Origin of the sequence: Mycolicibacterium neoaurum ATCC 25795 (assembly GCF_000691525.1) — a bacterium.
Taxonomy (GTDB): domain Bacteria; phylum Actinomycetota; class Actinomycetes; order Mycobacteriales; family Mycobacteriaceae; genus Mycobacterium; species Mycobacterium neoaurum.
This window is the reverse complement of sequence record NZ_JMDW01000010.1, coordinates 338,157-395,827: the sequence shown is the minus strand read 5'-3', so window position 1 is coordinate 395,827 and position 57,671 is coordinate 338,157. Positions and strand designations below refer to the sequence as shown.

Annotated in this window: 47 protein-coding genes and 1 pseudogene (1 of these 48 only partly in view); 32 read left to right on the top strand and 16 right to left on the bottom strand. The window is 67.4% G+C overall.

Annotated elements, in window-relative coordinates; all coding sequences use genetic code 11:
- Positions 1–21 precede the first annotated feature (21 nt).
- From IC40_RS0115740 to IC40_RS0115720, 5 genes are read right to left on the bottom strand one after another with little or no spacing between them, the layout of a single operon-like run.
- Positions 22–837, bottom strand: coding sequence for a carbohydrate ABC transporter permease (locus IC40_RS0115740; RefSeq protein WP_030135661.1), 816 nt, complete (start codon positions 835–837; stop codon positions 22–24).
- Complete coding sequence (locus tag IC40_RS0115735) at positions 834–1,703, bottom strand: carbohydrate ABC transporter permease (RefSeq protein WP_030135660.1); 870 nt, start codon at positions 1,701–1,703, stop codon at positions 834–836. The genes IC40_RS0115740 and IC40_RS0115735 overlap by 4 nt, the downstream gene beginning before the upstream one ends.
- Positions 1,704–1,752: 49 nt before the next feature.
- A complete protein-coding gene (locus IC40_RS0115730) occupies positions 1,753–3,051 on the bottom strand; it encodes an ABC transporter substrate-binding protein (protein ID WP_030135659.1) in 1,299 nt (432 codons plus the stop codon).
- A gap of 52 nt (positions 3,052–3,103) precedes the next feature.
- Positions 3,104–3,892 carry an SDR family NAD(P)-dependent oxidoreductase gene (locus IC40_RS0115725; protein ID WP_030135658.1) on the bottom strand — a complete coding sequence of 263 codons (789 nt, stop codon included), beginning with the start codon at positions 3,890–3,892 and terminating at the stop codon, positions 3,104–3,106.
- Positions 3,889–5,376 carry an FGGY-family carbohydrate kinase gene (locus IC40_RS0115720; RefSeq protein WP_030135657.1) on the bottom strand — a complete coding sequence of 496 codons (1,488 nt, stop codon included), beginning with the start codon at positions 5,374–5,376 and terminating at the stop codon, positions 3,889–3,891. Before IC40_RS0115720 ends, IC40_RS0115725 begins: the two co-directional genes overlap by 4 nt.
- A 220-nt stretch (positions 5,377–5,596) precedes the next feature.
- On the opposite strand from IC40_RS0115720, the gene IC40_RS0115715 reads away from it, so the two are divergent.
- Entirely contained in the window at positions 5,597–6,412 is an 816-nt protein-coding gene (locus IC40_RS0115715) for a BtpA/SgcQ family protein (RefSeq protein WP_030135656.1), read from the top strand.
- Positions 6,409–7,140, top strand: a complete 732-nt coding sequence (locus IC40_RS0115710) for an inositol monophosphatase family protein (protein WP_030135655.1) — start codon at positions 6,409–6,411, stop codon at positions 7,138–7,140. Before IC40_RS0115715 ends, IC40_RS0115710 begins: the two co-directional genes overlap by 4 nt.
- Here IC40_RS0115710 and IC40_RS0115705 read toward each other — a convergent pair.
- The 6 genes from IC40_RS0115705 to mptB all read right to left on the bottom strand — a co-directional run bounded on the left by IC40_RS0115705 (position 7,123) and on the right by mptB (position 13,058).
- Positions 7,123–7,926 (bottom strand): DeoR/GlpR family DNA-binding transcription regulator, encoded by an 804-nt coding sequence (locus IC40_RS0115705; protein WP_019513119.1) that lies wholly within the window; start codon positions 7,924–7,926, stop codon positions 7,123–7,125. The two genes, IC40_RS0115710 and IC40_RS0115705, sit on opposite strands and share 18 nt — an antisense overlap.
- A 55-nt stretch (positions 7,927–7,981) precedes the next feature.
- Positions 7,982–8,947, bottom strand: coding sequence for a COX15/CtaA family protein (locus tag IC40_RS0115700; protein WP_030135654.1), 966 nt, complete (start codon positions 8,945–8,947; stop codon positions 7,982–7,984).
- 70 nt (positions 8,948–9,017) lie between these two features.
- On the bottom strand, positions 9,018–9,692 hold the full coding sequence (locus tag IC40_RS0115695; RefSeq protein WP_030135653.1) for a DUF429 domain-containing protein: 675 nt from the start codon (positions 9,690–9,692) through the stop codon (positions 9,018–9,020).
- A 5-nt stretch (positions 9,693–9,697) separates the two neighbouring features.
- Positions 9,698–10,474 (bottom strand): ABC transporter permease, encoded by a 777-nt coding sequence (locus IC40_RS0115690; protein ID WP_030135652.1) that lies wholly within the window; start codon positions 10,472–10,474, stop codon positions 9,698–9,700.
- Positions 10,471–11,409: an ABC transporter ATP-binding protein gene (locus IC40_RS0115685; protein ID WP_030135651.1), complete on the bottom strand. Its 939-nt coding sequence runs from the start codon at positions 11,407–11,409 to the stop codon at positions 10,471–10,473. Before IC40_RS0115685 ends, IC40_RS0115690 begins: the two co-directional genes overlap by 4 nt.
- Entirely contained in the window at positions 11,406–13,058 is a 1,653-nt protein-coding gene (mptB, locus tag IC40_RS0115680; protein ID WP_030135650.1) for a polyprenol phosphomannose-dependent alpha 1,6 mannosyltransferase MptB, read from the bottom strand. The genes IC40_RS0115685 and mptB overlap by 4 nt, the downstream gene beginning before the upstream one ends.
- 90 nt (positions 13,059–13,148) lie before the next feature.
- Between mptB and IC40_RS26555 the strand changes: the two genes are divergently transcribed.
- The 12 genes from IC40_RS26555 to IC40_RS0115605 all read left to right on the top strand — a co-directional run bounded on the left by IC40_RS26555 (position 13,149) and on the right by IC40_RS0115605 (position 24,902).
- Complete coding sequence (locus tag IC40_RS26555; RefSeq protein WP_051644358.1) at positions 13,149–13,922, top strand: helix-turn-helix transcriptional regulator; 774 nt, start codon at positions 13,149–13,151, stop codon at positions 13,920–13,922.
- Positions 13,919–15,349: a Fe-S cluster assembly protein SufB gene (sufB, locus tag IC40_RS0115670; RefSeq protein ID WP_030135648.1), complete on the top strand. Its 1,431-nt coding sequence runs from the start codon at positions 13,919–13,921 to the stop codon at positions 15,347–15,349. Before IC40_RS26555 ends, sufB begins: the two co-directional genes overlap by 4 nt.
- 14 nt (positions 15,350–15,363) lie before the next feature.
- On the top strand, positions 15,364–16,557 hold the full coding sequence (sufD, locus tag IC40_RS0115665) for a Fe-S cluster assembly protein SufD (RefSeq protein ID WP_030135647.1): 1,194 nt from the start codon (positions 15,364–15,366) through the stop codon (positions 16,555–16,557).
- Positions 16,554–17,321 carry a Fe-S cluster assembly ATPase SufC gene (gene sufC / locus IC40_RS0115660; protein WP_030135646.1) on the top strand — a complete coding sequence of 256 codons (768 nt, stop codon included), beginning with the start codon at positions 16,554–16,556 and terminating at the stop codon, positions 17,319–17,321. Before sufD ends, sufC begins: the two co-directional genes overlap by 4 nt.
- 30 nt (positions 17,322–17,351) lie before the next feature.
- On the top strand, positions 17,352–18,617 hold the full coding sequence (locus IC40_RS0115655; RefSeq protein WP_030135645.1) for a cysteine desulfurase: 1,266 nt from the start codon (positions 17,352–17,354) through the stop codon (positions 18,615–18,617).
- On the top strand, positions 18,614–19,075 hold the full coding sequence (sufU, locus tag IC40_RS0115650) for a Fe-S cluster assembly sulfur transfer protein SufU (RefSeq protein ID WP_030135644.1): 462 nt from the start codon (positions 18,614–18,616) through the stop codon (positions 19,073–19,075). The genes IC40_RS0115655 and sufU overlap by 4 nt, the downstream gene beginning before the upstream one ends.
- Positions 19,072–19,419 (top strand): metal-sulfur cluster assembly factor, encoded by a 348-nt coding sequence (locus tag IC40_RS0115645; RefSeq protein ID WP_019513131.1) that lies wholly within the window; start codon positions 19,072–19,074, stop codon positions 19,417–19,419. Before sufU ends, IC40_RS0115645 begins: the two co-directional genes overlap by 4 nt.
- Before the next feature lie 463 nt (positions 19,420–19,882).
- Positions 19,883–21,655 (top strand): family 16 glycosylhydrolase, encoded by a 1,773-nt coding sequence (locus IC40_RS28265; RefSeq protein WP_234411582.1) that lies wholly within the window; start codon positions 19,883–19,885, stop codon positions 21,653–21,655.
- Between the two features lie 67 nt (positions 21,656–21,722).
- Entirely contained in the window at positions 21,723–22,076 is a 354-nt protein-coding gene (trxA, locus tag IC40_RS0115620) for a thioredoxin (RefSeq protein ID WP_030135640.1), read from the top strand.
- A gap of 46 nt (positions 22,077–22,122) precedes the next feature.
- A complete protein-coding gene (locus IC40_RS0115615; RefSeq protein WP_036470091.1) occupies positions 22,123–22,953 on the top strand; it encodes an enoyl-CoA hydratase in 831 nt (276 codons plus the stop codon).
- 24 nt (positions 22,954–22,977) lie between these two features.
- Positions 22,978–24,612: an ABC-F family ATP-binding cassette domain-containing protein gene (locus IC40_RS0115610; RefSeq protein WP_030135638.1), complete on the top strand. Its 1,635-nt coding sequence runs from the start codon at positions 22,978–22,980 to the stop codon at positions 24,610–24,612.
- Positions 24,613–24,710: 98 nt separating this feature from the next.
- On the top strand, positions 24,711–24,902 hold the full coding sequence (locus tag IC40_RS0115605) for a helix-turn-helix domain-containing protein (protein WP_023985727.1): 192 nt from the start codon (positions 24,711–24,713) through the stop codon (positions 24,900–24,902).
- A gap of 15 nt (positions 24,903–24,917) precedes the next feature.
- On the opposite strand, the gene IC40_RS0115600 is transcribed toward IC40_RS0115605, so the two are convergent.
- Together IC40_RS0115600 and acnA are read right to left on the bottom strand one after the other, a co-directional pair.
- Entirely contained in the window at positions 24,918–25,484 is a 567-nt protein-coding gene (locus IC40_RS0115600; RefSeq protein WP_030135637.1) for a TetR/AcrR family transcriptional regulator, read from the bottom strand.
- A gap of 29 nt (positions 25,485–25,513) precedes the next feature.
- The gene (gene acnA / locus IC40_RS0115595; protein ID WP_090559057.1) at positions 25,514–28,336 is read right to left on the bottom strand and encodes an aconitate hydratase AcnA; all 2,823 of its coding nucleotides are present in this window, start codon (positions 28,334–28,336) and stop codon (positions 25,514–25,516) included.
- A 207-nt stretch (positions 28,337–28,543) separates the two neighbouring features.
- Here acnA and IC40_RS0115590 point away from each other — a divergent pair, with 207 nt between their 5' ends.
- From IC40_RS0115590 to IC40_RS0115565, 6 genes are all read left to right on the top strand, one after another.
- Positions 28,544–29,077, top strand: coding sequence for an Rv1476 family membrane protein (locus IC40_RS0115590; protein ID WP_036460849.1), 534 nt, complete (start codon positions 28,544–28,546; stop codon positions 29,075–29,077).
- Positions 29,078–29,287: 210 nt separating this feature from the next.
- Positions 29,288–30,736 (top strand): NlpC/P60 family peptidoglycan endopeptidase RipA, encoded by a 1,449-nt coding sequence (ripA, locus tag IC40_RS0115585; RefSeq protein WP_030135634.1) that lies wholly within the window; start codon positions 29,288–29,290, stop codon positions 30,734–30,736.
- 88 nt (positions 30,737–30,824) lie between these two features.
- Positions 30,825–31,475 (top strand): NlpC/P60 family peptidoglycan endopeptidase RipB, encoded by a 651-nt coding sequence (ripB, locus tag IC40_RS0115580; protein ID WP_042509803.1) that lies wholly within the window; start codon positions 30,825–30,827, stop codon positions 31,473–31,475.
- A 138-nt stretch (positions 31,476–31,613) separates the two neighbouring features.
- Positions 31,614–32,750, top strand: coding sequence for a chaperone MoxR1 (gene moxR1, locus IC40_RS0115575; RefSeq protein WP_019513142.1), 1,137 nt, complete (start codon positions 31,614–31,616; stop codon positions 32,748–32,750).
- On the top strand, positions 32,747–33,697 hold the full coding sequence (locus tag IC40_RS0115570) for a DUF58 domain-containing protein (RefSeq protein WP_030135632.1): 951 nt from the start codon (positions 32,747–32,749) through the stop codon (positions 33,695–33,697). Before moxR1 ends, IC40_RS0115570 begins: the two co-directional genes overlap by 4 nt.
- Positions 33,698–33,736: 39 nt before the next feature.
- Positions 33,737–34,744, top strand: coding sequence for a VWA domain-containing protein (locus IC40_RS0115565; protein ID WP_019513144.1), 1,008 nt, complete (start codon positions 33,737–33,739; stop codon positions 34,742–34,744).
- Positions 34,745–34,750: 6 nt separating this feature from the next.
- Here the strand turns inward: IC40_RS0115565 and IC40_RS27305 are convergent.
- Positions 34,751–35,821 (bottom strand): annotated as a pseudogene (locus IC40_RS27305) (aldo/keto reductase); the annotation flags it as partial.
- 142 nt (positions 35,822–35,963) lie between these two features.
- On the opposite strand from IC40_RS27305, the gene IC40_RS0115555 reads away from it, so the two are divergent.
- The 4 genes from IC40_RS0115555 (at position 35,964) to IC40_RS0115540 (ending at position 39,647) form a co-directional block, all read left to right on the top strand.
- Positions 35,964–36,878 (top strand): AraC family transcriptional regulator, encoded by a 915-nt coding sequence (locus tag IC40_RS0115555; RefSeq protein ID WP_199900919.1) that lies wholly within the window; start codon positions 35,964–35,966, stop codon positions 36,876–36,878.
- Between the two features lie 66 nt (positions 36,879–36,944).
- A complete protein-coding gene (gene fabG1, locus IC40_RS0115550) occupies positions 36,945–37,700 on the top strand; it encodes a 3-oxoacyl-ACP reductase FabG1 (protein ID WP_030135629.1) in 756 nt (251 codons plus the stop codon).
- Positions 37,701–37,741: 41 nt separating this feature from the next.
- The gene (gene inhA, locus IC40_RS0115545; RefSeq protein WP_030135628.1) at positions 37,742–38,551 is read left to right on the top strand and encodes an NADH-dependent enoyl-ACP reductase InhA; all 810 of its coding nucleotides are present in this window, start codon (positions 37,742–37,744) and stop codon (positions 38,549–38,551) included.
- Positions 38,552–38,567: 16 nt separating this feature from the next.
- Positions 38,568–39,647 carry a ferrochelatase gene (locus IC40_RS0115540; protein ID WP_030135627.1) on the top strand — a complete coding sequence of 360 codons (1,080 nt, stop codon included), beginning with the start codon at positions 38,568–38,570 and terminating at the stop codon, positions 39,645–39,647.
- 18 nt (positions 39,648–39,665) lie between these two features.
- Here IC40_RS0115540 and IC40_RS0115535 read toward each other — a convergent pair whose 3' ends face one another.
- Positions 39,666–40,514 (bottom strand): Rv1486c family protein, encoded by an 849-nt coding sequence (locus IC40_RS0115535; protein WP_030135626.1) that lies wholly within the window; start codon positions 40,512–40,514, stop codon positions 39,666–39,668.
- Between the two features lie 57 nt (positions 40,515–40,571).
- Here IC40_RS0115535 and IC40_RS0115530 point away from each other — a divergent pair, with 57 nt between their 5' ends.
- The 3 genes from IC40_RS0115530 to IC40_RS0115520 all read left to right on the top strand — a co-directional run bounded on the left by IC40_RS0115530 (position 40,572) and on the right by IC40_RS0115520 (position 43,803).
- Entirely contained in the window at positions 40,572–41,003 is a 432-nt protein-coding gene (locus IC40_RS0115530) for an NfeD family protein (RefSeq protein WP_030135625.1), read from the top strand.
- Positions 41,004–41,070: 67 nt separating this feature from the next.
- Positions 41,071–42,294, top strand: coding sequence for an SPFH domain-containing protein (locus tag IC40_RS0115525; protein WP_030135624.1), 1,224 nt, complete (start codon positions 41,071–41,073; stop codon positions 42,292–42,294).
- Between the two features lie 138 nt (positions 42,295–42,432).
- Positions 42,433–43,803, top strand: coding sequence for a hypothetical protein (locus IC40_RS0115520; protein WP_138158128.1), 1,371 nt, complete (start codon positions 42,433–42,435; stop codon positions 43,801–43,803).
- 1 nt (position 43,804) lies between these two features.
- On the opposite strand, the gene IC40_RS0115515 is transcribed toward IC40_RS0115520, so the two are convergent.
- Entirely contained in the window at positions 43,805–44,560 is a 756-nt protein-coding gene (locus IC40_RS0115515; protein ID WP_030135622.1) for a TVP38/TMEM64 family protein, read from the bottom strand.
- Positions 44,561–44,712: 152 nt separating this feature from the next.
- Here IC40_RS0115515 and mutA point away from each other — a divergent pair, with 152 nt between their 5' ends.
- The 5 genes from mutA to pks2 all read left to right on the top strand — a co-directional run.
- Positions 44,713–46,548: a methylmalonyl-CoA mutase small subunit gene (gene mutA / locus IC40_RS0115510; RefSeq protein WP_030135621.1), complete on the top strand. Its 1,836-nt coding sequence runs from the start codon at positions 44,713–44,715 to the stop codon at positions 46,546–46,548.
- A gap of 1 nt (position 46,549) precedes the next feature.
- Positions 46,550–48,814: a methylmalonyl-CoA mutase gene (gene scpA / locus IC40_RS0115505; RefSeq protein WP_030135620.1), complete on the top strand. Its 2,265-nt coding sequence runs from the start codon at positions 46,550–46,552 to the stop codon at positions 48,812–48,814.
- Position 48,815: 1 nt separating this feature from the next.
- Positions 48,816–49,802 carry a methylmalonyl Co-A mutase-associated GTPase MeaB gene (gene meaB, locus IC40_RS0115500; protein ID WP_030135619.1) on the top strand — a complete coding sequence of 329 codons (987 nt, stop codon included), beginning with the start codon at positions 48,816–48,818 and terminating at the stop codon, positions 49,800–49,802.
- A gap of 123 nt (positions 49,803–49,925) precedes the next feature.
- Positions 49,926–51,230 (top strand): esterase/beta-lactamase LipL, encoded by a 1,305-nt coding sequence (lipL, locus tag IC40_RS0115495; protein WP_030135618.1) that lies wholly within the window; start codon positions 49,926–49,928, stop codon positions 51,228–51,230.
- A 789-nt stretch (positions 51,231–52,019) separates the two neighbouring features.
- Positions 52,020–57,671 carry the 5' portion of a sulfolipid-1 biosynthesis phthioceranic/hydroxyphthioceranic acid synthase gene (gene pks2 / locus IC40_RS0115490; protein ID WP_030135617.1) on the top strand. 633 nt of this gene lie beyond the right edge of the window, so 5,652 of the gene's 6,285 nt are visible here — the first part of the coding sequence; the start codon lies at positions 52,020–52,022; the stop codon falls past the right edge of the window.

Here is a 57,671-nt window from a genome sequence, read left to right as displayed (position 1 = left end):
GGGTAATGCAACCTCGCTTGTCTAGTACTTGACCGCGCCGCCGCTGATCCCCTGGACCAGGCGTCGCTGGATGAAGAAGCTCGCGATCACGACCGGGATGATCGCAATCATGATCGCCGCGCTCATGGTGCCGATCTGAACACCGCGGAACGTGTTGAAATTCGCGATCGCCACCGGCAGGATCGCGGCGTTCCCGGGTGCCAGGATCAACCCATAGAACAGGTCGTTCCAGGACAGCGTGAAACCGAAGATTCCTGCCGCGCCGATTCCCGGGTACACCTGCGGAAGGACCACCATCCGGAAGGCCTGCCAGCGGGTGAAGCCGTCGACCCGGGCCTGCTCCTCCAACGAGGCGGGCACCGCCTCGAAGAACCCGATCAGGAACCAGGTCACCAGCGGTAACACGAAGGAAAGATGCGCGAAGATGACCGGGACGATGGTGTCGGTCAATCGCAGGGCATGCGCCATGGTCAGGAACGGGAACACCATGACCGCGGGTGGAACCACCTGCGCGGCAAGCATACCGAAGCGTGTCAGCGATCCGCCCGCGCGGTACTTGGCGATCACGTAGGCGCCCATGCTGCCCACCACCAGGCTGATCGCCACGGTGATCACACCGACGAGCGCGCTGCGTCCCGCCGCGGCGAACACCCCAGAGTCGAACACCGCCTGCCAGTTGGCCAGGTTGGGGGTGAAGGCGATGAGGAAGGGTTCCGACATCTGCTCGGGTGTCTTGAAACTGGCCAGCGCAACCCAGGCGATGGGGAAGAGCACGAAGATGAACGCCGCGGTGAGGAATGCCAGCCGCAGGGTCTCCAAGGGGCGGAACCGTGTCATCGGGCCGCACTCCTCTCGGCCGCGCGGTTGCGCTCCATGGCGCGGAAGGCCACCACGATGACGGCCAGCACGAGCACCAGCACGATGAAGGCCATCGCGCTGGCCTGGGCCAGCCGGAAGAACTGGATGCCCTCCAGGTACATGTAGAACTGCAGGGTCTGGGTTTCGGTGCCCGGCCCGCCGCGGGTGGTGGCGTAGACGTACTCGAACACCCGCAGTGCGTCCAGGCCACGCAACAGCACCGCCACCGTGAGTACCGGGGCGAGCATCGGGATGAGCACCCTGCGCAACCGGTACACCGGACCGGCCCCGTCCACCTTGGCGGCCTCCATGGGTTGCTTGGGCATGGATTCCAGTCCGGCAAGGATCAGTAGCACCATGAACGGCGTCCACTGCCAGACATCGATGAAGGCCAGTGTCAGCAAGGCCTTTCCGGCGCCGAAGAAGTCGTAGTCGGCACCGACGGCGTGCAACAGCGCCGGGACAGCACCGATCTGATCGTTGAGCAGGAAACGGAAGATCAGGCCGACGGCGATGGGGGTGATGAACATCGGCGCCAGCACGATGGCCCGGGACAGGTCCTTGGCCCAGCGCTGCTGATGCAGGGCCAACGCCAGGGCGAAACCGAGCACCAGTTCGGCGCTGACGGCGATCAGCACGTAGCCGCCGGTGGTGGCGAAGGCCTCCCAGAACGCCGAATTGGACAGGGCGGAGGTGAAGTTGGCGGTACCGACGAAGTCGGGTTGGCCGCGATCGGTCAGCTTGTAGTCGGTCACTGACAGATACGCCGCGTAGCAGAGCGGGAACCCGACGGCCACGGCGAACAGGGCGAGCAGTGGCATCAACATGCCACGCGTGAAACTCATCGGTGCCACCCCCGCCGCATGCCGGTCGTGACCGCCGGATTCCCTACGGTCACTGCTGGATCCGCTCCGCTGCTGCCTGCGCGTCACGCAGGGCGTCGGCGACGCTCTTGTTCCCGGCGGCGGCATCGTTGAGCTCGGTGCCGACGGCCTGGATCATCTCCTCGCCGCCCTTGCCCTGGGTGAGCGGGGACGCATCGGCCAGGATCTCGCCGACCGTCTTGTAGTAGTCCGCACCATAACCGTCGGACAGCACCTTCGGGTTGGTCAGCGAGCTCTGCCGGACCACCGCACCACCATCGGCGACGCGTTCGGCGTCGATATCCGGCGAGGTCACCCAGGACGCGAACGCCCAGGCCGCGTCGGCGGCACCGGAGTTGGCGGGAATGGCCCAGCTCCACAATCCGAGTGCGGATTTGCCGCCGGGGATCGGAGCCAGCGCGAACTGGCCGGCCCGCGGTCCGGAGGCACCCTCGGGATCGTTGAGCGCGGGCAGGTTCCAGTTGTAACCGATCATCGATGCGGCGTTGCCACCCGAGACCGAACGGAACGCCTCGTCGAAGCCCCAGGACAGGCTGTTGGCCGGTGCGGCGGTCCGGTAGGTCTCGATATAGGCCTCCAACGCCCGGGCGGCCTCGGGTGTGTCCAGGGTGGGCTTGCCGTCGGCACCGTAGATCGAGCCGCCCGCGGCGAACAGCCAGTTGGCCCATTCCTCGAAGATCTTGTAACCGCGCTGCGGTTGCATCGCGATACCGGCCCGCTCGGGGGTCTTCAGCCGTTGCGAGGTGGAGACCAGGGCGTCCAGATCGGTGGGCACGCTCTGCCCGGCGGAGGTGAGATCACCGGTGTTGTAGATGTAGCCGAGCGCGTAGTTGTAGAACGGCACCCCGTAGGTGGTGCCCTCGACATCGGTGATCGCGGTGAGCGAGTCGAAGAAATCGTCCGGCCGATAGTCGGTGGTGGCGGCGATGCGGTCGTTCAGCGGCTCGAGGAAGCCGGCGTCGGCGAAATCGTCCATCCACGGGTTGTCCACCACGATCAGGTCGTAGGCGGGCTCGGATGCCTGGAACGACGACACCAGCCGGTCGCGCATCTGATCGAAGGTCATGGTCTCGATCTCGACCTTGATATCGGGGTACTTCTGGTTGAACTGTCCGACAAGGCCTTTGACGATGTCGGTATCCGGCACGTTCTCCATCAGCACCCGCACGGTGGCGTTGGTGTCGGTGGGCACATCGCCCACGCCGGAGGAGGTCTGCTCGCCGGAACCACCGCTGCCTGCGCAGCCGGCGAGGGTGAGGCTGGTGGCGGCGATGATCGCTGGCAACCAGCGCAAGGTTGGAATTTTCATGGTCCTCTTCTCTTTGTCCGCGTGGATCGAGTGGGTACGGGAACGGGATAACTCAATCCATATAGGCACCGCCGTTGACGGACAGTGCTTCTCCGGTGATGAATCGGGCATCCTCGGAGACCAGGAAGGCCACCGCACGCGCCACGTCGTCGGGGGTCTGCAGACGGCCCAGCGGGGTCGCGTCGATCCAGGACTGCCGGACACCGTCGGGGGTGGAGCCGCTGAGGGTGGCCTCCCACTCCAGTTCACGACTCTGCATCGGGGTGGCGACGAAGCCGGGACAGACGCAGTTGACCGTGATGTCGTTGGCCGCCAGTTCGAAGGCCATCGCCTGGGTGAGGCCGAGCACGCCGAACTTGGAGGCCACATAGTCGGCGAGGAAGGGCACCCGGCCCTGTTTGGCGGCCATGGACGCGGTGTTGACGATCGTGCCGTGGACTCCGGTGCGGATCATCGCCCTGGCGGCGGCCTGCCCGCACAGGAACACACCCTTGAGATTGATGTCCAGGCTGCGGTCGAGCTGTTCGATCGAGACGTCGACGAAGCGGGCCATCGCCGAGATACCGGCATTGCTGACCCACGCGTGCAGGCCGAGGCGGGCGGCGACATCATCGGCCAGTGCGGTGGCGGCGGCGGCATCGGTGACGTCGAGGCGGGCCGCCTCGTGCCCGGATCCGGTGAGACCGGCACGGGTCTGTTCGGCGGCCGAGGCATCGATATCGGAGACCACCACTCGCCATCCACGCTCGGCGAGGGTGGTGGCGATGGCCCGGCCGATCCCCGATCCGGCGCCGGTGACGACGGCGGTCTGGTTGTCGGGGGAGTTGTCGAGGGTGGTCATGGCCGGGCCTTTCGGGCGATGCGATGGGATATCGGGGTGAGCACGTCGCCGAGTTCGCGCCACTGGGTGTAGGCCTCGGCGTAGCGGTCGACGTTCCGCGGGTTGGGGACAACGGGCTCGCCGAGGGTCTGGAACGTCGCGGTGCTGTCCCAGCCGTCCAACAATCCCGTGCCGACGGCGGCGATGACGGCCGCACCGAGCGAGGCACCGGGGTGCCCGACGACGGGGGACAGCGGTGTGTCGAGGACATCGGCGAGGATCTGCTTCCACAGCACCGATTTGCTGCCGCCGTTGGTCACCAGCGCACGTTGCAACCGCACTCCCATGGCGGCGAAGACCTCGGTGTGGTGCTTGAAGCCGAATGCGATGGCCTCCAGCACCGAGCGGTACATGTCGGCGCGGGTATGAGCCAGGTCCAGACCGACGAAGGCGCCCCGCAGATCGGGATCGTGCAGCGGGGATTTCTCGCCGAGAAAGTAGGGAAGGCAGAGGATTTCGGCCGGATTGCGGGTGTCGGCCTCGTCGTCGAGGGCGACCAGGTCGATGCCCCCGGACAGTGTCTGGAACCAGCGGATCAGGCTGCCGCTGGTGGCCATGCATCCGTTGGGCAGCCACCGGCCCGGCACCGGATGGGCGTCGAGATAGAGCCGGGCGTCGATGACCGGGGTGTCGGCGGCGGCCAGGATGTCCCCGGCGCCGCCGAGTTTGACCAGCCAGTCGCCCGCGGTGTTGATACCCGCGGCGTAGGCCGACAGGACGTGATCGGCGCCGCCGACGATGAGGGGCAGTCCGGCCTCCAGTCCGGTGGCCGCGGCAGCCGCGGCGCTCAGTTCGCCGGCCTGGCTACCTGGCGCCAGCACCGGGGGCACCAGCTCGGGAGACAACCCGGCCGCGACGTACATCGGTTCGAAGCGCTTGCCATCGACGGTGCCGAGCCCGGATTCCAGCGCCCAGTTCAGTTCGACGTGGGCGGGGGCGCCGAGTGCCATCAACACCCAGTCGTAGGAGCCGACGAGATGGGCGGTGGCTGCCCAGTGCTGCGGCTCGTGGTGTTGCAGCCACAGTGCCGTCGGCGCCACCGATTGCTGGGTGATCGCCGAACCGGTCGCGCGCAGGACGTCCGCGTCGTCCAGGGTGTTCTTCAGTTCGGCGATCTCGGCGGTGGCGCGGGCATCGTTCTGCAGCAGGGCCCGTCGTACCGGTGCGCCGTCGCGGTCGACCGCGATGACGGCCGGGACCATGCCGGTGGTGGACAACGCAGCGATGCGGTCGCTGCCGATACCGGATTCGGCGAGCACCTCGCGGATACCGGCATGGACGTTTCGCAGCCATTGCGCGAGATCGGCCTCGGCGTGGCCGGGCGCATCCGAGAACAGTCGGCTCTCGTGGGTCGCCTGGGCGATGATGCGTGCGCGAGCGATGTCGACGAGCACGGTCTTGGTGCCGGTGGTGCCGATATCGATGCCGATGGTGAACTCCGGCATGCCATCCCTTCGGTCGGTCGCTGCGTGTTTGTGGCGGTGGGACCACAATACTGACTCTGTTATATTCTCACAATAGGTGAGCGTCAATCACGAATAATCACGCATATCCCCTAGATTTCTGTGATTAAGTAACATAGGTTTAACCCACCAGCGCATCTGAACGCGACGCTCTTCCATCCCGTGAAGCTCTGATAACCCATGAAGCGGAGAGGCAATCCCCATGACCAGTTGGCTCGATGACGTATTCGGCGTGCAGAAGCCGGTGATCGCCATGCTGCACCTGGCCGCGCTGCCCGGTGACCCCGGTTTCGATTCGGCGGCCGGGATCAAGGCCGTGGTCGAGCGCGCCAAGCAGGAGCTGGATGCGCTGCAGTCCGGCGGTGTCGACGGCGTCATGGTCTCCAACGAGTTCAGCCTGCCCTATCTGACCAAGACCGAACCGATCACGGCGATCACGATGGCGCGGGTGATCGGCGAGCTGCTCGGCGATTTCACGGTGCCCTACGGCGTCAACGTGCTGTGGGACGGGCGGGCGTCGATCGACCTGGCGGTCGCGACCGGCGCGCAGTGGGTGCGGGAGATCTTCACCGGCGTCTACGCCAGCGATTTCGGGTTGTGGGACACCAACGTCGGTGAGGTGGCCCGACACCGGGCCCGCATCGGCGGCGCGGGCGTCAAGCTCCTTTTCAACATCGTTCCGGAGTCCGCGGTGTATCTGGCCCAGCGGGACCTGGCCTCGGTCACGGCCACCACCGTCTTCGCGACCAAGCCGGACGCGATCTGCGTCTCCGGTCTGACCGCCGGCGCGTCCACCGACACCCAGGCGTTGCGGGTGGTGAAGGACAACGCCGGAGCGGTACCGGTTTTCGTCAACACCGGTGTGCGCGCCCACAATGCGGCCGAACAGCTTTCGATCGCCGACGGCGCGGTCGTCGGCACGTACTTCAAAGAGGACGGCAAGTTCGAGAACCGCGCCGTGGCGTCGCGGGCCGCCGAACTGATGGACGCGGTCAAGGAATTCCGTACCTCGTTATGAACGAGGACTTGCGGCTACTGGCGATCGAGGCGGCGCGCCGCGGCGCGGCGGTGTGCCTGCAGCACTGGGGTGAGCAGGTGCCCATCGCCACCAAGGCCGCCGCGGGTGACGTGGTGACCGCGGTGGACACCGCCGCCGAACAGATCGTCCGGGAGGTCCTGCTCGCGGCCCGCCCCGATGATGGTGTGCTCGGCGAGGAGCTGGCCGAACACAGCGGTACGGGACCGGTTCAGTGGGTGGTCGACCCGCTCGACGGGACGACCAATTACGTGCGGCGGCTGCCGTTCTTCGGCACCTCGGTGGCGGCGCGCTCACGCGTGGACGGGTCCTGGTTGGCCGGCGCGGTGTGCGCGCCGGCCCTGGGCATCACCTGGAGCGCGGCAAAAGGGCTTGGCGCCCGCGTCGACTCGGGTAGCGGCGAGGTCTCGCTGCCGCTGCCGCTGATGGAGTCCTCGGTACGGCTGCTCGGCACCGGGCTGTCCTATGACCCGGGCCACCGACGGCGCCAGCTGCGCGATCTGGGGGCGGTGATGACCGAGTACACCGATATGCGCCGCTTCGGCGCCGCCGCCCTGGACCTCTGCCTGCTCGCCCAGGGCAGCCTCGATGCCTTCGTCGAAGACGATCTGGCAGTGCATGATTGGGCTGCCGGTGCGCTCATCGCCGAGGAGGCCGGCGCGATGGTGTCGCGGGCCGAGGACGGTGGGGTCTCAGCGCGTCGACGCTGAGCGTTCGGCGTTGACGCACACCACCGAGACACCCGAGGCGCGCAGTGCCTCGACCGCGGGATGGGTCGACGGTCCGTCGGTGACCAGGATCGAGATCGCCGAGACCGGTGCGACATTGATCAACTGCACCCGGCCGAGCTTGGACGCGTCGGCGGCGACGATCACCCGGTCCGCCGACCGCATGGCCGCCTGCTTGACGTTGCCTTCTTCGCGGTGGTACTCGGAGGCGCCACGCTTACCGTCCACCCCGGCGATCCCCATGACATAGGTGTCGCAGTTGTAGCGCAGATAGAAGTCCTCGGCCTCGGCGCCGATCAGGCTCAGCTCGCCGGGGCGCACCTTGCCGCCGGTCAGCAGGATCGTGGTCTCCGGCTCGTCGGCGAGTTCGACGGCGACCAGCACGCTCGGGGTGATCACGGTCAGGCCGAGATTGCGGCCCTTCACGGCGCGGGCCACCGCCAGCACCGTGCTGCCGCTGTCGAGGATGACCGTCTCGCGAGGGCGCAGCAGATCGGCCACCGCATGGGCGATGTGCAATTTCTCGTCGGCAGAGTCGGCGGCGCGCGCATCGAAGGACGGTTCGGTGGACTTCCCGCCGTAGGCGATGGCCCCGCCGAGGACGCGGCGGGCGATGCCCTGTTCCTCCAACCGCTCGATATCGCGCCGGATGGTCATCTCGGAGACGTCGAATTCGCCCGCCAGCGTGGCGAAGTCGACCTCACGGTCGGTGTGTATCCGGGCGGCGATGGCCGCCCGCCGGGCGTGCGCGCTGAGGCCGGCGGTCATGATCGAAGTGTATGTGAAAGATGTGAATCAATCACACAACATCGCGATCGGGTGATCAGGCAGCCACGGGATCCGGCGCCGGGATGGTCCGCCGCTCCCGCATCGACGCCCACAGCGCGGCGGTGGCGGCCGTGCAGGCTCCCGCCCCGGCCACGTGCAGCGCGACGAGTGCCTCGGGAACACCGGTGAAGAACTGCACGGCACCGAGTGCGCCCTGGGCGATCACCAGCACGACGACCGCGACCAGTCGGATCCGCACCGGCCGCGGGGCGCCGACGGCAAGCAGGGCAAAGCCCAGCGCCACCACCAGCGACAGATAGCCGATCAGCAGGGTGGAGTGCATGTGCACCAGCGTGGTGATCTCCACCTCCAGGCGGGGGACCGGTCGCTCGGGACTCTTGTCGCCGGCGTGCGGGCCCGCGCCGGTGACCATCGTCCCGGTCACCAGGACCGCCGAGAGCGCCAGCCCGCTCAGGGCGGTCAGCTGCCGCAGCTGTCGGGGCACCACGGCGGTCGGGGTGCCGTCATCGGGTTCGCCGATCTTGGCGAACAGCAACACCGCAAGCCAGACCATCGCCATCGACACCAGCAGGTGGATCGCGACGGTCCACCACAGCAGGCCGGTGAGCACGGTGATACCGCCGATGACGGCCTGCAGGACCGTGGAGGCGGGCATCAACCATGCGTAGAACAGGACCTCGCGGCGGCGGCGGGCTCGGGTCACGGCGATGACCGCGGCCGCCGCGGTGAGCACGACCAGGAAGGTCAGCATCCGGTTGCCGAACTCCACCGCCTGGTGGATGCCGGGCACCTCGGGATGTGGGACCGGGGTGAAACTGCCGGGGAAGCACTGGGGCCAGGTCGGGCAGCCCAGGCCCGATGCCGTGACACGCACGATGGCGCCGGTGACGGCGATGCCGCCCTGGGTCAGGATGACCAGGAAGGCGGCGATGCGCTGGGTGCGCAGGCTGGGCATCGGCAGCATGTCGACAAGTCGCAGGAAAAGTCGTCCGACAGCCACGGATCCGATGGTAGAGCAGCGCTAACTACGCGATGTAGTAGGGGCGGTGCAGCAGGAGCGCCGACCCCGCTCAACACCAGATCGCCAGGCGTCGGCCCCGCGCATCGACCTGCGGCGGGTCCGGGAGGCTGAACGCCGCCCCCGTCGCGATGCGATATGCGCTCCATGCCGCGGCGGCCGCATCCAGCACGTCATCGGCGGGCACACCGGCCGCGGCACCGAGATCCTCCGGGATGTCGATCCCGTGCCCGGCCAGCACGCGTAACCGGGCCCGCTGGCCGCGCCAGCTCTTCTTCTTGCCGTCTCCGGTCGTCAGGCCCATCTCCCGGAAGGACAGCTCGGGATGCACCTCGAACAGCGGTAGCGCGGAATCGGCGTGCAGGGCCTCGGCTTCCAGGAACTTCTGCCGCAGCCCCCAGGTCTGGATGCTGATCCCGGCCCCGGTGAGTTCCCTGGCCGTCACGCAGGCGGCAGCGTGATCGGGGGCATCGAACACCGGTCGCGGCGGCATCAGGAACAGACTCGACGATCGTGCGCCCAATCGGCGCTGGGCGGCCCGGTCGGAGGCACGTACCGCGTCGTCGAGCAGACCGAGCGGGATGTCGACGCCGACCACCCGGGCATCGGGCACCGCCGCGATGAGTACGGCCAGCCGCGGGTCGACATGTGCCGCACGATAACGGCCGTCCCGTAGTTCGATGCCGACCCAGCCGCCCTTCCAGCCGTCGACACCGAGGGTGATCACGGCCGTCAGGTGAACCGGAACCAGCGCAGCGCCGCCAGCGCCGACAACACGCCCCAACCGGCCAGCACGGCAACCCCGAACCAGTCCACCGACAGCGTCATCGCCTGCGTCAGCGCCTCGGTCAGCGCTCCGGACGGTGTCAACCTGGCCACCCAGCGCAGTGCCGCCGGCACCGGGCCGCCGTCGAGGGTCAACGCGCCGAGCCCGGCGAAGACGAACCACAGCAGGTTCGCCAGCGCCAGCACGATCTCCGAGCGCAGCGTGCCGCCGAGGAGCAGACCGAGTGCGGCGAACGCCGCCGTGCCCAGTGCGATCACGACCGCGCCCAACGCCAGGGCCGCGACCGGCGGCCGCCAGCCCAGCGCGACACCGATGGCGCCCAACAGGATCGACTGTAGGAAGACCACGGTCACGACGGCCAGCGATTTGCCTGCGATCACACCCCACACCGGCAGCGCGGTCGCACCCAGCCGCTTGAGCGCCCCGTACCGGCGATCGAACGCGACGGCGATGGCCTGCCCGGTGAACGCCGTGGAGATGACCGCCAGCGCCATGATGGCCGGCGTGAAGGTCGCCGCGCGGTTGTCACCGAACTCACCCAGCGGCAGCAGCGTGAGGCCGACCAGCAGGGTGATCGGGATGAACATGGTGAGCAGCAGCTGCTCGCCGTTGCGCAACAACAGTTTGAGCTCGAGCCCGAACTGGGCTCTGAGCATCGCACCGACAGCGGCCGGCCGGGGATCGGGGGAGAACGTCCCTGCCGCAAAACGATTCGTACTCATCTCAGCTCCCGCCCGGTCAGATCGAGGAAGACGTCCTCCAGGCTGCGTTGCTCCACCCGCATGTCGGTGGCCAGCACGTTGACCCGGGCGCACCACGCGGTGACGGTGGCCAGCACCTGCGGATCGATCCGGCCCTCCACCAGATACTCGCCCGCGGTCGTCTCGCTGGCCCGGTAGTTCTCCGGCAGCGCCGAGACGAGCAGCGACAGGTCGAGCCGGGGCGGCGCCGTGAAACGCAATTGGTTCTCGGCTCCGCTGCGCATCAACTCGGCGGGGGTGCCCGCGGCGACGGTGCGGCCGTGATCGATGATGACCAGCCGGTCGGCCAGCTCTTCGGCCTCGCTCAGGTGATGGGTGGTCAGGACGACGGTGACGCCGTCGCGGCGCAGCGCGTCGATCAATTCCCACACCACGATGCGGGCGTGGGCATCCATGCCCGCGGTCGGTTCGTCGAGGAACACCAGTTCGGGCCGCCCCACGACGGCACAGGCCAGCGCCAGTCGTTGCTGCTGGCCACCGGAGAGCCTGCGGTAGGTGGTGCGGGCGGCATCGGTGAGACCGAGGGTGTCGAGCAGCCACTGCGGGTCCAGGGGATCGGCGGCATACGAGGCCACCAGGTTCAGCATCTCGCCGGCACGGGCCGCCGGGTAGCCGCCGCCACCCTGCAACATGACACCGATCCGCTCGCGCAATCGGGCGTTGTCCGTCGCGGGGTCCAGACCGAGGATTTCGATGCGACCGGAGTCCGGCCGCAGGAATCCCTCGCACATCTCCACGGTCGTGGTCTTGCCCGCGCCGTTGGGTCCGAGGAGGGCGAACACCTCGGCGCGGCGCACCTCCAGATCGAGATTGTCGACGGCGGCAGGTGCCGAGGCCGGTCCGTAGCGTTTGGTCACCCCGAGCAGGCGTACGACAGCGTCAGAACCGGTGGTCACGGAGATTCAGCGTAGGCGTCGGGTCTGGCAGCCGGTGGCTCCGGTCCGGGTCGCGGGTCGTCGGCACCCGGCGGTGGCAGTGCGCGCCAGGGCAGATGCCGGTAGGTGATGGCGATGATGATCAGCACGATCACCGCGCTGGCCAGCGTGGCGTCCAGAATCTGGAACAGCGCGAACCGGTCGCCGTTGGCGGTCGGACCGAAGATGCCGACCACCAGCGTGATACCGATGGCCGACCCGCGGAATCCCGGTCGGGTGGCCCAGGTGGCCAGCGGGATGATTGCCCACAGCAGATACCAGGGCTGCACGACCGGGAACAACAACACGCTGGCGCCCAGCGCGACACCGAGGCCACCGACCGGATGCAGCCGGCCGCGCAGCACGGCCAGCAGCAGCCAGGTCACCAGGACCGCGATGATGATCACACCGATACCGCGGGTGAGTCCCAGCACCGATGTCGTGTGGTCGCCGAGCCCGAGCAGGATGCCGACCTGGCCGGTGCCGAGGGCGATCAGCGTCGGAGGTGACATCCAGGATCGGACGACGTTGGCGGTGCCGAGGGTGAACACCCAGCCGAAGCCGAGGCCACTGGCCCAGCCGATGATCGCCATCACCGCCAGGGACAGCGCGCCGAGTGAGAAGCTGGCGGCGAGGAACGCCTTCACGGTGCCGCCCCAGTGCCAGGCCAAGGCCATCACCACGAAGCCCATTGCCAGTAGGGCGGGCAGCTTCACCTGCGACGACATCGTGATGAGCACGGTGCCCGCGGCGAGCATCGCCGCGGCGTGCGGTGGCAGCCGCCAACTGTGTTCGCGCACGCCGTCGATACCGCGTAGCGCGAACTCGGTGCCGGCCAGCATCAGGCCGAGCATCAGCGCCTCGTTGTGGATGCCCGCGACGAGGTGCATGAACAACAGCGGGTTGCACGGACCCAGCCAGAGCGCGCTGACCTCTGCGACACCGCACCGCTGGGCCAACCGCGGGGTGGCCCAGACGATGAGGCCGACCCCGACGAGCACCACCAGCCGGTGGCACAGCACCGCAGCGACGATGTTGTCCCCGGTGAGCACCGAGATACCCTCGCCGATCCACAGGAACAGCGGTCCGTAGGGGGCCGGGGTCTCACGCCAGAGACTGGGCACCGAGAGAGTGAAGACATGGTCGAGCCCGAGCCCCGGTGCGGGGCCGACCTGATAGGGGTCCAGCCCGATCCGGGCTATCTGACTCTGCGCCAGATATGAGTAGACGTCCTTGCTGTACATCGGTGGGGCGATCAGCAGGGGCAGCAACCACAGGAGCAGGGTGCGGTCGAGCTGACTGCGGGACATCTTGTGCGGCCCGAGTGCGAAGCGGCCCAGCATCAGCCAGGCCAGCGCCATCATCACCGCGCCGGTCGTCGTCATGGTCAGCGATACGGTCTGGATGCGCGAGGGCAGGTTGAGCAGCCGCACGCCGAACGTCGGGTCCTGGACGACGGGACGGGCCCCCGCGCCCAGCGCGCCGATGGCCATCAGTACCGTCCCGGTCGCACCGAACACCCTGGTCCGGCGCAGCGAGACGACCTCGGCATTGTTCAGCGGCGAACCGACGGCCTGCTCGTCGGCATGCCAACGGGCCACCGCGGAACTGAAGGACCCGAGGGCGGTCATTCGAGCAGCGTAACGGCCGCCGGCAAGCCGCCCTTCCGGGTAAGGGTTACCTTGGTGGAACCGGTGATCGAATTCCGTCACAATGGTGTTGTGAAATTACGTCCGGAGACTCCCGCCGCCCCTGGCGGCGCGCTGTCTTCGGTCTCCACCGATGGACACACCCGTGGTGCCATCGTCCAGTTGCTGCTGGAGGGTCCGGTCACCGCCGGCGACATCGGAACCCGATTGGGCATCTCGGCTGCCGGCGTGCGTCGGCACCTCGACGCGCTGATCGAGGCCGGTGACGCCGAGGCGAGTGCGGCGGCGGCGTGGCAGCACAACGGTCGCGGCAGGCCGGCCAAGCGCTATCGGCTCACCGCTGCCGGGCGTGGAAAGCTCACCCACGCCTATGACGACCTCGCCGCGGCGGCCATGCGTCAGCTACGGGAGATCGGCGGAGATGATGCCGTTCGCACGTTCGCACGCCGCCGGATCGACGATCTGCTCGCCGGGATCGACGATGCCGTGTCGACCGGTGACGTCGAGCAGACCGCCAACGAGGTCGCCGCGGCGCTGACCGAGGCCGGTTATGCGACGTCCACGGCACCGGTTGCCGGGCCGTTGCCCGGCGTGCAGCTCTGTCAGCATCACTGCCCGGTATCGCATGTGGCCGAGGAGTTCCCGGAGCTGTGTGAGGCCGAGCAGGAGGCCTTCGCGGAGATTCTGGGCACCCATGTCCAACGGCTGGCCACCATCAGCAACGGTGATTTCGCCTGCACCACACACGTTCCACTGAGCTCGACTCCGGCCACCGCCGGCGAGCCCACCGATGATCGGCACGCAGCCCGCGCCGATTCCACCACCACACAAGGAGTGTCGCGATGACCCTCACCCCCGAGACACCATTGACCCAGGAGGAAACCATTGCCTCCCTGGGCAATTACGGTTACGGCTGGTCGGATTCCGACGTCGCCGGCGCCAGTGCCCAGCGCGGTCTGTCCGAGGCGGTGGTCCGCGACATCTCGGCCAAGAAGAACGAGCCCGAATGGATGCTCGACATCCGCTTGAAGGCGCTTCGGACCTTCGACAAGAAGCCGATGCCCAACTGGGGATCGGATCTGGACGGCATCTACTTCGACAACATCAAGTACTTCGTGCGCTCCAGCGAGAAGCAGGCCGCCACGTGGGACGATCTGCCCGCAGATATCAAGAACACCTACGACAAGCTGGGCATCCCGGAGGCCGAGAAGCAGCGGCTCGTCTCCGGTGTCGCGGCCCAGTACGAGTCCGAGGTCGTCTACCACTCGATCCGTGAGGACCTCGAGGCCCAGGGCGTGATCTTCCTGGACACCGACTCGGGTCTGCGCGAGCACCCGGAGATCTTCAAGAAGTACTTCGGCACCGTCATCCCGGCCGGTGACAACAAGTTCTCCGCGCTGAACACCGCCGTGTGGTCGGGTGGTTCGTTCATCTATGTCCCGCCGGGCGTGCACGTCGACATCCCGTTGCAGGCCTACTTCCGGATCAACACCGAGAACATGGGCCAGTTCGAGCGCACCCTGATCATCGCCGACGAGGGCTCCTACGTGCACTACGTCGAGGGCTGCACGGCGCCGATCTACAAGAGCGATTCGCTGCACTCGGCGGTGGTGGAGATCATCTGCAAGCCCAATGCGCGGGTTCGGTACACGACCATCCAGAACTGGTCGAACAATGTCTACAACCTGGTCACCAAGCGGGCCCGTGCCGAGGCCGGCGCCACCATGGAGTGGGTCGACGGCAACATCGGGTCGAAGGTGACGATGAAGTACCCGGCCGTGTGGATGACCGGTGAATACGCCAAGGGCGAGGTGCTCTCGGTGGCGTTCGCCGGCGAAGGCCAGCACCAGGACACCGGCGCCAAGATGCTGCACCTGGCGCCCAACACGTCGAGCAACATCGTGTCCAAGTCGGTGGCGCGCGGCGGTGGCCGCGCCTCCTACCGCGGGCTGGTTCAGGTCAACAAGGGTGCGCACGGCTCGAAGTCGAGCGTGAAATGCGATGCGCTGCTGGTCGACACGATCAGCCGCAGCGACACCTACCCCTATGTCGACATCCGCGAGGACGATGTCACGATGGGCCATGAGGCCACAGTGTCGAAGGTCAGCGAGGATCAGATGTTCTACCTGATGAGCCGCGGCATGACCGAGGACGAGGCGATGGCCATGGTGGTGCGCGGCTTCGTCGAGCCCATCGCGAAGGAGTTGCCCATGGAGTACGCCCTTGAGCTCAACCGGCTGATCGAACTCCAGATGGAAGGGGCTGTCGGTTAATGACGGCATCGCACATGACCGACGCGGTGGAAGGCGGCCGTAAGTCCGGCTCGGCCCTCAACGCGAACAAGGGCGAGCAGTTCGCCTCCTTCGACGTCGAGGCGTTCGAGGTACCCGGGGGCCGTGACGAGCTGTGGCGGTTCACCCCGCTCAAGCGGCTGCGCGGTCTGCACGACGGCTCCGCCCCGGCGACCGGTGCGGCGCTGATCGAGGTCAGTGAGCGTCCCGGTGTGACGGTCGAGACCGTTGCGCGGGACGACGAGCGACTCGGGCAGGGCGGTATACCCGCCGACCGCGTTGCGGCCCAGGCCTACTCGTCGTTCGGCAATGCCACCGTGGTGACCGTGGTCCGCGACACCGAGGTCGCCGAGCCCATCGAGATCGTCGTCACCGGTCCCGGTGAGGGCAATGTCGCCTACGGGCACCTGCAGATCCGGGTGGAAGAGCTGTCCCGGGCGACCGTGGTGGTCGACCTGCGCGGCAGCGGCACGTACGCCGACAACGTCGAGATCATCGTCGGTGACTCGGCCCGACTCGGCGTCATCTGGATCGCCGACTGGGCCGATGACATGGTGCACGTCAGCTCGCATCATGCCCGGATCGGCAAGGATGCGGTGCTCGGCCACGTCAACGTCACCCTCGGTGGCGATGTGGTGCGTACCACCGCCACCGTGCGGTTCACCGCTCAGGGCGGCGAAGCCCAGTTGCTCGGCACCTACTTCGCCGACGACGGTCAGCACTTCGAGTCGCGGTTGCTCGTCGACCACGCGGTACCGAACTGCAAGTCCGACGTGCTGTACAAAGGTGCGCTGCAAGGCGATCCGGCCTCCGACAAGCCGGATGCGCACACCGTGTGGATCGGTGACGTGCTGATCCGCGCCGAGGCCACCGGCACAGACACCTACGAGGCGAACCGCAACCTGGTGCTCACCGACGGCGCCCGTGCCGATTCGGTGCCCAACCTGGAGATCGAGACCGGTGAGATCGCCGGTGCCGGCCACGCCAGTGCCACCGGCCGTTTCGATGACGAGCAGCTGTTCTATCTGCGTGCCCGGGGTATTCCCGAGGAGGCGGCCCGCCGTCTGGTGGTCCGCGGCTTCTTCGGCGAGATCATCGCCAAGATCGCGGTGCCCGCCGTGCGCGAACGCCTGACCGAAGCCATCGAACGAGAACTAGCCATCACGGAATCGAAAGCAGCCCAAGAATGACCACGCTCGAAGTCAAAGACCTCAACGTCTCCGTCGCCAATCCTGAAGGCGGGGAAGACATTCCCATCCTCAAGGGGGTGAACCTGACCGTGCGGTCGGGGGAGACCCACGCGGTGATGGGTCCCAACGGATCCGGTAAGTCCACGCTGTCCTACGCGATCGCCGGCCATCCCAAGTACAAGGTGACCTCCGGTGCGATCACCCTCGACGGTGCCGATGTGCTCGAGATGAGTGTCGACGAGCGGGCCCGCGCCGGACTTTTCCTGGCCATGCAGTACCCGGTCGAGGTGCCCGGTGTGTCGATGTCGAACTTCCTGCGTACCGCGGCCACCGCGGTACGCGGTGAGGCCCCGAAGCTGCGACACTGGGTCAAAGAGGTCAAGGGCGCGATGACCGACCTGGACATCGACCCGACCTTCAGCGAGCGCAGCGTGAACGAAGGCTTCTCCGGTGGTGAGAAGAAGCGTCACGAGATTCTGCAGCTGTCGCTGCTCAAGCCGAAGATCGCCATCCTCGATGAGACCGATTCTGGGCTCGACGTCGACGCCCTGCGCATCGTCAGCGAGGGCGTGAACCGCTACGCCGACGCCGAAAACGGTGGCCTGCTGCTGATCACGCACTACACCCGGATCCTGCGCTACATCCGCCCGCAGTTCGTGCACGTGTTCTACGACGGCCGGATCATCGAGTCTGGCGGCCCGGAACTGGCCGACGAGCTCGAAGAGAACGGTTACGAGCGATTCACCCAGGCAGCGGCAACCTAGCCACATCCACCGCGTAGGAGGAGCCAGACCATGACAACGACATCCGTCGACCGCGCACTGGATCGGGAGGGGATCGCCCGCATCCGGGCCGACTTCCCCATCCTGAACCGGGTGATGCGCGGCGGGTGTCAGTTGGCATATCTGGATTCCGGTGCGACCTCGCAGAAGCCGCTGCAGGTACTCGATGCCGAACGCACCTTCCTGACCACCTCCAACGGCGCGGTGCACCGCGGAGCCCATCAGCTGATGGAGGAGTCGACCGATGCCTACGAGCAGGGCCGCGCAGATATCGCGGCGTTCGTCGGTGCCGATGACGATGAGCTGGTGTTCACCAAGAACGCCACCGAGGCCATCAATCTGGTCGCCTACACGTTGGGGGACCGGCGCTTCGCGAATGCGGTCGGGCCCGGGGACGTCATCGTCACCACCGAGCTCGAGCACCACGCCAATCTGATCCCCTGGCAGGAGCTGGCGGCACGCACCGGGGCGACGCTGAAGTGGTACGCCGTCTCCGCGGACGGCCGTATTGATCTGGACAGTCTCCAGCTCGACGAGCGGGTGAAAGTGGTTGCCTTCACCCATCACTCGAACGTCACCGGCGCGATCGCTCCGGTCGCCGAATTGGTGGCGCGGGCCAAGGCGGTGGGTGCGCTGACCGTGCTGGACGCGTGCCAGTCGGTACCGCACCAGCCGGTGGACTTCCACGCCCTCGGCGTGGATTTCGCGGCCTTCTCCGGGCACAAGATGTTGGGCCCCACCGGGATCGGCGCACTGTACGGCAGGCGCGAGCTGTTGAACCTGCTGCCGCCGTTCCTGACCGGCGGTTCGATGATCGAAACCGTCACCATGGAGAAGGCCACCTACGCGGCGGCACCGCAGCGATTCGAGGCGGGTACGCCGATGACCTCGCAGGTTGTCGGGTTGGCCGCCGCGGCGCAGTACCTGAGGGCGATCGGCATGGACAACGTCCAGGCTCACGAGAACGCGCTGGTGGCCGCCGCGCTGGACGGCCTGGCCACCGTGCCGGGTGTGCGCATCATCGGCCCGGCGGGTACCGAACACCGTGGATCGCCGGTCAGCTTCGTCGTCGAGGGCATTCACGCCCATGATGTCGGCCAGGTGCTCGATGACGAGGGCGTGGCGGTGCGGGTCGGCCATCACTGCGCGGCCCCGCTGCACCGCAGGTTCGGTATCAGCGCTACCGCGCGCGCGTCGTTCGCGGTGTACAACACCCTCGACGAGGTGGACCGGCTGGTCGCGGGCGTCCAACGGGCGGTGGAGTTCTTCGCCCGATGAGAATGGAACAGATGTACCAGGAAGTGATCCTGGACCATTACAAACATCCGCACCACCGCGGGCTGCGGGACCCGTTCGACGCCGAGGTGCACCACGTCAACCCGACATGCGGTGACGAGGTGACCCTGCGGGTGCGGCTCTCGGGCGATTCGGACACGGTTCTGGACGTGTCCTACGACGGGCAGGGTTGCTCGATCAGCCAGGCCGCCACCTCCGTGCTCACCGATCAGGTGATCGGCCAGACCGTCGGGGATGCCCTCAAGACCGTCGCCGCTTTCACCGAGATGATCTCCTCGCGTGGCAACATCGCCGGTGACGAGGAGGTGATCGGCGACGGTATCGCCTTCGCCGGTGTGGCCAAGTATCCGGCGCGGGTGAAGTGCGCGTTGCTGGGGTGGAGCGCTTTCAAAGCTGCGCTGGCCGAGGCCAGCCATGAGGACGTTGAGGACAAGCGATGAGTGAACCCAAGGCAGGCAATGACGAGTTTCTCGCCGACCTGGAAGAGGCCATGCGCGACGTCGTCGATCCCGAACTGGGGATCAACGTCGTCGACCTCGGTCTGGTCTACGGCCTGAACGTCGAGGACGGTGAGGCCGGCACCGTCGCCCTCATCGACATGACGCTGACCTCGGCGGCGTGTCCGCTGACCGATGTCATCGAGGACCAGTCCCGTAACGCCCTGGTGGGCCCCGGCCTGGTCGACGAGATCAAGATCAACTGGGTCTGGAACCCGCCGTGGGGGCCGGACAAGATCACCGACGACGGCCGCGAGCAGTTGCGTGCGCTCGGCTTCACTGTCTGAGCAGGTGCGCGCGAGGTCGGCGCGAGTCGGCCAGCAAACAGTCGGAACGGTACGACCGCACCGGTTTTTCCGCGGAAACAGCATGATCATCCCGACCGGTGACCTCGATCGTCGTTAACTGACTTCCTTGCTGGCGACGAGACGTGCGGTGTCACGGGCCAATTCGGGCCCGTGGTGTCGCAATTTTGCCCCCGCATTCGGCCCTCCGGTGGGCGGTGTGTCCGTTATTGTTCGACGTGCGACGGTCCGCCGCCGCAAGCACGGTCAAATATTTGGTGGCAAAACGAGTTTCAGTGCGGCGACCGTTCCGGGATCGGCGCACTGGTTGCGGTCTGCTGTGTGACGATTTGAGTTTGTGCTGGGCGTGATCGGTGGATGGTGTTGTGCCGTCGCGATGCTCGCCACGAGCCCGGTCGATGTCGCGCCCTCCCGCCTTTGCGTTCAGTGAAGGAGGACAGCGGCTATGCCCACGACTGATATGCCCACGACTGATGAGGTCCGCAAGCGGTGTGAACGCCGGCTATGGCTCGGAGCGGGGATGATGACCGCCGGTCTGGCCGCCGCCATCGCCTCCGGGCAGGGGATGGCCGCCGCGACCGCCGACGAAGGGGCGACCACAAGCAGTACCAGTGTCGGCAGCTCGGCCGGTGACTCGTCCGCGCCGGCCAGGTCGGCCCCGACCGAATCCGGACGTGACTCGTCGCAGTCCGAAACCGTCTCGGCCGGTCGGGTGTCGACCGATGCGGACCCGACAGAGTCGACCGGAAGCCGCGCGCAGCGCAGCCCGTCACGGCTGAACGAGACCACCCGATCCGCGGCGCGGCACGAGGCATCCACCCGCAGCGACGAGTCCGACACGATGGCGGAATTCGGCCGGCCACGGACTGTCGCGGTCGCCGATATCGAGGTCGGGTCCGAGGTCGGGTTCGAAACCGATTCGCAGACAGCGGCTCCGGTGACGGATGCGGTGGCCGAACCTGGTGAGGTGATCGTCGAGGAGTGGCCCGACAAACCCTACGACCGGCGCAGGTCGGAATCGGACATCCGCCGTGGGCAGACCGGTCGTGACGACGGCCATGCCGCCGCCCGTCCCGGGGTCAACGAACAGGGCAACCTGCCCCCGTCGACCGACGATGATCGGGGTTCATCGGAAGCAGCTGTCGCACAGGGTGTTTCGCTCAAGTCGGCCATCGCGGCCACCGCGGCCACCGCGGCCACCGCGGCCGAGGCGGCAGCGCCCGCCGCGTTCGGCAGCATGGTGCACGAGGTGATGGCACGCCTGGGCCTGAGTCCGGTGATGCAGGCCCTCGACCATATCCGCACCGAGATCACGGCGATGATCCATCATGCGTGGGCGCAGGTGCGCACGCTCTTCCTCGGACCGTCCCGCACTCCGGTGGTGGTGCCCCCGGACACCGCGCCGGGCAATCCCTCGGCAGGCACCTCCGATCCGGTGCTGTTGTGGGAGACCAACTTCACCTCGTTGGACGAGGCCATGCAGGCGTGGTCGCTGCAGAGCGGACGATGGGGTCAGTCCGCCGGCGAGAATCAGTACTACACACCCGATTTCTCCAATGTCACCGTCGACGAGAACGGTCACCTGGTGATCAGTGTGCGCCGCGAGGCCACCCCGGACAATGCGGCCGCCCCGCACGATTACACGTCGGCGCGGGTGGTGTCCTATGGAAACCAGTCCGTCATGCCCAACAGCAGGATCGTCGCTCGCATCCAGATGCCGTATGCCCAGGGACTGCTGCCGGCCTTCTGGATGGTCGGTCTGGAACCCGGCCACGAGTTCGACTGGCCTCGTCAAGGTGAGGTGGACATCACGGAGTATCCCGGCTTCGGCTCTGCCGACGGCAGGACGCAGTGGACGGGCAATATCCACGGACCTGCGGCCGGCGACAACACCGTCGACGTCAAACTGCACGATGTGGGAGCCGATATCGGCACCGACCTGTCCGCGGGGTTCCACGAGTACGGTATCGACTGGTATGCCGATCGCATCGTCTGGCACGTCGACGGTGTGCAGACCGGTCAGGTGACCAAGGCCGAGTACGAGGCGATGGGCGGTGACTGGACGCCGTTCTCCGGGGCCTGGCCGCACTACCTGATCCTGAACGTGGCGGTGGGCAATCCGTGGACCGGCGACCCAGATCCGACTACGGCGTTCCCCGAACAGCAGATGAAGGTGGACTGGGTGCGCGTCTACTCGCTCGACGCGGTCGCAACCTGATGGCGGGCGGGACATACTGGGAAACGGCACCGGGAATTGGGATTGCCGCCTCGACGTTAGGAAATATGTGAGTACAAAGGACATCACCGCAGCCGAATTCAAGTCGGTCATCGATGACAACGAGATCGTCATCGTCGACTTCTGGGCAACCTGGTGCGGTCCGTGTCGCGCCTTCGCCCCGACGTTCGGTGCCTCCGCGGACAAGCACCCCGATATCGTGCACGCCAAGGTGGATACCGAGGCCGAGCCCGAGCTGGCACAGGCAGCCGAGATCCAGGCCATCCCGACCCTGATGGCCTTCAAGAAGGGACACCAGGTGTTCCGTCAGTCCGGCGCACTCGGTCCCGCTCAGCTCGAGGATCTGATCACCAAGATCAAGGAGTTCGACGTCGACGCAGCGATCGCGTCGCAGCAGAACTGACCGTCGATCTCCGACCGGGCCATCGGGGGGTCCGTGCCGCGATAACGTGCACGGCGTGACTGAACACAGTGAATTCGTAAAGGTCTCCCACCCGGCGCCCGGCGTGGCGTTGGTCACGTTGAACAGGCCCGAGCGGATGAACTCGATGGCCTTCGACGTCATGGTGCCGCTGCGCGCCGTGCTGGGCGATCTGCACCACGACAACTCGGTGCGGGTGATTGTGATGACCGGTGCCGGACGGGGGTTCTCCTCCGGCGCCGACCACAAGTCGGCAGGCTCGGTGCCGCATGTCGACGGTCTGACCCGGCCCTCATTCGCGCTGCGATCCATGGAGGTCCTCGACGATGTGATCCTGGCTCTGCGCCGGTTGCATCAGCCCGTGATCGCCGCTGTCAACGGTGCGGCCATCGGTGGGGGCCTGTGCCTGGCATTGGCTTGCGATATCCGAATCGCCGCGGACGGAGCGTACTTTCGGGCGGCGGGTATCAACAACGGGCTGACGGCCAGCGAGCTGGGCTTGTCCTATCTGCTGCCGCGCGCCATCGGCGCGTCGCGGGCTTTCGAGATCATGCTCACCGGTCGCGATGTCGATGCCGCCGAGGCCGAGCGGATCGGGTTGGTGTCCGCCGTGGTGCCGGATGACGAGCTGTTGGCACGTTGTTTCGAAACCGCGCAGCGGATCGCCGCGTTCTCCCGGCCGGGAATCGAGTTGACCAAGCGGACACTGTGGAGTGGACTGGACGCCGGTAGCTTGGAGGGCCATATGCAGGCCGAGGGACTCGGCCAGTTGTATGTGCGACTGCTCACCGCCAACTTTGAAGAAGCGGTCGCGGCGCGCAAAGATAAGCGGTCGGCCGTATTCACCGACGACAGATGACGACAACCCGAGGAGAGCAGCAGCGTGATCACCGCAACGGACCTGGAGGTCCGCGCCGGGGCGCGCACTCTGCTGTCCATCGAGGGTTCCGCGCTGCGTATCCAGCCCGGCGACCGCATCGGCCTGGTGGGGCGCAACGGTGCAGGCAAGACCACCACCATGCGCATACTGGCCGGTGAGGGTGAGCCTTACGCGGGCAAGATCGAGCGCACCGGCGAGATCGGCTATCTGCCGCAGGACCCGCGGGAGGGCGACCTCGACGTCTTGGCACGCGATCGGGTGCTGTCCGCGCGCGGCCTGGACACCCTGCTGTCGGATCTGGAGAAGCAGCAGGTGCTGATGGCCGAGGTCGCCGACGACGCGGCCAGGGACAAGGCGGTGCGCCGGTACGGCCAACTGGAGGAGCGGTTCGCCGCGCTCGGCGGCTACGCGGCCGAGAGCGAAGCCGGCCGGATCTGTGCCAGCTTGGGCCTGCCCGACCGGGTACTCACCCAGCCGCTGCGCACTCTCTCCGGCGGTCAGCGCCGCCGTGTCGAGCTGGCCAGGATCCTGTTCGCCGCCGGCCAAGGATCGGGTTCCGGATCCTCCAGCACGACACTGTTGCTCGACGAGCCCACCAACCACCTCGATGCGGACTCGATCGGCTGGCTGCGCACCTTCCTGCAGAATCACACGGGCGGCCTCGTGGTGATCAGTCACGATGTCGAGCTGCTCGCCGATGTGGTCAACCGGGTGTGGTTCCTCGACGCCGTGCGTGGTGAGGCCGATGTCTACAACATGGGTTGGCAGCGTTATCTCGACGCGCGGGCCACCGACGAGCAGCGTCGCCGTCGCGAACGCGCCAATGCCGAGAAGAAGGCGGGCGCACTGCGGGCGCAGGCGGCGAAGATGGGCGCCAAGGCCACCAAAGCCGTTGCCGCGCAGAATATGCTGCGTCGTGCCGAGCGGATGATCGCCGAGCTCGATGACGAGCGGGTTGCCGACAAGGTGGCGCGCATCAAATTTCCGGTACCTGCGCCGTGCGGGAAAACACCCTTGGTGGTCAAGGGTTTGACCAAGACATACGGTTCGCTGGAAGTATTCACCGGCGTCGATCTCGCCATCGACCGGGGTTCCCGAGTTGTGGTGTTGGGACTCAACGGTGCCGGTAAGACGACGTTGCTGAGATTGCTGGCCGGTACCGAAACTCCTGATGCCGGTGGGCTTGTCCCTGGCCACGGCCTCAAGATCGGCTACTTCGCACAGGAGCACGACACGCTCGACAACGCCGCGACGGTGTGGGAGAACATCCGGCACGCCGCACCCGACACCGGGGAGCAGGAATTACGAGGCCTGTTGGGCGCCTTCATGTTCACCGGGCCGCAGCTCGATCAGCCCGCAGGCACACTGTCCGGCGGTGAGAAGACGCGGTTGGCGTTGGCCGGTCTGGTGGCCTCCACCGCCAATGTGCTGTTGCTCGACGAACCGACCAACAATCTCGATCCCGCTTCTCGTGAACAGGTTCTCGACGCATTGCGCAGCTATCAGGGCGCGGTGGTGCTGGTGACGCACGATCCCGGTGCGGCCGAAGCCCTGGATCCACAGCGGGTGGTGCTGTTGCCCGATGGCACCGAGGACTTCTGGTCGACCGAGTATCGGGACCTCATCGAACTGGCATAGGCCGTTCTGCAAGGCTTTTCATCGATTCCACCCACACGCGTTTTGTCGGTTCCTAGTCTGGGTACCCGCGCACACGGATCGGGAGTGGGGAGAAATCGATGACTGAATCCGACAAGTCCCGTGAGCAGGTTCTGTCCGACTTGCGCAGCGCATACGAGCGCGGCGCAAGCATCAGGTCGCTGGTGGCGCAAACCGGTCGGTCCTACGGATCTGTGCACAGCATGCTGCGCGAGTCGGGTACCCGGATGCGCAGCCGGGGCGGACCCAATCATCGTCGACGGGCCAGCTGACCCCTCATCGGGGTCTCAGCGCGGCTGGCGAACCGAATCCTCGACGAGGTCCAGCACCGCGCTGAGGTTTTCGGTGTCCTCACCGGAGGCCAGCCGCGCCACGAGGCCGTCGAGCACGAGATCCAGGTAGGTCTGCAGCACGGCACCGGGGACATCGTCGCGTAGCCGCCCGGCCTGTTTCTGCTTACGCAGCCGCTCCGTGGTGGCCGCCGACAACTCGGCCGATCGCTCGGCCCAGCCCCGATGGAACGCCGGATCGTTGCGCAATTTTCGCGCGATCTCCAGACGCGTCACCAGCCAGTCGAACTGATCCGGCGCGGCGAGCAGGTCACGCATCACCTGGATGAGGCCTTCGCGGGCGGCCACATCGGCCATCCGCTCGGCATCCTCGCGTGCCAACTCGAAGAACAGGGTGTCCTTGTCCTTGAAGTGGTGGAAGATGGCGCCGCGCGACAGCCCGATGGTGTGTTCGAGCCGCCGCACGGTCGCCTTCTCATAGCCGTACTCGGCGAAGCAGCGCCGAGCGCCGTCGAGGATCTGGCGACGACGTGCCGCCAGATGGTCGTCGGTTACCCGTGGCACGGGTGGTACCCGTTACTTCTTCCGGTCTCCTAGTTCGCCTTGAGCATGTTGCGCAGCACGTACTGCAGGATGCCGCCGTTGCGGTAGTAGTCGGCCTCACCGGGGGTGTCGATACGCACCACCGCATCGAACTCGACCTTCGAACCATCCTCCTTGGTGGCGGTCACATGCACGGTCTTGGGCGTCTTGCCCTCGTTGAGCTCGGTGATGCCAGCGATGTCGAAGGTCTCGGTGCCGTCCAGCTTCAGGCTGGCGGCCGATTCTCCGGCCGGGAACTGCAGCGGGATGACACCCATGCCGATCAGGTTGGACCGGTGGATGCGCTCGAAGGACTCGGTGATGACCGCACGCACTCCGAGCAGCGAGGTGCCCTTGGCCGCCCAGTCCCGCGAGGACCCGGATCCGTACTCCTTACCGCCCAGCACGACAAGCGGGATACCGGCCTTCTGGTAGTTGACCGAGGCGTCGTAGATGAACGCCTGCGGCCCGCCATCCTGGGTGAAGTCTCGGGTGTAACCACCCGAGACGTCGTCGAGGAGCTGGTTCTTCAGACGGATGTTGGCGAAGGTGCCGCGGATCATCACCTCGTGGTTGCCGCGTCGGCTCCCCAGCGAGTTGTAGTCCTTGCGCTCGACGCCGTGGGCATCGAGGTACTGCGCCGCCGGGGTGCCCGGCTTGATCGCGCCGGCCGGGCTGATGTGGTCGGTGGTCACCGAATCGCCCAGCAGGGCAAGCACTCTGGCGCCGGAGATATCGCCGACGGGCTCCGGATCGGCGGGCATACCGTCGAAGTACGGGGCCTTGCGGACATAGGTCGACGCGTCGTCCCACTCGAAGGTGTTGCCCTCCGGGGTGGGCAGCGAACGCCACCGATCGTCACCCTTGAACACATCGGCGTAGGACTCGGTGAACATGTCCCGGTTGATCGAGGAGGCGATGGTCTCCTGGATCTCGGCCGACGTCGGCCAGATGTCTTTGAGGAACACGTCGTTACCGTCGTGATCCTGACCCAGCGGATCGGTCTCGAAATCGAAGTCCATGGTGCCCGCGATGCCGTAGGCGATGACCAACGGCGGGGAGGCCAGATAGTTCATCTTCACGTCGGGGGAGATGCGGCCCTCGAAGTTGCGGTTACCGGACAGCACCGCGGTCACCGACAGATCGTTGTCGTTGATGGCCGCCGAGATCTCGTCGGGCAGCGGGCCGGTGTTGCCGATGCAGGTGGTGCAACCGTAACCACCCAGGTAGTAGCCCAGCTTCTCCAGGTAGGGCCACAGGCCGGCCTTGTTGTAGTAGTCGGTGACCACCTGCGAGCCCGGCGCCATGTTGGTCTTGACCCACGGCTTCGAGGTCAGGCCCTTCTCGACGGCCTTCTTGGCCAGCAGTGCGGCACCGATCATGACCGACGGGTTGGAGGTGTTGGTGCATGAGGTGATTCCCGCGACGACGACGGCACCGTGATCGAGCACGAACTCGCCGCGCTCCTCGGAGCGCACGGTGACCGGCTTCGACGGGCGGCCCTCGGCGCCGTTGGAGGCGTTCGGGACCACCGCGCCGTCGTCGGCGAACGACAACGTCACCGAATCGCTTGCCGGGAAGGACTCTTCGATCGCCTCGTCGAGCTTGGTCTCGGGCGTGGGGTGGTTCTCTTCCACGTAGTTGTGGATGTCCTTGCGGAACGCGTTCTTGGCATCGGAGAGTTCGATGCGGTCCTGTGGGCGCTTCGGGCCGGAGATCGAGGGCACCACGGTCGACAGGTCGAGCTCCATGTACTCGGAGAAGACCGGCTCGGAGTCCGGGTTGTGCCACATGCCCTGTTCCTTGGCGTACGCCTCGACCAGCGCCAGCTGCTCCTCGGTACGCCCGGTCAGTCGCAGGTAGTTGATGGTCTCCTCATCGATGGGGAACATCGCCGCGGTGGAACCGAACTCGGGGCTCATATTGCCCAGGGTCGCGCGGTTGGCCAGCGGCACCTCGGCCACGCCCTTGCCGTAGAACTCGACGAACTTGCCCACCACGCCGTGCTTGCGCAGCATATCGGTGACGGTCAGCACGACGTCGGTGGCGGTGACGCCCGGCTTGATCTCGCCGGTCAGCTTGAAGCCGACGACGCGCGGGATGAGCATCGAGACGGGCTGGCCCAACATGGCGGCCTCAGCCTCGATACCGCCGACGCCCCAGCCCAGCACGCCCAGGCCGTTCTCCATCGTGGTGTGGCTGTCGGTGCCCACACAGGTGTCGGGGTAGGCAACCCCGTTGCGGGTCATGACCACGCGCGCCAGGTACTCGATGTTGACCTGGTGCACGATGCCGGTGCCGGGGGGGACGACCTTGAAGTCGTCGAAGGCGCCCTGACCCCACCGCAGGAACTGGTAGCGCTCGCCGTTGCGTTCGTACTCCAGCTCGACGTTGCGCTCGAAGGCGCCGGCATTGCCGAAGACGTCGAGGATGACGGAGTGGTCGATGACCATCTCGGCGGGGGAGAGCGGGTTGACCTTGTTCGGGTCGCCGCCGAGGGTCGCGACGGCCTCACGCATGGTGGCGAGGTCGACGATGCAGGGCACGCCGGTGAAGTCCTGCATCAGCACGCGGGCTGGGGTGAACTGGATCTCGATGCTCGGCTCGGCCGAGGGGTCCCAGTTCGCGATGGCCTCGATGTGTTCTTTGGTGATGTTCGCGCCGTCCTCGGTGCGCAGCAGGTTCTCCGCGAGCACCTTGAGGCTGTAGGGCAGTTTCTCGGTTCCGGGTACTGCGTCCAGACGATAGATCTCGTAACTGTTGTCCCCGACGGTCAGGGTGTCGCGGGCACCAAAAGAGTTCAAGGATGAATTGGCCGTGTTGTCGTTGCTCACATCAACTCCCGGTTAGATCCTGCCGGCGACGGGCTGTGTCGGCGGCATGCTGACCCTAACAGTACGCTTGTCCTGCAAGGCGGGGAGGGTCGGGTCCAGTCTTGTCCAGTCGTCGGCTCGATGCGAGCCCGTCGGGCAGATTTTCCCGACGTGCCGACCGGTGAGTCGGATGTTCGGGCGCTGCGTGCGCGGCGGTACGGTGCGGTGGTGACCGGACCGCACGTTGTGCCACATCTTCCCGCCTACATCCCACCGGGGATCGATATCAACCTGGTCAAGGATCAGGTGCGCGATGGTGGCGTGAGTGCCCCCGCCGGGGCTGATATCGCGGGTCTGCGCGAGGTGGTCTCGACGGCCAAGGCCGACGGGATCGACCTCAAGATCGTGGTCATCGACCAGAACCCGCCGATCGACACCCCGTTGCGCGATATCGCCACCGAGGTGGGGCAGGACTTCCCGGGATCGACCGTGCTGGCCATCAGCCCGTTCTATGCGGGCACCTACAGCCAGGAATTCGACAGGGTCACCCTGGAGGCCGGTCAGGATCTCGCGAAAACAGGCGATCCCGTGCAATCTTCGAAGAATTTCGTCACCGAGTTGCAGACCCCGGACTTTCCCTGGACGCCGTTTACCGCAGTCCTTGTGCTGGCCGTTGCCGCGGCCGCGGTTTTGACCCGTGTACTGCAGGTACGGGCCAGGCGAGCGGTTGCTGAAACTGCGCCTCCGGTGTCGGCGGAGTAACGCCACAACCCCTTTGTCGAATTCGAATATCACTATTCGATAACGCCTTTTCCAATTACATTCATGTAATTTGTGACTAAAGTTTCTTTAGGGCGTGATGTGACGTACGGTGCAAACAGTGTTTGGTGTTGCAGCTGTGGTTGATGTGACTGCTGACACTCATCCGCAGTGCCGTGTCGTCCGCGTTGAGCCCTAGGAGACCTGAGTCCCATGAGACGCACCCCAGGCGCCTCCGCGTCCCGTTTCTACGGACGGATCTGCGCAGTCCCGGTCACCGTCGGCCTGTTGTGCGCCGGCGTTCTCCCCGACGGTCCGATCGCCGCACCGATCGCGATCGCCGACCCGGCCAAGCCCGAGGGCATCGCGGCCCTGGTGGCCGCCGTCGCCGATGCCAACCAGAAGTTGCAGGATCTCGGCGCCGCCGTGCAGGTCCAGCAGGAGAGCGTCAACAAGGCACTGCTCGAGGTGCAGAACGCGCGCGACAACGCCGCCGCGGCGGCCGCCGAGGTCGAGGCGAGCCGACGGGGCGTCGACGACGCCAACACCGCCATCGCCGACGCGCAGCGCCGCGTCGACACGTACGCCGTGGCCGCCTATGTGAACGGTCCGTCGGCCTCCTATCTGACCGCCGCCGACCCCGACGCCGCCCTGCAGACCGCTGCCGCGGGGCAGGCGCTGGCCGCCAACTCCCAACAGGTGATGGGCGATCTGCAGAAGGCGCGGACCGAGCAGGTCAACCGCGAGTCCGCAGCGCGGTTGGCCAAGCAGAATGCCGACAAGGCCGCCGCCGACGCACAATCCAGTCAGGACGCCGCGGTCGCCAGCCTCACCCAGGCCCAGCAGACGTTCGGGTCCCAGCAGGAGGAGCTCGACCGGCTGACCGCCGAACGCGCTGCCGCACAGGCGAAACTCGACGCCGCCCGGCCGTTGGCGGCGCCCGCGGCGCCTGCCGCGACCGCGCCCACCGGACGTGCCCCGGCCGCGCCGGGTCCGGCCGCACCGGGCGCGGACTGGGATCGCGCCCCGGGCGGTGCGCCGGCACCGGCGCAGGCCAGCGAATGGGATCTGACATTGCCGGCCATCCCGAGCGCCTTCGTCAGCGGCGACCCGATCGCCATCATCAACGCGATCCTCGGGATCATGCAGACCTCGGCCCAGCTGACGGCCGACATGGGTCGCAATTTCCTGCAGAAGCTCGGCATCCTGCCCACCCCGACCGGTTTCACCAACAACGGGGCCATTCCCCGGGTGAACGGCCAGGCGGCGTCGGAGTACGTCATCAAGCGGGGGATGTCGCAGATCGGCGTGCCGTACTCCTGGGGCGGCGGCAATGCCGCGGGAAAGAGCAACGGTATCGACGGAGGCGCCGGCACAGTCGGTTTCGACTGCTCGGGTCTGGTGCTCTACGCCTTCGCCGGCGTCGGTATCAAGCTGCCGCACTACTCCGGGGCGCAGTACGACATGGGCCGCAAGATCCCGACCTCACAGATGCGCCGCGGCGATGTCCTGTTCTGGGGTCCCGGCGGCAGTCAGCACGTCGCGATCTACCTGGGCAACAACCAGATGCTCGAAGCCCCCTACACCGGTTCGACCGTCAAGATCTCGCCGGTACGCACCAGCGGGATGACCCCGTACGCCGTTCGTTACATCGAGTACTAGAAGCACTGACTACGTAGGGATTTCCTTGAACTCCACACGCTTTCGTACATTGACCCGGGTGCTGGCAGCACTGGCGGTGGCCGCCGCGATGGCCATCGGTGCCGCGGCGACCGCCACCGCCGACCCAGGCGAATGGGATCCGACCCTGCCCGCGCGCCCGAGCTCGGGCGCCCCAGGTGATCCGGTGGCCATCGCCAACGCCTCCTTCCAGGTCAGCAAGATCGCGCTGGAGACCACCCAGAGCCTCGGGTCCAAGTTCCTGCAGTCCATCGGCCTGGCACCCGCTCCGGCCGCCTCGACCGGCGGCCTGCTGCCCGGCGCCCGGGTGCGCGGCCCGCAGGCCATCGAATACGTGATCCGCCGTGGCGGATCGCAGATCGGCGTTCCGTACTCGTGGGGCGGCGGCACCCTGACCGGTCCCGGCCCGGGCGTCGACTACGACGACGGCAAGATCGGCTACGACTGCTCCGGATTCACCAGGTACGCGTTCGCCGGTGTCGGTGTGCAGATCCCCAAGTACTCCGGCGACCAGTACACCTCCGGCGGTCGCGCCATCTCTCCGTCGCAGGCCAAGCGCGGCGACCTGATCTTCTGGGGCCCGGGCGGCAGCCAGCACGTGGCCATCTATCTGGGTGGCGGGAAGATGCTGGAGGCCTCCGGTTCGGCGGGCAAGGTGACCGTCAGCCCGCTGCGCACGGCGGGCATGTCCCCGCACCTGGTGCGCGTCATCGAGTCCTGACCCACGCGGCACGCCGGGCGGGCGACGTCGACGGATTCCGGGCTGCCTGGAATAGTTGACGGCGGACGCCCGGCCAGCTCGGCGGTCGCCACCGAAGTCCAGCGAGTTTGTTGCAGATCGACCGTGGGAGGAAGCTAGATGACGTCACCGAGTGGGCCGCCGCAGGGCGCCGGAGGCTATCAAGGCCCGGCCCCGACGCAGGGCTACCCGCCCGGCACGCAGAGCGCACCGCCCGCGGGCTCCGGCCTGCAGCAGGAGGTGCACACCCTCGAACGCGCGATCTTCGAGGTCAAGCGCATCATCGTCGGTCAGGACCGCCTGGTCGAGCGCATGCTCGTCGGTCTGCTCGCCAAGGGGCACGTGCTGCTGGAAGGCGTACCCGGTGTGGCCAAAACCCTCGCCGTGGAGACCTTCGCCAAGGTGGTCGGCGGAACCTTCGCCCGCATCCAGTTCACCCCCGACCTGGTGCCCACCGATATCGTCGGTACCCGCATCTATCGGCAGGGCCAGGAGGAGTTCGATATCGAACTCGGTCCGGTGGTGGTCAACTTCCTGCTCGCCGACGAGATCAACCGCGCGCCCGCCAAGGTGCAGTCCGCGCTGCTGGAGGTCATGGCCGAGCGCAAGATCTCCATCGGCGGAAAGACCTTCCCGCTGCCGACGCCGTTCCTGGTGATGGCCACCCAGAACCCGATCGAGCAGGAGGGCGTGTACCAGCTGCCCGAGGCCCAGCGCGACCGCTTCCTGTTCAAACTCAACGTCGACTATCCCTCGCCGGAGGAAGAGCGCGAGATCATCTACCGGATGGGCGTGAAACCGCCTGAGCCCAAGCAGATCTTGAACACCGGTGACCTGCTGCGGTTGCAGGAGGTGGCCGCCAACAACTTCGTGCACCACGCGCTGGTCGATTACGTGGTGCGCATCGTGACCGCGACCCGTGAGCCGGAGAAGTTCGGCATGCCCGACGCCAAGGCCTGGATCGCCTACGGTGCCTCGCCGCGCGCCTCGCTCGGCATCATCTCGGCCTCGCGGGCCCTGGCGCTCGTGCGCGGCCGCGACTACGTGATCCCCCAGGATGTTGTCGAAGTGATCCCTGATGTGCTGCGGCACCGTCTGGTGCTCACCTACGACGCCCTGGCCGACGAGGTCTCGGCGGAGACCGTGATCAACCGGATCATGCAGACCGTCGGTCTGCCCCAGGTCAATGCCATTCCGCAGCAAGGTAACTCGGCGCCTCCCGGGGTTCCCGCCGCCGCGGCGGCCGGCGGTCGGTGACCGGGACCGGCAGGCGCGCGGTCGACCTGCCCTCGCTCAAGCGCGGCGAGATCCGCGACCCCGCACTGAGTGCGGCGCTGCGCAAACTCGAGCTCACGGTGCGCCGCAAACTCGACGGTGTGCTGCACGGTGATCATCTCGGTCTGATCCCCGGTCCCGGCTCGGAGCCGGGGGAGTCCCGGATGTATCAGCCCGGCGATGATGTCCGCCGGATGGACTGGTCGGTCACCGCGCGCACCACCCAGCCCCACGTGCGGCAGATGATCGCCGACCGCGAGCTGGAAACCTGGTTGGTCGTGGACGTCTCGTCCAGTCTGGACTTCGGCACCACCGGCTGCGAGAAGCGCGATCTCGCGGTCGCGGCGGCGGCGGCCATCACGTTCCTCAACAGCGGCGGTGGCAACCGGATCGGGGCGGTGATCTCCAACGGCGAGACGATGAAGCGGGTGCCAGCGCTGTCGGGCCGGTTGCATGAGCAGGAGTTGTTGCGCGCCATCGCGACAACACCGCAGGCGCCGCTGGGTGTGCGCGGTGACCTGGCCGGCGCCATCGACGCGCTGCGCCGCCCGGAGCGACGACGGGGGATGGCCGTCATCATCAGTGACTTCCTCGGACCGATCGACTGGATGCGGCCACTGCGGGCCATTTCGGGCCGCCATGAGGTGCTGGGCATCGAGATCATCGACCCTCGCGATGTCGAACTGCCCGATGTCGGCGATGTCGTCCTGCAGGACACCGAGTCCGGGGTGACCCGCGAATTCACGATCGACGAGAAACTGCGTGACGATTTCGCAAGGGCCTCGTCCGCGCACCGCGCCGAGGTCGCCCGCACCCTGCGGCGCTGCGATGCACCGCTGCTCACCTTGCGCACCGACGGGGACTGGATCGCCGACGTGGTGCGCTTCGTCGCGGACAGGCGTCGGGGTGCCATGGCGGGTGGGCGGTAGCGTGGGTGAGGCAAGCGATACTGAAATGACTAGGCACACATGACTTTGCCGTTGCTCGGGCCGATGAGCCTTTCGGGTTTCGAACACAAATGGTTCTTCTTGTTCCTGCTCGCGGTGCTGGGGCTGGTCGTCCTCTACATCGTGGTGCAGCGGGCGCGCAAACAGCGGATTCTGCGATTCGCCAACATGGAACTGCTGGAGCGGGTGGCGCCCAAGCAACCGAGCAGGTGGCGCCATCTGCCCGCCATCCTGCTGATCGCCGCGCTGACCCTGTTGACCGTCGCGATGGCCGGGCCGACCAATGACGTTCGCATCCCGCGCAACCGGGCCGTCGTCATGCTCGTCATCGACGTCTCGCAGTCCATGCGAGCCACCGATGTGGCGCCCAGCCGGCTGGTTGCCGCTCAGGAGGCGGCCAAGCAGTTCGCCGATCAGTTGACCCCCGGGATCAACCTCGGCCTCATCGCCTATGCAGGTACCGCGACGGTCCTGGTGTCCCCGACGACCAATCGCGAGGCCACCAAGAACGGGATCGACAAGTTGCAGCTGGCCGATCGCACCGCCACCGGCGAGGGCATCTTCACCGCATTGCAGGCGATCGCCACCGTCGGCGCGGTGATCGGCGGCGGTGACGAGCCCCCGCCCGCGCGCATCGTGCTGATGTCCGACGGCAAGGAGACGGTGCCGTCGAATCCGGACAACCCCAAGGGCGCATATACCGCCGCGCGCACCGCCAAGGACCAGGGTGTGCCGATCTCGACGGTGTCCTTCGGCACGCCGTATGGATATGTCGAGATCAACGAACAGCGCCAACCGGTTCCGGTCGATGACGAGATGCTGGCCAAGATCGCCGAACTCTCCGGGGGCGAGGCCTTCACCGCCTCCAGCCTGGAACAGCTCAAGGCGGTGTTCAGCTCGCTGCAGGAACAGATCGGCTACGAGACCATGAAGGGCGATGCCAGCGTCGGCTGGTTGCGTCTGGGCGCACTGGTGCTCGCGCTGGCGGCGCTGGCGGCGCTGCTGATCAACCGGCGCCTGCCCGGCTAGTAACGAACGGACGGTGCCCGCCGTCAGCGGCGGGTACTCACCCGAGCGGTGACCGTCGACCGTTGCGCCGGCGAACTGTAACGCGGTCAGCAGCTCGGGTTCCACCGCCGGGCGCAGATGGGGATCGGACGCCGCGTCCAGCCGCTGCAACTGGGCCTGCGTCAGCTCGATATCGAGCCCGGCCAGGTTGGTCCGCAGATGGTCGAGCCGACGTGCGCCGAGGATCGGCACGACGGTCCCGGGCCGGGCGCGCAGCCAGGCCAGCGCGACGGCGGCCGATGTGGTGCCGAGTTGTTCGGCGACCTCGTCGACCGCCTCGATGACGTCGAACTCGTCCTCGGTCGGACCGCCGACGAAGGTGGCACGTGCCGAGTCGTGGACCTGCGCCCCGCGGCGGTACTTGCCGGACAGGAAGCCGTTCTGCAGCGGGCTCCACGGCACCAGCGCCAGGCCCTGGTCGAGTGCGAGTGGGGCCACCTCGGCTTCGACCCCGCGGTTGAGCAGCGAGTAGCCGATCTGCAGGGCCACCAGCGGCGTCCAGCCCTGCAGCAGTGCCCGTGTCTGGGCTTGCGCGGTCACCCAGGCGGGGATGTTGGAGAACCCCAGGTACCGGATCTTGCCCGCGTGAACGAGGTCGTCGAGGGTGCGCATGGTCTCCTCGATCGGAGTGTGCCGGTCCCAGTTGTGCAACCAGTACAGGTCGATGTGGTCGGTGCGCAGCCGGCGCAGGCTCTCCTCGAGCTGGGTGATGATCGAGCGTCTGCCTGCGCCGCCACCGTTGGGGTCGCCGGGGAACATGTTGGTGAAGAACTTGGTGGCCAGAATGACACGATCGCGCCGGTCCGGGTGCGCGGCGAAGTAGTCACCGAGGATTTTCTCGGAGTGTCCGTTGGTGTAGAAGTTGGCGGTGTCGATGAAGTTGCCGCCGTGGTCGAGATAGCTGGAGATGATGGCCGAGGCTTCCTCGGGGCTGCAGCCGGCGCCGCCGGCATCTTCACCGAAGGTCATGGCGCCCAATGCGAATGGACTGACACGCAGGCCGGAACGGCCCAGGGTGACGTAATGGTCGAGCGACATCGGAGCTCTCCTTGATCGGGCTGGTGATTTCGCTTCTCATGCAACCGCGGCGGCCGGGCCCAGCGGTAGACCGATCCGATCTGATTCCTGCCTGATCCTCTCAACCATGGATGAATCGTGCTGTTCGTGATTCGCTGGGTACATGACACCCGAGACCACCGCGGCCATGCTGTCCGAGCTGCGCCGGTTGGTGGACACGCACGCGGTGGCGTCGATGACGACGACGATCGACGGGCTGCTGCTCTCCCGTGTCGACACGTCGGAGCCGGAGTACTCACTGACCGAGCCGCTGCTCGTGGTCATGGTGCAGGGCGCCAAGCGGATCCTGCTCGGTGACCAGATCTTCGATTACCGCAGCGGAGACATGCTCGTGGTGGCCGCTGAACTACCCGTGAGCGGGCACTTCGTCGGCGCCGATGCTCATACGCCGGCACTCGGTGTCGGCATCGTGCTGCGCCCGGCCGCGATCGCCGAACTGCTGCTCGCCGATCGTGGTCGGCACCATCCGGCAAACGTCGGCGGGCCGGCGGGCCCGGCCATGGCCAGCGGGCCTGCCGAGCCCGCACTCCTCGACGCGGTGCTGCGGCTGACCCGGTTGGTGGAGCATCCCGATGATGCCGCCGTGCTCGGTCCGCTCGTCGAAAAAGAGATCCTGTGGCGATTGCTCACCGGTCCGCACGGGGCACTGGTGGCCCGGATCGGCACCACCGGCGGGGTTTCGGCACACATCGACCGGACCATCCGCTGGCTTCGCGACAACTATGCCGAGCCACTGCGCATCGCCGACCTCGCGGTACTGGCCGGGATGAGTCCCTCGTCGTTTCACCGGCACTTCCGTGCCGTCACGTCGATGAGCCCGTTGCAGTTCCAGAAGAGGATCAGGCTTGCGCAGGCACGGGCGTTGCTTGCCGCCGATGCCGGTGATGTCGCCGGAGTCGGACACCTGGTGGGCTACGACAGCCCCACCCAGTTCAGCCGGGAATACCGCCGGATGTTCGGTGCGCCGCCGCGACGGGATGCGGCCCGGGGGAGTGCGCCCGCCCCGCTGCTGCCGTGATCGGCCATGATCGGCCATGGTGATGCGATTTCGGGACTGCGCAAGTCAGGCACTAAGTTGAGCTTCATGAGTGAGAGCGCTGCTACCGAAGCGACCCCGGTCGGCCGTCCCCCATTCGTCTCCCGTTCGGTGCTGGTCACCGGCGGTAATCGCGGTATCGGTCTGGCCATCGCCCAGCGGCTGGCCGCCGACGGCCACAAGGTGGCCGTCACCCACCGCGGATCCGGTGCCCCCGACGGGTTGTTCGGTGTGGTCTGCGACGTGACCGACAACGACGCGATCGACCGGGCCTTCAAGGAGGTCGAGGAGCACCAGGGACCCGTCGAGGTGCTGGTGTCCAATGCCGGTATCTCCAAGGACGCGTTCCTGATGCGGATGACCGAGGAGCGTTTCACCGAGGTCATCAACGCCAACCTGACCGGCGCGTTCCGGGTCACCCAACGGGCGTCGCGCAGCATGCAGCGCAACCGTTTCGGTCGCATCATCTACATCGGCTCGGTATCGGGCATGTGGGGCATCGGCAACCAGGCCAACTACGCGGCCGCCAAGGCCGGCCTGATCGGGATGGCCCGGTCGATCTCGCGTGAGCTGTCCAAGGCCGGCGTGACGGCCAACGTCGTCGCCCCGGGCTATATCGACACCGAGATGACCCGCGCGCTCGACGAGCGCATCCAGGCCGGTGCATTGGAATTCATCCCCGCCAAGCGCGTCGGCACCGCCGCCGATGTCGCGGGAGCGGTCAGCTTCCTGGCGTCCGAGGACGCGGGATACATCGCCGGCGCGGTCATCCCCGTCGACGGCGGTATGGGAATGGGTCACTAGACCTACCGCCGCGGCAGCGCCACGAGAAAGGAAACCAGGACATGTCAGGACTTCTGCAAGGTAAGCGCATCCTCGTCACGGGGATCATCACCGACAGCTCGATCGCGTTCCACATCGCCAAGCAGGCCCAGGAGGCCGGCGCCGAACTGGTGCTGACCGGTTTCGACCGGATGAAGCTGATCCAGCGCATCGCCGACCGGCTGCCCAATCCGGCACCGCTGCTGGAACTCGATGTGCAGAACACCGAACACCTCGATTCGCTGGCCGGCCGGATCACCGAGGTGATCGGCGAGGGCAACAAACTCGACGGTGTGGTGCACTCGATCGGTTTCATGCCCCAGACCGGTATGGGCGTCAACCCGTTCTTCGACGCGCCCTACGAGGACGTCGCCAAGGGCATCCACATCTCGGCCTACTCGTATGCGTCGCTGGCCAAGGCCACCCTGCCCGTCATGAACAGCGGCGGCAGCATCGTGGGCATGGACTTCGACCCGACCCGCGCGATGCCCGCCTACAACTGGATGACGGTCGCCAAGAGCGCCCTGGAGTCGGTCAACCGGTTCGTCGCGCGGGAGGCGGGCCCGTTCGGCGTTCGCTCGAATCTTGTTGCCGCAGGCCCGATCCGGACGCTCGCGATGAGCGCCATCGTCGGTGGTGCGCTCGGCGCCGAGGCCGGTGACCAGATGCGGCTGCTCGAAGAGGGCTGGGACCAGCGTGCTCCCGTCGGCTGGAACATGAAGGATCCGACCCCGGTGGCCAAGACCGTCTGCGCCCTGCTCTCGGACTGGCTGCCGGCCACCACCGGGACCATCATCTACGCCGACGGCGGCGCCAGCACCCAGCTGTTGTAGGAAGGCGTGCAACCCCATGCACTTTGACGCGCTGCTGCTGTTGTCCTTTGGTGGACCGGAGGGGCACGATCAGGTGATGCCGTTCCTGGAGAACGTCACCCGCGGTCGCGGAATCCCGCCGGAGCGGCTGGCGGCGGTCGCCGAGCACTATCACCACTTCGGTGGGGTGTCGCCGATCAACGGCATCAACCGGGCGCTCATCGAGCAGATCGAGGGTGTGCTCGCCGATCAGGGACGAGACCTGCCGGTGTACTTCGGCAACCGCAACTGGGAGCCGTTCGTCGAAGACACCGTCAAGGCGATGCGCGACAACGGTATTCGCCGGGCGGCGGTGTTCTCGACGTCGGCGTGGGGTGGCTACTCGGGTTGCGCGCAGTACCAGGAGGACATCGCCAGGGCGCGGTCCGCGGTTCCGGCCGACGGTAGCGGTCCGGCACCCGAACTGGTCAAGTTGCGCCAGTACTTCGATCATCCGCTGTTCGTCGCGATGTTCGCCGACGCCATCGCCGACGCCGCCGAGAGCCTGCCCGCCGAGCGCCGCAGTGGTGCGCGGCTGGTGTTCACCGCACATTCCATTCCGTTGCGGGCCGCCAACCGGTGCGGTCAGGACCTCTATGAGCGGCAGGTCGGCTACGCGTCGCGGCTGGTGGCGGCCGCGGCCGGTTATGACGAGTTCGATCTGGTCTGGCAGTCCCGGTCGGGCCCGCCCCAGGTGCCGTGGCTGGAACCCGACGTCGGGGACCATCTGGAGGTGCTCGTCGAGCGCGGGGTAGATGCGGTGATCGTCTGCCCGATCGGTTTCGTCGCCGACCACATCGAGGTCATCTGGGATCTGGACAGCGAACTGGCCGAGCAGGCCGAGGCGGCGGGCGTGGCGCTGGCCCGGGCCACCACCCCGAACGCGCAGCGCCGCTTCGCCGAACTGGTCGTTGGCCTCATCGACGAGCTGCAGACCGAGCAGGCACCGGCCAGAGTCGTCGGACCAGAACCCGTTCCCGGTTACGGAAACAGCCTCAACGGGTCCTTCTGCACCCCGGCATGTGTCCCGGCTCCTGATCAGCCGGGGCGCCCCGGTGCGGCTCCGGCCGCCCGCTGAGCGGTACCGGGTCGGCGATCAGCGCCGCCAGGCCGAGTAGAGGATCGCGCTGATCGCGGCCAACCTGGCCGTGCGCACCACCGTGGCCAGCGGTCGTAATGTGTCCGAGGCGATCTGGACCTCCGAACTGGTCTGCAGCCCGATCGGGATCAGGCCCGAACTGGCCGTGATGATGGCATCGATATGCGCCGCGTTCTCCAGCACCCGCAGCGCCCGCTCGGGGGTGTGGTCGGGCAACCGGTGCAAGCGGGTCGCCTCAAGCAGCTGCTCGACCATGCCCCGCGGATCGTCGATATCGGCGACGCCGATGCCCGCGCTCAACGCGCTCAGTGCGTCGGCCGCCGAGCGCACCGCGGACCGCAGTGTGTACTCGGCCTCGCCGAGATCGTGATGTTCGAGTATCACGGGTGCGGGCACGGAATAGACCGTCCAAGCCAGCGATACCGGATCGGGTTCGTAATCGGGATCGTCGATGTCCTCGTAGGCGTACTCGGGCACCAGCCCGACAGATCGGCCGGGCTGGGTGCCGACGATGATGGCCTCGCCCATGGTGATCGCATCGCGCTGGAACTGGGTGTCCGGCGGGAGGCCGCGCACATCGCCGGGCACCGGCAGTATCAACGCCACCGCCGGGCTCCCGGTGGCGGGGCCGGCCGCCGTGCGCATCGTCTGTAGCAGCGACATGGTGCCGGAATGGTTGAGGTCCGGCCATGGAAGCCCGGTGTTGCCGGCCGCGACCGAATCGTAGGCGGTCACGGAATGCTTTGGCGCCCATTGCGATAACGCATCCAGCACATCGTCGGGGGCGGCAACGCCCGCAAGCCAGGCGTTGACCCATACCGTCAGCGAAGCACTCGGGCACCACATAGTTTCCGCAGTGTAGTTGTCGCCTGCCGGAACGGCCGGATTCGCTAGGCTGGGAACATGCCCGCATGGATTTGGCTGGTCGCGGCCCTGGGACTGGCAGGAGCAGAAGCCCTCACCGGTGACATGTTCCTGCTCATGCTCAGCGGCGGTGCGCTGGCCGCGGCCGGCGCGAGCTTCGCCTTCGACTGGCCGATCTGGGCCGACGGTGCGGTGTTCCTCGTCGTCTCGGTGCTGCTGCTGGCATTGGTGCGCCCGGCACTGAAACGCCGGATGCTGTCCGGTGTCGGTTTACCCGATCCGGCCAAGGCTTTGGAAGGTCGCGCCGCGCTGGTGCTGGCCCCGGTGTCGCGCGATGCCGGCCAGGTGAAGCTGGACGGCGAGGTGTGGACCGCGCGTCCGCTCAACGACAACGATGTGTTCGAAAGCGGGGACCAGGTGACCGTCGTGCACATCGACGGTGCCACCGCGGTGGTCTCCAAGATCGTCTAGACCGCAACACCCGGTTCAGGCCGCCACAATCGTCTGGATCGGAAAGTCGAACCCGGAGGGGGATGAGATGGACGGTGCGATAGCCGGATTGGTACTGCTGGCGGTGCTGGTGATCTTCGCGGTGATCATCGTCGCCAAATCGGTGGCGCTGATCCCACAGGCGGAGGCGGCGGTCATCGAACGCCTGGGCCGCTACAGCAAGACGGTATCGGGTCAGCTCACGCTGCTGCTGCCGTTCGTCGACAAGATCAGGGCACGGGTCGACCTTCGTGAGCGGGTGGTGTCCTTCCCGCCGCAGCCGGTGATCACCGAGGACAACCTGACCGTCAACATCGATACCGTCGTCTACTTCCAGGTCACCAACCCGCAGGCCGCTGTCTACCAGATCAGCAACTACATCGTCGGTGTCGAGCAGCTCACCACCACGACACTGCGCAATGTCGTCGGCGGGATGACGCTGGAACAGACGCTGACCTCGCGTGACTCGATCAACGGTCAGCTGCGCGGGGTGCTCGACGAGGCCACCGGCCGGTGGGGTCTGCGTGTCGCCCGCGTCGAACTGCGCAGCATCGACCCGCCGCCCTCGATCCAGGATTCGATGGAGAAGCAGATGCGCGCCGACCGCGAGAAGCGCGCCATGATCCTCACTGCCGAGGGCAGTCGCGAAGCGGCCATCAAGGCCGCCGAAGGCCAGAAGCAGGCACAGATCCTGGCCGCCGAGGGCGCCAAACAGGCCGCGATCCTGGCGGCCGAGGCCGACCGACAGTCCCGCATGCTGCGTGCCCAGGGCGAACGGGCCGCCGCCTATCTGCAGGCCCAGGGCCAGGCGAAGGCCATCGAGAAGACGTTCGCCGCGATCAAGAACGGCCGTCCCACCCCCGAGATGCTGGCCTACCAATATCTGCAGACCCTGCCGCAGATGGCCAAGGGCGAAGCCAACAAGGTGTGGTTGGTTCCCAGCGATTTCGGTTCGGCGCTGCAGGGCTTCACCAAGCTGCTCGGCGCGCCGGGGGAGGACGGCGTGTTCCGGTATACCCCGTCGCCGGTGGAGGACAGTCCCGCCAAGTCCGATGAGGAGGAGGCCGAGGAGATCGCCGACTGGTTCTCCACCGAGACCGATCCGGCCATCGCCCAGGCGGTTGCCAAGGCCGAGGCCGAAGCCCGAAATCCGGTGCCACCGCTGGGGGCTGCGTCGGTGAGCGCGCCGACGCCGTCGCCGGCACTCGGCGGAGCGCCGGTCGATGCTCCGTCGCCGCAGCCGCAGGAGGGTGCGCAGCATCGCGCACCATGACCGCACCCGGAGCCGATAGTTGACGCCCGCGTACAATTTTTGCTGCTTGAGGGCGGCATGCGTGGTCTAATGGCATATTGACTGGTTGCTGACGATGAAGCTGGCCCCGTGCCAATCAGAGGACGAAATGGCGGCGCTATGACGAGAGTGTGCGTACCCGGCGCACTGGGCGCATGCGTGCTGTCCGCGGCCTTGCTCATCGGTGGTCCGGCCGCCATCGCCATGGCCGACGACGGTCCCTCCGGCGGTGGCTCGGGAGGAACGTCCTCGGTGGGCTCGGGTGGTTCCACCGGAACCGCGCCGGCGCCCGGCACGCGCACCCAGACCGATTTCGGTTCGACGGTGCGGGATTCGATCCGCGACACGCTGCGCGATGTCCGCAACACCCTCGGCACGCTGGGTTCGCCCAACACTCGGCCGCAGCCGGGATCCGGGACCTCGGGCACCGATATCGAGCAGCAGAACGAGCTGATCCTGCATCCCGCCGAACCCGATGCGACCCCCGACGCGACCCCTGACGTCACCCCCGAGATCGCCATCGGGATCGTGGCCCCCACGGCCACCGATACCGTCGCCGCGTCGGTGCCGCCGCTCACGTCGGCGCCCCAGCCGACCAAGGATCCCGAACCGGCGCCGAGCCCGACCGCGGGTACGGCGCCGCTGTCCGGCGCACCGCAACCCAAGCCGACGCGGCCTGCCCGTCCGCTCCCGTTCGCCACCCTGCCCGACGCGGTCGCGACCTTCGGTAACACGATGACGACCGTGCTGGGCTCCACCCACGACACGGTCGCGGCGGTGCCGGCGTTGCTCGCCCTGTTGCCGACGTCGAAGGACCCGGTCGCCGACGTCATCTCCACCATGGAATCCATGCTGGGCTCGGTGAACACCTCGGTCAGCGCCATCATCGCCCTACCCGCCGACCTCAGCGCGCTGATGGGCGTGCCCGTCGTCACCAGTCCGGACGCCCCGCTGACGGACACGCCGCGGCCGGTCCGGATGGCACCCTCGACCGACCTGTCCGACATGATGCTGGCACCCGTGCAGGCTGCCGATCCGGCCGGGACACTACTCAACGAGATGCCGGCGCAACCATCGCTGCTCTCGTCTCCGACGACCGTCGCCCTGCGTACGGCCGCTCCTGCTGTCCCGATTCCCGTCGGGCTGCGCGGTATCGCCACCTCCTCGGCTCCGGACTCGTTCCTCGACCGCGCGGTGAGTGAGGTCCTGCTGCCGCTCTCACTGGCCGCGCTCGCGGCGGTGGCGCTGCCCGGTGTGGGCGGACTGCTGGTGATCCTGGGACTCGGCATCCGTATCGGTTACCGGCAGGCCAAGGCGGGATGGGCCGTCCACGTGGCAGGCTTCGGGCGTTTCGCCGGTGCGGGTCCGCTCGGTGTGGTGCGGTCCGGTTCGATGGTCGCGCTGCACATCCCGCGTGGAATCCGGAACAAGGCGGCGACCGGCAGCCCCGCGGTGGTGCGGTTCCTGGATCGCTCGGACAAGGCGGCCTGAGTCAACCGCTCTGCGGTGTGCTGCCCTCGACGGTGCTGTTCTCGCCGGGCTGTCGATCGCGATCGTGCTGCTGACGATGCGCCCGGATCTCGTAGACCAGACCAGCGATGCCGACGGCGGCGGTGCACGCCGAGACGAGGAACAGCAACGGGCTGACATTGCCCGTCAGCGCGTCGCCGAGGATGACCACGGCGGCGGTACCCGGGATGACCCCGACCAGTGTGGCCACCGCATAGGGCAGCAGCCGGACCGCGGACGCTCCGGCGGCATAGTTGAGCACCGCGAACGGCACGGCCGGGATCATCCGCATGGACAGCACCGTCACCCAGCCCCGTTCCCGCAGTCGCGCGTCGAGCGTGTCCACCCTGGGATGGCTCACCAGCCGGCTCAACTGCCACCCCGCCGCGCGCACCAGCACGACGGCGATCACGGCGCTCAGCGTGCTGGCCACCACCGCGAGGCCGATACCGAGCAACGGTCCGAACAACAGCCCGGCCGACAGTGTGAAAGCCGTTCGGGGAAAAGGGAACACCGTCATGACGGTATGGGCGGCGAAAAACGCGAGGGGAAACCACGGACCGGCGGCAGTGGCCCATTCGCGCATCTGCATGGCCGTCGGCAGTGGCACCAGCAGGGCGACTGCGACGAGAATCACAATGGTGGTGGCGATGCCGAGGACTCGCCGGCGCGGCAACTGGGCCGCGGTGCCCGCCACCGTGGCTGCGACCGTGCGCAGCGTGCTGACGACGGGTTTCACGTGTTCCAACCCTACGGGGCGCGGCGCAGTGACGGCGCCCACCACGGCCGCGCCATCCGGTGGCCGAGCCTGCCCACTGCACGAAGGGGTGGTAACGATCATTTAGCCTCATGGGGAGTTCACCCGCCCCACACTGCGAAAACAGGAGTCACATGTCCTCGAGCGTGATGGAATCGGACCGCGAGCGCTGGCGCTCCGGGGTGGCGGCCGTGCTGGCGAAGAGCCTGCGCCGAGAGGTGGCCGACCTACCCGAGGAGCCCGAGCGGCTACTCGACTCGCCCACTTACGACGGCTTCCCGGTGCGGCCTCTCTACACGAGTCTCGACGGACATCCCGAACCCGCGCTCCCGGGTGAGTGGCCTTTCGTCCGGGGCGGTGACGCGCACCGCGATGTGCTCAGCGGATGGAAGGTGGCCGAGGAGTTTCCGGCCGGGCAGGCCTCCGCCGCCGACGCCAACAACGCCGCTCTGCTGGCACTGACCGAGGGGGCCAGCGCCCTTGTGCTCAAGGTCGGCGGTCACGGTGTGGCCGCCGCAGATTTCGCCCAGTTGGTGCAGGGCATCTACCTGGACCTGGTCCCGGTGGTCATCGACGCCGGAGCCGATTACGCGGATGCCGTCGCCGCGCTGCTCCCGCTGCTGGCAGACTTCGACGACGACCAGAATTCGCGCCTGTCGGTCGATCTGGGCGCCGACCCGTTGACCGCCCCACTGAGCGGGCGGGCCGCACCGGATCTCGCCGAAGTGGTGTCGGTGGCCACCGGAATCGCCGGCAGACGGGGCGTCCGGGCGATCACGGTGGATGGTCCCGCACTGCACAATCTCGGTGCCAGCGCCGTGTGGGAGCTGGCCGCCGTGGTGGCCGCCGGGGTCGAGTATCTGCGGGCGCTCGTTGCCGCGGGCCTCGGCCCGGCGCAGGCACTGGGACAGATCAGCCTCCGGCTTGCTGCCGATGACGATCAGTTCACCACGATCGCCAAGCTGCGCGCGGTGCGCCGGTTGTGGGCACGGGTGGCCGAGGTGGTCGGTGCTCCCGACGCCGGAGCGGTCACCGTGCACGCGGTGACCTCGGCGGCGATGATGAGCCAGCGCGACCCGTGGGTGAACATGCTGCGCACGACGTTGGCGGCGTTCGGTGCCGGTGTCGGCGGTGCCGACACCGTGCTGGTCCAGCCCTTCGACGCCGCGATCCCCGGCGGGCTGCCGGGAACGGCGACGAGCTTCACCCGACGGATGGCGCGTAACACCCAACTGCTGCTGCTCGAAGAATCGCACCTGGGCAAGGTGCTCGACCCTGGTGCGGGCTCGTGGTTCGTCGAGGACCTGACCGTCCAGCTGGCCGAACATGCCTGGGCGCACTTCCAAGACCTGGAGAGCCGCGGCGGGCTCACGGCCGCGCGCGACCACCTCGGCGAACAGATCGCCGCAGTGCGCGAGCAGCGCGCCGCGGACATCGCGCACCGCCGGACCTCACTGACCGGTGTGAACGAGTTCCCCAACCTGGCCGAAAAGCCGCTACCGGCCGGGTCGCGTACCGAGGAGTCTGCCCAGATCTACCGCTACGCCGCGGAATTCGAGGCGCTGCGGGACCGGTCCGATGCCTATCTTGCCGAGCACGGGACCCGGCCGCAGGCGGTGTTGCTACCGGTGGGACCGTTGGCCGAGCACAACATCCGCACGACCTTCGCGGCCAACCTGTTGGCCTCCGGTGGCATCGAGGCGGTCAACCCGGGCACCGTGGATCCCGCCGGGGTCGCCGCCGCTGTCGGCACACACAATGTGGCCGTCATCTGCGGTACGGACGCCCGCTACGGCACCGAGGTCTCCGATATCGCGGCGGCCGCGCGCGCGGCCGGGATCACCCATCTCTACCTGGCCGGACCGGAGAAAGCGGTGGCCGAGGCGACCGAAAAGCCCGACGAGTACCTCACCGCCAAGATCAACGCCGTCGAGGCCCTCTCGACCCTGCTCACCCGATTGGGAGCGTGACATGACTGCAACGGAGAAGACCGAAACGTCGGCCATCGGTAGCTTCGCCGATGTCCCGCTGCAGGGGGACACCGCGCCGACCGCCGCCACGGCCGACGGTGTCGCCGAGCTGGCCGCCGGAGCCGCCGCGGCGCACGGTTACACCCCCGAACAACTGGTGTGGGCGACGCCGGAAGGCATCGACGTCAAACCGGTCTACATCGCCGCCGACCGCGACGCGGCCGCTGCCGCCGGCTACCCGGTCGACAGCTTCCCGGGCGACCCGCCGTTCATCCGGGGGCCCTATCCGACGATGTACGTCAACCAGCCGTGGACGATCCGTCAGTACGCCGGGTTCTCCACCGCTGCCGAATCCAACGCCTTCTACCGACGCAACCTGGCCGCCGGTCAGAAGGGCCTCTCGGTCGCCTTCGATCTGGCCACCCACCGCGGTTACGACTCCGACCACCCGCGGGTGGCCGGCGACGTCGGTATGGCGGGTGTGGCCATCGATTCGATCCTGGACATGCGCCAGCTCTTCGACGGTATCGACCTGGGCAGCGTGTCGGTCTCGATGACGATGAACGGTGCGGTGCTGCCGATCCTGGCGCTTTATGTGGTCGCCGCCGAGGAGCAGGGCGTGCCGCCGGAGAAGTTGGCCGGGACCATCCAGAACGACATCCTCAAAGAGTTCATGGTCCGCAACACCTACATCTACCCGCCCAAACCGTCGATGCGGATCATCTCCGACATCTTCGGCTACACCAGCGCCAAGATGCCGAAATTCAACAGCATCTCCATTTCGGGTTACCACATCCAGGAAGCCGGGGCGACGGCCGATCTGGAGCTGGCCTACACGCTGGCCGATGGCGTCGAATACATCAAGGCCGGCCTGGACGCCGGGCTGGACATCGACAAGTTCGCCCCGCGGTTGTCGTTCTTCTGGGGCATCGGGATGAACTTCTTCATGGAGGTGGCCAAGCTGCGTGCGGGGCGGCTGCTGTGGAGTGAGCTGGTCTCGCAGTTCGATCCGAAGAGCTCGAAATCGCTGTCCCTGCGCACCCATTCGCAGACCTCGGGCTGGTCGCTGACCGCGCAGGACGTGTTCAACAATGTCGCGCGCACCTGCGTGGAGGCCATGGCCGCCACCCAGGGCCACACCCAGTCGCTGCATACCAATGCCCTCGACGAGGCGCTGGCGCTGCCGACCGATTTCTCCGCCCGGATCGCCCGCAACACCCAGCTGCTGCTGCAGCAGGAGTCGGGGACCACCCGGCCGATCGATCCGTGGGGTGGTTCGTACTACGTCGAGTGGTTGACACATCAGCTCGCCGAACGCGCCAGGGCGCACATCAAGGAGGTCGCCGAATACGGCGGCATGGCCCAGGCCATCGACGCCGGCATCCCCAAGATGCGGATCGAAGAGGCCGCCGCGCGTACCCAGGCCCGCATCGACTCCGGTGTGCAGGCACTGATCGGTGTGAACAAGTACCAGGTTGCCGAGGACCAGGAGATCGAGGTCCTCAAGGTCGAGAACAGCCGGGTGCGCGCCGAACAGCTCGCCAAACTGGAGCGCCTTCGTTCGGAAAGAGATGAGCACGCAACACAGTCCGCGCTTGCCGAATTGACCCGGGCCGCGGGGGAGAACGTCTCGACCGGGGAGGATGGACTGGGCAACAACCTGATGGCGCTGGCCATCAACGCCGCCCGCGCCCACGCCACGGTCGGGGAGATCTCCGATGCGCTGGAGAAGGTGTACGGCCGTCATGTCGCCGAGATCCGCACCATCTCCGGTGTGTATCGCGATGAGGTCGGGAAGGCTGGCAACGTGAGTACCGCGACGGATCTGGTGGAACGTTTCGCCGAGGCCGACGGACGGCGTCCGCGCATCCTGGTTGCCAAGATGGGCCAGGATGGACACGACCGCGGGCAGAAGGTGATCGCGACGGCATTCGCCGATATCGGCTTCGATGTGGACGTCGGTTCGCTGTTCTCCACCCCGGACGAGGTGGCGCGCCAGGCCGCCGACAACGACGTGCACGTCGTCGGGGTGTCCTCGCTGGCCGCCGGTCACCTGACACTGGTCCCCGCATTACGCGACGCGCTGGCCGAGGTCGGTCGCCCGGACATCATGGTCGTGGTGGGCGGGGTCATCCCCCCCGGCGACTTCGACGAGTTGTATGCCGCTGGGGCAACCGCGATCTTCCCGCCGGGAACCGTCATCGCCGACGCAGCGATCGGCCTGCTGCACAAGCTGGCCGAGCGACTCGGGTACAGCCTGGCGTGATATGAGCCGCCCGGACCTCGCGCCCGCAGAGCTGGCGTCGGCACTGCGCAGTGGGGATCGCGCGGCGTTGGCCCGCGCGATCACCCTTGTCGAATCGACACGCACCGACCACCGGCAGCGGGCACAGGAGCTGCTGCTGGAACTGATGCCGGATGCGGGCAGCGCCATCCATGTGGGCATCACCGGTGTCCCCGGGGTCGGCAAGTCGACGACGATCGAGGCGTTGGGCATGCACCTGATCGAGGCCGGGCATCGGGTGGCGGTGCTGGCCGTCGATCCGTCCTCGACGCGCACGGGCGGGTCGATCCTCGGGGACAAGACCCGGATGGCGAACTTGGCCGTCCACCCCGACGCCTACATCCGGCCCTCGCCGACATCGGGAACCCTCGGTGGGGTGGCCCGGGCCACCCGCGAGACCATCGTGCTGCTGGAGGCGGCCGGCTTCGACGTGATCCTCGTCGAGACCGTCGGGGTGGGCCAGTCCGAGGTGACGGTGTCGGACATGGTGGACACCTTCGTGTTCCTGACCCTTGCCCGGACCGGAGATCAGTTGCAGGGCATCAAGAAGGGCGTCCTGGAACTGGCCGACATCGTGGTGGTCAACAAGGCCGATGGTCCGCATGCCGTGGAGGCGCGGGCCGCCGCGCGTGAGCTGACCGGTGCGTTGCGATTGATCTATCCGCGCGAAACCCTGTGGCGGCCACCGGTTCTCACCATGAGTGCGTTGACGGGCGACGGGCTGGCGCAATTGTGGCAGACCGTCGAGGAGCATCGGCGGGTGCTGACCGAGGCGGGGGAGTTCGAGTCGCGCCGACGCACCCAGCAGGTGAACTGGACCTGGTCGATGGTCCGCGACACAGTGTTGGACCGGGTGCTGAGCAACCCGGAGGTCAAACGGATCCGCGCCGATGTCGAGCGGCAGGTGCGCGACGGCGAGCTGACCGCGGCCCTTGCGGCCCAGCGCATCCTCGACGCTGCCGACCAGTAGCCGACCGAGATGGCCGGAAAGGTATGGCTGGCGGGTTGGTGCTTTTCGGCAAACCCCGACGTCCTCACGGTTAGGTAACAGCCCTCGATAGTTAGCCAGCCGGCGGAGTACATTGGGGCGACTGTGACCTACGCAATAGATGGCGAGCGCAACGACGCGTCCGCCGAGCAGACGGGAAGCACCCGCGCCGGAGTCCTACCGCGCGGCGTGCGCGGTGCCGCCGATCCCAGCTTTGCGCTGGCGGTGCAGGCCTTCTCCCGACTGTTCGGTCCGCGCCGGTTCGGTGGCGGCGCGCTGACGGTGTACCTGGATGGGGTGCCCGTCGTCGATGTCTGGACCGGCTGGGCCGATCGCTCGGGCCGGCGACGCTGGTCGGCCGACACCGGCGCCATGGTCTTCTCCGCGACCAAGGGGTTGGCTTCCACCGTCATCCACCGGCTGGTGGACCGCGGGCTCATCGACTATGAGGCCCCGGTCGCCGAGTACTGGCCGGAATTCGGTGCCAGGGGCAAGGGTGCGATCACCGTCCGCGAGGTCATGCGGCACCGAGCCGGTCTTTCCCAGCTCAACGGTGTCTCCAGGGCAGATCTGCTCGACCATGTCCGGATGGAGGAGCGCATCGCCGCTGCCTCGCCCGGGTTGTTGCGCGGTCGGCCCGCCTACCATGCCCTGACCTACGGCTGGCTGGTCTCGGGCCTGGCCCGCTCCGTCACCGGGCTCGGCATGCGCGAGCTATTCCGGACCGAGCTGGCACGTCCACTCGATGTCGACGGTATCCACCTGGGTCGGCCGCCCTTCTCGGCGCCGACCCAACCAGCGCAGATCATCGGTCCGCAGCGGCATCTGCAGAACCCGATCGTCAATCTGCTCACCCCGCGGCTGGCCGCGCTCCCGATCTCGGGAGGCCTCGGCGCGCTCTACTTCCCCGGCATGAAGTCCATGGTGCAGGGGGACACCCCGCTGTTGGACAGCGAGATGGCATCGGCCAATGGGGTGGCGACCGCTCGTGGTCTGGCACGGGTCTACGGCGCGATCGCCAATGGCGGTGAGATCGACGGCGGCCGATTCCTGTCGAGTGCGGTGGTGGCGGGCTTGACCGGGCGGCGGAGCCTGCATCCCGACGGGTCCCTCGGGATGCCGATGTCCTTTCACCTCGGCTACCACGGACTGCCGATCCCGGGTGTGCTCCCCGGATTCGGTCACGTCGGGCTGGGCGGCTCGTTGGGCTGGGCCGACCCGGCCGCCGGACTGGCGTTCGGCTATGTGCACAACCGGCTGCTGACCCCGCTGGTGCTGGCAGATCAAGCCGGGTTCGCGGCGATGGCCGCGCTCATCCGCCGGGGCGCGGCGCGCGCCAGGCAACGCGGATTCGGCGCGGTTCCCCGGTTCGGTGCGGGATCCGCAGGACGGGCCGCGGCGGCTGTCTGATCGCATCATCCGATCTTGGTTTCGGTAACCCGAAGTTTTGCTTGCCGCGCCGATCATCACGCGATACCGCGGGTAACACGATATTGCTGGTGACCTCGGCAGTTGGCTGGATGAATGGATATACGGCGCTCTGCAAGGGCATTTTGTCGCAGTCGCAAGCCCGTCCCGGCCCCATTCCCGACGTGCGGATTCCGTTACTCAGTCAAATGTTGCCAACCCATCTGGCGAACTAGTCGGAATGCGCGTCGCTGCGTCCTGGAGTCCTCGCCCTCGGTGCACCAGTGGGGTGATTGTTACACCTGTTTACTCAGCTCGTGGGCGGTGAGCGGGTCGTTAGCGCCGACAGTCGGCAGCCGGTTCACAGGATCGGAGCGTATGCCGGTCTCCGATGCGGTAGGTCCAAATAGTTTGCTGGCTGATTGGTTGGCTAATCCATCGCTTGACAAAGTGACTCGGATCACATTTACTTGGACGTCAATATGAAGGTCGATCCGCAGGTGAAGAGCTCGATGCGCAGTTGCTGGAATCACAAGACGTAGCTGGTGTAGCCTGCGCAACGGCGCTCTTGACGCTGTAGAGTTCGCAGTGGATTTGCTCGATTTTTAACGCCGTCGTCAACGGGGACGACTACGCTCCGACTCGGGAACGAGTTGCAGCGAGGTCCGGAGAGGGTGAGGAAGAGTGCGCAACGGTTTCAAGCGCCTGTCGGACCGGCAGCCCGGTTGATCCGACCGTAGCCAGCGCGCCCACTCAGTCTCGTACTACCCGTTTGGAAGAGGTTTGAACTTCGTGGTTGATACACCTGTCACAACGGTCGCCGTCATCGGGATGGCGTGCCGGTTGCCTGGCGGAATCGACTCACCTGACCGTATGTGGCAGGCGTTGCTCGGTGGGGAGGACCACGTCACGGTCATCCCGGCGGACCGCTGGGATGCCGACGAGTTCTACGACCCCGAGCCCGGCGTGCCCGGACGCTCGGTCTCCAAGTGGGGAGCCTTCCTCGACGATGTGGCCGGTTTCGACGCCGACTTCTTCGGTATCAGCGACCGCGAGGCCACCGCTGTCGACCCGCAGCACCGCCTGCTGCTGGAGACCGCATGGGAGGCCATCGAGCACGCGGGCATCGACCCCGCCACCCTGCAGGGATCGCGTACCGGTGTGTTCATGGGTCTCACCCACGGCGACTACCAGCTGCTGGCCGCCGACGCGCACTCGATCGAGGGCCCCTACGGCTTCACCGGTAACAACTTCAGCATGGCCTCGGGCCGCATCGCCTACCACCTCGGCGTGCACGGACCGGCGTACTCGGTGGACTCCGCGTGCTCATCGGGTCTGCTCGCGCTGCACCTCGGATGCCGCAGCCTGCACGACGGAGACAGCGACCTGGTGCTCGCCGGTGGCGTGAATCTCGTCCTGGAGCCCCGCAAGCTGTCTTCGGGATCCGCGCAGGGCATGCTCTCGCCGACCGGTCAGTGCCACGCCTTCGACGCGGCCGCCGACGGTTTCGTCCCCGGCGAGGCCACCGGCGTCGTGCTGCTCAAGCGCCTCGCCGATGCCGAGCGCGACGGTGATCGCATCCTCGCCGTCGTGCGGGGCAGCGCGGTCAACCAGGATGGTCACACCGTCAACATCGCCACCCCGTCACGCGATGCCCAGGTGGCCGTCTACCGTGCGGCCCTGGAGTCCGGCGGTATCGACCCGACCACCGTCGGCATGATCGAGGCACACGGCACCGGAACACCGGTCGGTGACCCGATCGAGTTCTCCGGCCTCGCCGCCGTGTACGGCACCGCAGGCCCCGTCGCGTTGGGTTCGTCGAAGACGAACTTCGGCCATGCCCAGTCCGCCGCGGGCACCATCGGGATCATCAAGAGCGTGCTGGCGCTGCAGCACGCGACCGTGCCGCCGAACGCCAACTTCAACCGGCTCCCCGACGAGCTCGCCAAGATCAAGACCGATCTCTTCGTCCCCGCCGAGGTGACGCCGTGGCCGATCACCGACCAACCGCGCCGCGCCGCGGTCTCGGCATACGGACTGTCCGGAACGAACGTGCACGCCGTGCTCGAAGAGGCACCCGCTGTGCCGCCCGTCGCCACCGAGAACGTCGCCACCGAGAACGTCGCCACCGGTCACATCTTCGCGCTGTCCTCGACCTCGGCCGAGGAACTGCGTCGCACCGCCGGCCGACTTGCCGACTGGGTCACCGCCCAGGGCGATGACCTCGACCTGCACGACCTCGCCTACACGCTGGCCAGGCGCCGTGCGCACCGGCCGGTGCGCACCGCGGTGCTCGCCGATGACCGCGCCGGGCTGATCGCAGCGCTGCGCGAGGTCGCCGAGGGCGAGACGCCGTACCAGCGGGCCGTCGGCGACGGTGAACGCGGTCCGGTGTGGGTGTTCTCGGGTCAGGGCTCGCAGTGGGCCCGCATGGGTGCCGGCCTGCTCGACGGTGAGCCGGCATTCGCCGCCGCGATTGCCGAACTCGAGCCGCTGATCGCCGCGGAGTCCGGTTTCTCGGTCACCGAGGAGTTGACGTCCGCGCAGACGGTCACCGGCATCGACAAGGTGCAGCCGACCGTGTTCGCGGTCCAGGTGGGCCTCGCCGCCACCCTGAAGGCCTACGGGGTGACGCCCGGAGCGGTGATCGGCCATTCGATGGGTGAGGTCGCCGCATCGGTGGTCTCCGGCGTGCTGACCCTCGCCGACGGCGTCAAGGTGATCTGCCGGCGCTCCAAGCTGATGGCCACGATCGCCGGATCCGGTGCGATGGCCTCGGTCGAACTGCCCGCCCAGCAGGTGCTCTCCGAGCTCGCGGCGCGCGGTATCAACGATGTCGTGTTGTCGGTGGTGGCCTCGCCGCGTTCGACCGTCGTCGGTGGTGCCAAGGAGTCGGTGCGCGAGCTGATCGCCGAATGGGAGAGCCGCGATGTGATGGCCCGCGAGGTTGCCGTCGACGTGGCCTCGCACTCACCCCAGGTCGATCCGATCCTCGACGATCTCGCCGACGCGCTGGAGGACCTCGACCCGTCCGAGCCCGAGGTCGATTACTACTCGGCAACCCTGTACGACCCGCGTGACATCGCCGATTTCGACGCCGACTACTGGGTCGACAACCTGCGCCACGCGGTGCGGTTCGCCGCGGCCGTGCAGGCCGCCCTCGAGGACGGGTACCGCGTCTTCACCGAGCTGTCACCGCACCCGCTGCTCACCCATGCGGTCGACCAGACCGCCACCAGCCTGGACATCGCGCACGCGGCGCTGGCCAGTGTGCGGCGCGAGCAGGAGCTGCCGCACGGACTGCGGACCGTCCTCGCCGATCTGCACAATGCCGGCGCGCGGGTCGACTTCTCCGTGCTCTACCCGGCCGGCAACCTCGTCGACGCGCCACTGCCGACGTGGACCCATCGCGAGCTGATCCTGGTGCGCGACCCGCTGGAACTGGCACCCGGTGGCGCCACGCTGGCGGTGCATCCGCTCCTGGGCGCGCACGTCCGGTTGCCCGAGGAGCCCGAACGGCACGCCTGGCAGGCCGATGTCGGCACCGAGATCCAGCCGTGGCTGGGGGATCATCAGGTGCACAACGTGGCGGCGCTGCCGGGTGCGGCGTACTGCGAGATGGCGCTGGCCGCCGCCCGTAACGTCCTCGGCGACGAGTCCGAGGTGCGCGATATCAGCTTCGACCAACTCCTGTTGCTGCAAGAGAGCACCGAGGTGACCGCCGCCGCGAGCGTGACCGGCGAGGGATCGGCCGATTTCGTCGTCGAGACCTACCTGGAGGGCGAACAGGTCAAGCGGGCCTCGGCCACGCTGCGGACCGCCGATGCCGACAGCGCTCCCACCGCGGTCGACATCGAGGGTGCGCTGGCCGCCCACACCGTGCGCGTCGACGGTGCCGAGATGCGGGCCTGGTACAACCAGCGCGGTATCCAGTACGGACCCGCGTTCGCCGGGTTGGTCGCCGTCTATGTCAACGACGGATCCGACGTGCAATCCGACTCGGTGCTCGCCGAGGTGGCGCTGCCGGGGTCGATCCGGTCCCAGCAGGGCGCCTACGGGGTGCACCCGGCGCTGCTGGACGCCTGCTTCCAGGCCGTCGGCGCACACCCCGCGCTGCGCAGCGATACCACCGGCACCCTGATGCTCCCGCTGGGAGTGCGCCGGATGCGCGCATTCGCTTCCACCCGCAACGCGCACTACTGCCACGTCAGGATCATCGGTATCACCGCCAACGCCGTCGAGGTCGACCTCGACCTGCTCGACGAGGCGGGCAGCGTCCTGCTGGCCGTCGGCGGGCTGCGGCTGGGCACTGGCGTATCCGACAGCGGACAGCGTGAGCGCACCTTCAACGACCGGTTGCTCACCATCGAATGGCGTCAGCAGGAACTGCCCGAGGTCGATTACCACGGCGGCGGTCGCTGGCTGCTGATCAGCACCTCCGATGCAGCCGACCTGCTGGCCACCAGGCTTGCCGACGCGCTCAAGACCCACGATGTCGACGTCACGACCATGGTGTGGCCGCAGCACTCCGATCACGACACCCACGCCGCCCGCCTGCGTGAGCAGCTGGAGGCGCAGTCGTTCGGCCACGTTCTGGTGGTGACCCCGCCGCGGCACGGGGTGGCCGACGAGCAGTCCGGTGTGCGGGGCGGCGACAACGTCCGGCACCTGGTCAAGATCGTCCGCGAGCTCCCGGAGACGCCGGGCGAGGCGCCTCGGCTGCACGTGCTGACCCGCAACGCCCAGACGGTGCTCCCGGAGGATTCGGCGAACCTTGACGAGGCCGGTCTGCGCGGGCTCATCCGCGTGATCGGTACCGAGTACCCGCAGCTCAAGACCGCTCAGATCGACGTCGACGACTACACCGACGCCACCCAGATCGCCGCACAGCTGCTGTCCGGTTCCGACGAGGACGAGACCGCCTGGCGGTCCAGCCTGTGGTACGTGGCCCGGCTGACACCCGGCGCGCTGCGGCCCGAGGACCGGCGCACGACGGTGGTCAATCCGGCCCGCGAGGGGATGCGTCTGCAGATCCGCACACCGGGGGATATCCAGTCCCTCGAGCTGGCGGCCTTCGAGCGGGTGGCCCCGGGACCCGGTCAGATCGAGGTCTCGGTCACCGCGTCGAACCTGAACTTCGCCGATGTGCTGGTGGCCTTCGGGCGTTACCCGTCCTTCGAGGGCCGGTTGCCCAAGCTGGGCGCCGATTTCGCCGGTGTCGTCACCGCGGTCGGTCCGGGGGTGACCGGGCACAAGGTCGGTGACCGCGTCGGTGGTATCTCCGCCGACGGGGCCTGGGCCACCTTCGTGACCTGTGATGCCAACCTGGCCGTCACACTGCCGCCGGGGTTGCCCACCAACCGCGCCGCCGCCGTGCCGAGTGCCCACGCGACCGCGTGGTACAGCCTGCACGATCTGGCCCGCATCAGCGCCGGGGACAAGGTGCTGATCCACTCGGCCACGGGTGGTGTCGGCCAGGCGGCCGTCGCCATCGCGCGAGCCGCTGGGGCGGAGATCTTCGCCACCGCGGGTAGCGAGGCCCGTCGTGAGCTGCTGCGGGGCATGGGTATCGAGCATGTCTACGATTCGCGCAGCACCGCGTTCGCCGACCAGATCCGCGCGGACACCGACGGCTACGGGGTCGATATCGTGCTCAACTCGCTGACCGGGGCCGCCCAGAAGGCTGGCCTGGAGCTGTTGTCGTTCGGCGGCCGGTTCGTCGAGATCGGCAAGCGCGACATCTACGGCGACACCCGGATGGGACTGTTCCCGTTCCGTCGCAACCTGTCGTTCTACGCCGTCGACCTGGCGCTGTTGTCGCTGACCGACTCCGACACGCTGCGTCGGCTGCTGGAGGTCTGCTACCAGCAGATCGCCGACGGGGTGCTCCCGCTGCCGGAGACCACCCATTATCCGCTGCAGGACGGTGCCACGGCGATTCGTGTCATGGGTGCCGCCGAGCACACCGGCAAGCTCGTCCTGGACATCCCGCACGGAGGCCAGATCGACGCCGTGGTGCCGCCCGGAGAGTTCCGGGTGTTCCGCTCCGATTCCGCATACATCGTCACCGGCGGCCTCACCGGTCTCGGACTTTTCCTCGCCGAGAAGTTGGCCGAGTCCGGTGCGGGACGCATCGTGCTCAATGGCCGGTCCGCACCGTCGGAGGCGGCCACCGAGGTCATCGACCGGATTCGCCGCGGCGGGACCGAGGTCGAGGTGCAGCGCGGGGATATCGCCGATCCCGAGACCGCCGACCGGCTGGTCGAGGCGGCGTGTGCGACCGGGTTGCCGCTGCGCGGTGTGCTGCACGGCGCAGCGGTCATCGAGGATGCGGTGCTGGCCAACATCACCGACGAACTGATCGAACGTGACTGGGCGCCAAAGGTTTACGGTGCGCTGAACTTGCATCGTGCGACGGCCAAGCAGACCTTGGACTGGTTCTGT

Coding starts and splice junctions, on each gene's coding strand:
- IC40_RS0115530 (WP_030135625.1), top strand. CDS start 40,572: ATGCCCGCATGGATTTGGCTGGTCGCGGCCCTGGGACTGGCAGGAGCA.
- IC40_RS0115535 (WP_030135626.1), bottom strand. CDS start 40,514: ATGTGGTGCCCGAGTGCTTCGCTGACGGTATGGGTCAACGCCTGGCTT.
- sufC (WP_030135646.1), top strand. CDS start 16,554: ATGACCACGCTCGAAGTCAAAGACCTCAACGTCTCCGTCGCCAATCCT.
- scpA (WP_030135620.1), top strand. CDS start 46,550: ATGACTGCAACGGAGAAGACCGAAACGTCGGCCATCGGTAGCTTCGCC.
- IC40_RS0115540 (WP_030135627.1), top strand. CDS start 38,568: ATGCACTTTGACGCGCTGCTGCTGTTGTCCTTTGGTGGACCGGAGGGG.
- moxR1 (WP_019513142.1), top strand. CDS start 31,614: ATGACGTCACCGAGTGGGCCGCCGCAGGGCGCCGGAGGCTATCAAGGC.
- IC40_RS0115605 (WP_023985727.1), top strand. CDS start 24,711: ATGACTGAATCCGACAAGTCCCGTGAGCAGGTTCTGTCCGACTTGCGC.
- inhA (WP_030135628.1), top strand. CDS start 37,742: ATGTCAGGACTTCTGCAAGGTAAGCGCATCCTCGTCACGGGGATCATC.
- IC40_RS0115555 (WP_199900919.1), top strand. CDS start 35,964: ATGACACCCGAGACCACCGCGGCCATGCTGTCCGAGCTGCGCCGGTTG.
- IC40_RS0115720 (WP_030135657.1), bottom strand. CDS start 5,376: ATGCCGGAGTTCACCATCGGCATCGATATCGGCACCACCGGCACCAAG.
- sufD (WP_030135647.1), top strand. CDS start 15,364: ATGACCGACGCGGTGGAAGGCGGCCGTAAGTCCGGCTCGGCCCTCAAC.
- IC40_RS0115655 (WP_030135645.1), top strand. CDS start 17,352: ATGACAACGACATCCGTCGACCGCGCACTGGATCGGGAGGGGATCGCC.
- IC40_RS0115520 (WP_138158128.1), top strand. CDS start 42,433: ATGACGAGAGTGTGCGTACCCGGCGCACTGGGCGCATGCGTGCTGTCC.
- fabG1 (WP_030135629.1), top strand. CDS start 36,945: ATGAGTGAGAGCGCTGCTACCGAAGCGACCCCGGTCGGCCGTCCCCCA.
- IC40_RS0115725 (WP_030135658.1), bottom strand. CDS start 3,892: ATGACCACCCTCGACAACTCCCCCGACAACCAGACCGCCGTCGTCACC.
- IC40_RS0115730 (WP_030135659.1), bottom strand. CDS start 3,051: ATGAAAATTCCAACCTTGCGCTGGTTGCCAGCGATCATCGCCGCCACC.
- IC40_RS0115715 (WP_030135656.1), top strand. CDS start 5,597: ATGACCAGTTGGCTCGATGACGTATTCGGCGTGCAGAAGCCGGTGATC.
- ripA (WP_030135634.1), top strand. CDS start 29,288: ATGAGACGCACCCCAGGCGCCTCCGCGTCCCGTTTCTACGGACGGATC.
- mptB (WP_030135650.1), bottom strand. CDS start 13,058: ATGACCGCCCTCGGGTCCTTCAGTTCCGCGGTGGCCCGTTGGCATGCC.
- IC40_RS0115690 (WP_030135652.1), bottom strand. CDS start 10,474: ATGAGTACGAATCGTTTTGCGGCAGGGACGTTCTCCCCCGATCCCCGG.
- IC40_RS0115565 (WP_019513144.1), top strand. CDS start 33,737: ATGACTTTGCCGTTGCTCGGGCCGATGAGCCTTTCGGGTTTCGAACAC.
- IC40_RS0115525 (WP_030135624.1), top strand. CDS start 41,071: ATGGACGGTGCGATAGCCGGATTGGTACTGCTGGCGGTGCTGGTGATC.
- sufU (WP_030135644.1), top strand. CDS start 18,614: ATGAGAATGGAACAGATGTACCAGGAAGTGATCCTGGACCATTACAAA.
- mutA (WP_030135621.1), top strand. CDS start 44,713: ATGTCCTCGAGCGTGATGGAATCGGACCGCGAGCGCTGGCGCTCCGGG.
- IC40_RS0115735 (WP_030135660.1), bottom strand. CDS start 1,703: ATGAGTTTCACGCGTGGCATGTTGATGCCACTGCTCGCCCTGTTCGCC.
- sufB (WP_030135648.1), top strand. CDS start 13,919: ATGACCCTCACCCCCGAGACACCATTGACCCAGGAGGAAACCATTGCC.
- IC40_RS0115710 (WP_030135655.1), top strand. CDS start 6,409: ATGAACGAGGACTTGCGGCTACTGGCGATCGAGGCGGCGCGCCGCGGC.
- IC40_RS0115740 (WP_030135661.1), bottom strand. CDS start 837: ATGACACGGTTCCGCCCCTTGGAGACCCTGCGGCTGGCATTCCTCACC.
- IC40_RS28265 (WP_234411582.1), top strand. CDS start 19,883: ATGCCCACGACTGATATGCCCACGACTGATGAGGTCCGCAAGCGGTGT.
- IC40_RS0115705 (WP_019513119.1), bottom strand. CDS start 7,926: ATGACCGCCGGCCTCAGCGCGCACGCCCGGCGGGCGGCCATCGCCGCC.
- meaB (WP_030135619.1), top strand. CDS start 48,816: ATGAGCCGCCCGGACCTCGCGCCCGCAGAGCTGGCGTCGGCACTGCGC.
- ripB (WP_042509803.1), top strand. CDS start 30,825: ATGGCCATCGGTGCCGCGGCGACCGCCACCGCCGACCCAGGCGAATGG.
- IC40_RS0115645 (WP_019513131.1), top strand. CDS start 19,072: ATGAGTGAACCCAAGGCAGGCAATGACGAGTTTCTCGCCGACCTGGAA.